Origin of the sequence: Dermabacter sp. p3-SID358, from assembly GCF_025147465.1 — a bacterium.
Taxonomy (GTDB): domain Bacteria; phylum Actinomycetota; class Actinomycetes; order Actinomycetales; family Dermabacteraceae; genus Dermabacter.
Genome location: NZ_JALXOZ010000006.1, coordinates 57,672 through 114,399, shown reverse-complemented (window position 1 = coordinate 114,399; position 56,728 = coordinate 57,672). Strand labels below are relative to the sequence as shown.

Here is a 56,728-nt window from a genome sequence, read left to right as displayed (position 1 = left end):
TTTGCGCAATTTTCGCGGTCACGAACGGGCGCGCTTCGCGCGTGGCGAGGAACCAGCGGCGGTTCAGTTCCGTTGCGCGGGCAGTGAGGTCCCCTCCGACGCTACCCGGCAACGCGTCACTCCACAGACGGGCGTTGATGCCGGCATCGCGAAGAAGAGCACCCCCGTTCGCGGCGATGTCGTGCGGGTCTTGAACGGCGTAGAGCACGCGCGCAACGCCCGCGTCGATGAGAGTGCGCGCGCACGAGGGCGTACGGCCCGCGTGGGCGCACGGTTCAAGAGTCACGATGCAGGTCGCGCCGTGCACATCGAGGCCACGTTCCCGGGCGACCGCGAGGGCATCTGCTTCGGCATGCGGGGTTCGGGCGCCTCGGTGGAAGCCTGTGGCAAGGAGTTCCCCGGAGGGGCTGAGGAGCGCTGCGCCGACGCGCGGATTGGCACCGAGGGGTCCGCGCCGCGCCTGTTCGAGTGCGCGCTCACACGCCTCACGCAGGGCGCTTTCGCGCGCGGCGTCGTGAGGGGGCTGATTCATGCCCATGGTCCTCGCCTCCCGCATCGCTCATCTCGATCGATGGTCCGGGAGAAGGGAAAACTGCGAGAGCACGGCGCGTAAAAGCGGCATGCTTCGCCCGCATGAACCTCCCATCCAGACTGTACTGTCGGCACCGGAATTCCACCGGTCAGGCCCAAGGCTCGCCCCACGGAGTGAAACGCGCCCGGGTTAGCGGGCTTTCACCGCCAGTTCGGAATTGCACCGAGTTCCCGGAACATGCGCCACCAGTTTAGCGCGCATGCGGGCGGGAACGACAAAACCCCGCTCTTTCAAGCGAAGGTTTCCGTGTCGTGCGCCATCAGGGATTCGAACCCCGGACCCACTGATTAAGAGTCCCAAACCAGGCGACCTTATCGAGGTTGATTTCACCGGCGGCAGCGGATGACCGCCTGAGTGACGCTACACCTTTGACGATATATATCTTGGGCAATATGGTGATGGCACGACGTGGACACTGCACTGCAGCATGGAAGTGTCCGAGTGGTACGCAAAACTCAGTCCCACAGACAAAGGGAACTCCTGCACGATTAGGTGACAATGGTGGTGTCAGGCTGCGAGGCTCACGGCCTGGTTCATGATGGTCTCGTATTCGATGGGGGCAGTCGGCCCAGTCGCGTTTGTCGGCGGCGCGGGTGGTACGTTCTCTCGATCCAGGTGCCGATTGCGATGCGGAGTTCTTCGCGGGTCCGCCACCGCTTGCGGTCCGGAACGTTTTTCTGCAGGAGTGCGAAGAAGGAGTCCATCGCTGCGTTGTCGCCGGCCGCACCAACTTTGCCCATCCACCCGATGAGGTGGTGGCGGTTCAGGGCGTGCACGAAGCTTCGCGCTCGGAACTGGAATCCTCGGTCCGCGTGCACGATGCACCCAGCAGCATCGGAACGGCGCGATACCGCGTTGTTCAGGGCGTTCACCGCGAGACGGGCCTTCATCCGGCCGCTGATCGAGTAGCCCACGATCCTCCCGAAGAACTCGTCTTTGATCGCGCACAGGTAGAGCTTGCCCTCGTCGGTCCAGTGCTCGGTGATGTCGGTCAGCCAGAGCTCGTTGACGTCACCTGCGGTGAAGTCCCGCTGGACGAGATCGTCGTGCACGCTCGGGCCTGGGCGTTTCCTGTTCTTACCGCGCTTCTTCCCGAACACGGGCCACCACTGGTTATCTCGGCAGATCCGCCACGCGGTTTTCTCGCACATCACTTCGCCCGCGGCGCGGGCCTCCCCTCCCCTACTAGGAATCTGGATCCGAACTCGGGATCGTCCCGGTGGGCGTCGAACAGAGCGTTTGCCCGGTAGGCCTCGGTCAGCTCGGAGGCGGTGACCTGCCGGTTTCGCCAGCGGTAGTAGGGCTGGCGGGAGAGGTTCAGGACCCGCAAGGACACCGCGACGGGGATCCCGTCAGCGGCGAGCTCGCTCACGAGCGGTTAGAACCATTTCCCGGCAAATTCGTCTGGGACAGGTAGGCGGCCGCTCGACGGAGGACCTCGTTCTCCTGCTCCAGCACCCGGTTGCGGCGACGGAGATCGCGCAGTTCCGTCGAGTCCTCACGGGTCCTCCCGGGGCGGTTGCCGTCATCGATATCGGCCTGGCGGATCCATTTATGGAGCGCCATCTCGTGGATTCCGAAGTCCTTCGCGATCTGCGCGAGCGTGACGCCGTCCTCACGGGACCGGGCCACCCGTACGACGTCATCGCGGAACTCTCGAGGGTAGGGAGCGGGCATAGGGCACATCGTTCCAGGCCGCCCTGCGGGCAAGCCAGATCAGATGTCACCTTTCCGCGCAGCAGTCCCTCCTGATTGCTTTTCAAATCGCGCTTAAACTCCTGCGCCGAGGAAGAGCCTGGTGCATACGTTGTTGGGAGGTGCTCGTGCGTCGGCTACATCTGCCTGTTGATGGGTGCGCTGCCGAATGTGATCGCATCGGCAGCGCACCCGCCGCGGGGGCGTTTTCAGCCGCCCGAGGCCCTAGGAGTCGACCCGGTTGGGCTCTGCCGCAGTGCGCGTGCTGCGGTTCGGTCCGCGTTCTGCCTCTCGTGGCGGCGACGGCTGTGAGTGTGCACTGCGTGCCTTGAACACGAAGCCCCCGGTCGCGACAAGGACTGCGAGTGCCCCAATGCTGGACCAAATAGCATGCGTCTGTTGAGTGAAGGCATCACTTACTGCGATGGAACTCGATACGCCTAAGCATATGCCGAATAGCGCACCGATTAACCGGTCTTTCATCATGGCGGTTCCTATCTCTCGGGCCGTCGTGTTAGGGAAGGCGCATGCACGGAACGCAGACATTGGGGGCGCCAAACTTTGAACAGCATGCTCGCAACGCGGGACCGCATGAAGCGAAGGCGCACGCTAGGCAGAGGGCGATACCGGCGCCGGTGGGAGATGAGGCGCATGGTGCCGCGCATGTAGCGCATCCTGCTGCTCGCTCCAGACACTGCATGACGTTCTTTGACTGGCAGGATCCACTCACCTGATAGTTCGTCTTCGCGCAACCGCCACAAGGATCTTTCTTTGATGCTCTCGCTGTGTGAGCATCGTACGTGGCAGCTAATTGGGCAGCTGGGATTGGCTTTTCCGCGCGACCATTGACACTTGCGGCTGAAAGGGAGAGAGCGTCGTTTTCCTGGTCATACCTATATATTTCGACGCCGACTCCGGTGGAGCCGTCTTCGGCGGTCTCTTTTGTATAAACGAGGAACCGAGAGTCGGGAAGCTGGAGGGCTGCGACGGACCGGTGGGAGCCGTCGCTGAAGCTTGTCCGGGCGAACTCCGATTGCATTGCTTCGGGCGCATCGGGACGCTGCCCGGCCTCGGTGGCCTCCTTACCACGTAATCCCTTCTGAGCGATGGCTGTGCTCCGCGGGAGACTCGTTGCCAGGTCGAGGTCAAGTGCGGCGAGGGCAGCTCTTGTGTTGCTATCTTCCGAAAGCTCTTGCATCAGCTCGTCGATGCTGGGCTGGTCGAGACCACTAGTCTTGGACTTTAGCGGCTTCGGCTCGAGGGCATGCGCCACCCCTGAGCCAACCCGTGTATGGATGGTTGCAATGGTAGCGACGGCCGCGAGCCCGGCTGCGCTTTGAAGCGCGGCGCGCCTACTGAAGAACCGTCGCTCCGCATGAGGAGTAGTAAATGCTAGATGTTCATTATTGCGGTGAACTCCGATAATTCGGGCCAACAGAAGGGACGTAGTCGGGCCAAAGCGGCGGGCCATGAGAGCAACAAGCCGCGGGCCTGAGTATACCTTTGGGGTAGTACGATTGAACGTGATCGCCACGGGGATGTGTGGCGGGTTTGGGCCGAAGTGGTTGATGCGGATCTGTTCGACCTCTGGGTCGGAAAGAGGTCGTGCGAGGAGTTTGCCGTTGGTTTCCTGCTCCAGTGAGTGAGAGATGGCGCTACATTCCCCGCACCCTGAATCAAAGGCGATGTAGGTTTTCGAATAGTCCAGTGAGTCCTGCGTCATTACGGTACTCCTGTGGCTTTTTCGGAAGGCACCGGTTGGTCACCCCTGAGTCAAACTAGCAGCCGACTCTAGTGTGGTCAAGATCTCAAGTGAGCTTCCTCTGAACTCCGGGCCAGTTCTAAGGACCAAGCATGGGGAGTTGGTCAAACGTGTTGCTCTCGGAGATCGGTTTGGATTTCGTGAACAAACGAGGTGTGTAGTCGGGCGGCGATAGCCCTTTGTGGAGGCGCATACCGCCGAGGCTATTTCCCGACTAACCTGGCCGCGATGACGTCGTCCGTGTCGCCCTGAACCGTGAGCACGGCACCCACCTGAAGGACATCGCCGAGGACTTCGGCACCAGCTTCTCCTGCCTGACGAACTGGGTCCGCCAGGCCGAGGCCGAGGCCGGCAACAAGTCCGGCACCACGAAAGCCGAAGCCGAAGAACTCCGCGCCGCATCCCCACGCCCCCAGATGCCCATGAGCACCACTGAAACGTGGCAACCGAGCCACCCGCGACACCACGAGCCCACGCATCCTGCATCAGCACATGGTCAAAACCGTCAGCGTCATCAGCACGCGACAGCTCCGAAAACCGTGTCACCGCCTCAACTCCAGGCCCCACCTGACGAGACCCAACCCCCATCACGTCCTCAACCGCAGCCCGATCAAGATTCGTCGCGACACTCGTAATCACGTAACCGAGAGGGTTATCCATCGCCAGCAACCGCGCCGCGAAAACCCCTAAATCACCGCCACCGCAGCCAGCCACAACCAAGACCGCTTCGCTCACGCAGTCCCCACTGCATTCGAGCGTCGAAGACTTAGCTGAAAGCACTTCACCGATGAGCTCCACGAACTCAGGACCTGCTTCGCCGTGCCAGCCGTCTTCGGCTAGCCCGCCCAAGATTCCCCGAAACCTCGCTTGGTCAGTCATCGCGCTACCGCCTACTGCGCCGAGCCCTCGTCGGACTCACGCGCTTGCTCGGCAGCTTCACCCCATCGGCGAAGCATTTGGCCGCGAACGTTAATATTTTCGTCAGTCGCGGCTCGTAAGGACAATGCGACTTCGTCCCAGGTCGCAGGCCGAACGGAACGCCTTTGGTCCATTGCCCAGTCATAAAGTCCGGGGTAGCCCTTTTGTGTGAGCAGGATGTCTGCAATTCGAGCACTAGTAGTCATAAGGACAGCGGACTACTATTTTTAGTAATCTCGCACCATCTTAAATACAAATTGGTAACGATGCAGTTAGCGCCCACCCTGAGGGTATGTTGACACTGAATCAGGTAGGAATCATAAAGCAAACGGTAGACGAACGAATTTCTGCGGCCACTCGCGCACTGGTAGCACTCCACGGCATGAGGAACGCCGACCTAGCAGATGTGCTTGGCATCGGGCAGAACTCTGTGTTTATGAAGTTGCGCGGCGACTCACCTTGGAAGGCGGCTGAGGTGGCACTGGTGGCGGAATACTTCGGTGTGCCGATCTCTATCATTTTCGATGGGATGGCTGCCGTTAACAATGAAGAAGCCCCCGCTCTTCCGAGCGGGGGCTTCCGTGTCGTGCGCCATCAGGGACTCGAACCCCGGACCCACTGATTAAGAGTCAGTTGCTCTGACCAACTGAGCTAATGGCGCCTAACGAAGAAATACACTACGCCGCTCACTGCCGCCCGCGCCAATCGATCAAGATGTTTTATGCCGAAGCACACATTCAGTGGCGCCGCCTACACTATGGAAGAACGTCATTGCCGGAGCCTAAGGAGTTGAGCGGTGCGGATCGCAGTCACGGGTGCGACAGGCGTCCTCGGGCAAGAAGCTGTCGAGGCACTCGTGGCAGCCGGCCACGAGGTCACGGGCGTGACCCGCCGAGAGCGCGGCATCCCTGTGGTGGAAGGTCGCGGGGCCCATGCCGTCATCGCCGATGTCTTCTCCGCCAATGACCTCGAACGCGCCTTTCGCGGCCACGATGTCGTCATCAATACGCTCGCGAAGATCCCCACGGGCATGGGTGCCCTCCGGCCGTTCGCCTGGCGCGAAGATGACCGCCTGCACCTCGAAGCATCAGCCGCGATCGCAAAGGCGGCAGCACGGGCCGGAGTCAGGAAGCTCATTCAGGAATCCTCGATGTTCATGTACCCCGATAACGGGAACAAGTGGATCAGTGAGGAGCATCCCCTTGCCGTGAAAAACCAGGCATTCAAGCCGCGAGTATGCGAAATGCGCGCTGCCGTCGACTTCGCCGAAAGCGGGCGCAGCGCCGTTGTGCTGCGTCTAGGTCAGCTGTATGGGCGCGACCCCGGCACAACCTACGCCCTTCGCAAGACTCGCGAGGGCGAGGCGGTGCTCCTCGGCAAGCCGAGCGACTACATCACGCTCGTGCACCATATCGACGCGGGACGTGCTTTTCTCGCGGCCCTCGATGCCCGTTCCGGTTTCTACAACGTGGGAGGCGAGCCCATCACACGCGCGAGGTGGGCAAAGGATCTCGGGCGCGAAGCGCGCGCGCAGGGGGACGCAAAATTCTTCCCCGCCGCAACGCAGGCCGTTCTCCCCGCGAAAATGGACGTGCAACGCCGCTCGCTGCGCGTCTCTTCGATCCGATTTATGCGGGAAACCGGATGGCGCCCAACGATCGGGCCGTCGAGCCTCGGCTGGTCGCGCATGTAAAACCTCGCTCCCGCCGACACGTGACATCTGTCAGCTCCTTCTCGTGACAGACCCCGATGGAGGAGTTCTCGAGCCTCGAACAAACTTGAGGCATGAACGACATCGCAGTGGAGCTCACGAAGCTTCGGAAACAGTTTTCCTCAATTGTCGCCGTCAATGACATCGACCTCACAGTCGAGCGCGGCGAGGTTCTCGCTTTTCTCGGACCGAACGGCGCCGGAAAAACGACAACACTCGACATGGTTCTCGGGCTCACAAGGCCTACGTCGGGAAGCATTTCGGTATGCGGAACCACTCCGCGCGAAGCGATCAAAGCAGGAAAAGTCTCGGCGCTTCTCCAAACGGGCGGGCTTCTCGCCGACATTACCGTCGGCGAGACCGTCGATTACATCGCCTCAACCTTCCCAAAGCCGACGATGGGGCGGCGCGCACTCGAGCTCGCTGGCATCGCGGAACTCGCGAGTCGCAAGGTCAAAGCCTGCTCCGGAGGTGAGCAGCAGCGCCTCAAATTTGCCCTCGCACTTTTGCCCGACCCGGAAGTGCTCATTCTCGACGAGCCCACAGCTGGGATGGACGTCTCGGCCCGCCGCACGTTCTGGGATCGCATGCAAGGTGAGGCGAGCTCGGGCCGCACGATTATCTTCGCGACCCACTATCTCGAAGAAGCAGAGCAATTCGCGCGTCGCGTCGTGTTCATTTCGGAGGGCGCAATTGTCGCCGATGGTCCCACGGAGCAGATCCGCGACCTCACCGGCGCAAGGTCGATCCAAGCGAACGTAGAAAACCCAGAGTCGGTCATGGTTTCCCTTCGCGAACGCTTCCCGCACCTGAGCGTCGAGGTCACGGGGGCACACTTGACAACCGTCGCGAGTGAAAGCGACGACGTGGCCCGTTTCCTCCTCTCGCTCGCGGGCGTGAGCAATCTCGAAATTTCACACCCGTCGCTTGAGGACTCGTTTGTTCGCCTCACGAAAGATCGGAAGGACGCCTAATGTTTGCGATCGAACTCAAACGCCTATTCAGGGATCTCGTCACCCTTTTCTACATCGTTGTCTTACCGGTCATCATCTACATTGCCCTCGGCGAGACAAGCAGCTTTGCCGAGGCGAGGATCGGCGATGGTAACGTTGCGATGTCGATCATGGTGGCTATGGCCGCCTACGGTGCCGCGAGTGCAACGGCGGGCATCGCGTCACAAGCCGGCGTCGAAAAGATCCGAGGCTGGGGCCGCCAACTCGGCCTTACACCGCTCAGCGACATGCGCTACATCGCAGTGAAGTCGGCGGTGGGCTCCATCATCGCTGCCCTTCCCATCATCATCATGTTCATCATCGGCGCCTTCACGACAGCCGACGCACCACTCGAAGATTGGATCGTGTCGTTCCTCATCCTGTTCGCGGGATCACTGATGTTCGGCTTTTACGGGCTGATCTTTGCCTTCGCCATGCGTAGTGAAGGCGCAGCGACCGCTTCGACCGGGTTGCTCGTGCTCTTTGGTTTCCTGGGGAATCTCTTCATTCCGCTTAGCGGAACTCTCCTTGAGATCGGGCGCTTCACACCCCTTTATGGCTACGCCATGCTCGCCAAGTATCCCTTCATGCATGGGAAGATGTACTCCATGAATGGAGGTCTCTACACCGATCCTCTGTGGTACGGGCTCGTCAATATGGCTGTGTGGTGCGTGATCTTCACTGCGGCCGCAGTCTTGCTCGCCCGTAAAACTCGCGAAAGGCAGTAATGCTCGAGAATTCTGGAAAGGGAGTCACCGAGAATCGAAGGCGCACGCTTGCCTATGCGATGTCGCTCGTGTGGCTTCTTTTCCTTTCATTTCCACTGCTCACCGCGGTCTACGATGATATTCCGACGGCTTCTCGGATCCTGTCGATCCTCGTGACGGTCGCCTTTGCTGGCCTCTATGCAGGATCGATGATCCGGCATTTTCGTGACCCCGATCGAATTACCGATTCGGTCACGTGGAAGACTGTCGCGTTCATCGCGCTCCTCGTGGCGATGTGCGTCACACAGCTGCTCCTTATTGGCGTCGATGCACTTTCACTCGTCGTGTTCCTCGTCCCCACGATAGTCTTCCTCTTGACGCCACGCTCCGGCTATATCGCCGGAGCGTGCGTCGTGGTCGCGATTTTCGCGGCAAGCCTCCTCACCCGAAACCTCGCAATCCTCTCCTTCGGGATCATCTCTATCGGCGTCTTTTTCGGCTGTGCTTGTTCGGTCTTCTTCACGAAATCAGCAATCGATGATTCCCGCGTCGCGACTCAAGAGGCCGTTCTTGACGAGCGCGAAAGGGTTGCGCGCGACATTCACGACGTTCTCGGGCACACGCTCACGGCGATCGTGCTCAAGTCGGAGCTCGCCGAGCGCCTCGTTGAGAAAGATCCGATCGCTGCTAAGCACGAGATAGCCCTCATTTCACAGCTCTCACGTGAAGGCATCGCCGACGTTCGCGCGACTGTTCTTGGGCTTCGCGTTCGCCAACTGGGCACAGAGCTTGAGCAAGTACGCGAGGTTGCGCACGGTGCGGGGATCGACCTCACCGTGCATGGCGAACCAAACGATGTCGATCCGCGTCACAGGATCCTTTTCGCATGGGCCCTGCGAGAGGCGATGACCAATATCGTGCGCCACGCCAACGCCCAAAATGTCAGCATCACCATGACGTCGCACGGAATCGACATCGTCGACGACGGTGTCGGCTTTTCGGGAACCGTTGGCAATGGGCTCAGAGGCCTTCGCGAGCGCATCGAGTATTCAGGTGGCAAACTCACCCTCCGCGGCGGCAATGACGGAACGAAGGTGCAGGTATCAATGTGATTCGAGTGCTCATTGCCGATGACCAAGCCATGGTGCGCGGTGCCCTTGCTGCTCTCCTTAATCTCGAGGACGATATTGACGTCGTTGCTGAAGCGGCCAACGGTGAGGAGGCCCTCACCGCGGCGGCCTCCACGGCGATCGACGTTGCACTTCTCGACATCGAGATGCCAAAACTCGATGGCATTGAGACGACCGCGGCTCTTCGTGCCCGCCACCCCGACATTCGGTGCCTGATCGTCACGACCTTCGGGCGTCCCGGCTACCTTCGCCGCGCGCTCGATGCCGGCGCACGCGGCTTCGTCGTGAAGGAAACTCCCGCCGAAAAGCTCGCCGAAGCCGTGCGGAAAATCCACGCGGGCCAGCGAGTCGTCGACCCGGCTCTCGCAACGGAATCCCTTTTCGAGGGGGCAAACCCCCTCACCGAGCGCGAACAGGAAATCCTCCGCATTGCTCGCGACGGAGAAAAGATCTCCAACATCGCTAAGAAGGTGCACCTCAGCGAGGGAACAGTGCGCAACTATCTTTCCTCGGCAATACACAAGACAGGCTCCGCAACGAGGGCGGCCGCCGCGAAACGCGCCGAAGAACGCGGCTGGCTCTAGGGCCACACAAGCGTCGGCCCCCGCTTACCCCCGTGATCGCGAGTTAACCTCAAACCGGTCAAGCATCTCTTCGGCCGCCCGAAGTGCATGATGGGAGTACGCACCCACCGAGCGCTCCCCCTCGAGGGCGAGCCTGAGCGCGTCCAGGTACCTCGTGAATAGCGCCCAGTAGATATCGCGCGTATCGCGCTCGAGCCGCAACGCTTCCGTATTCGTGCGGTTGTTGAGCACGGCCATGCGCCTCTCGAGCTTTGTGATGACGTGCGGGGGAACTGGTTCGCCGTCAATCGTCTGCTCGGCGAGGGGGCCGAGTTCGCGGTTGACGGTCTCGAGCATACTTCGCACGAGCATCTTTTCCTCATGTCTGCGCTCATCAACGCCGGGCGCAGCGAGCCCCGTTGATCGAATCACGAACGGCAGTGTTCCGCCGAACAACAAAAGCGAGGTGACCGCGACTAGGAAGGCCACGAGGATCACGGTGCCACGGTGGTCAACGAGCTGACCACCGGCAACATACGGGAGGGTTTGGATCGCGGCGAGAGTGACCACTCCCCTCATACCTGCCCAAGCAAGCACGATCCCTCCCTTCGGGGAGATCTTCTCGGTGAGCGCATAATCAAGATCGGCACGTGTGCGGTTGAGCCATCGGGAACTTTCCGATTCCCAATTTTCGCCGAAGCGTGCGCGGGCCCGTCGCTCCCCTTCTTCGGATAGCCCGTCCTTGAGGTAGCGGCCAAGGGTGCGGGCGCGCGTCTCGCGATGGTTTGACATCCACACCACGACCGCCACCCCAACGGCACGCATAACGATCAGCACGACGAGAACCACGATGGCCATGAGCCACACACGGCCCATACCGCCGCTCGATCGCGCATCACTCACGAGCAGCGTGATTTGCATGCCCATGAGGAGAAAGACCGCGTGTTCAAGCACGTAACTCACCGTGGCCCAGGTCGACTTCACCATCGCCCGCTCCTCGGCGTTGAGCGAACGAGGCGCGAGGTGGGTCATGAGTACCGCGCTCACAACAACAGCGATCACGCCAGAGGCATGCACCTGCTCAGCCGGAATGTACGACGCCCACGGGCTCGCGAGGGTCGCGACGGTGACGAGAATCGGATCATCGAGGCGGCCCCGTGCCCAATTGATGATCCTGCCAACCACGTACCCAATGGCAAGGCCACCCACAACCGCCCAAAGAAAACCGAGGCTGGCCTCGACAAACGAGAAACCGACAGCAAGAGCCGAGACTGCCATGCGCATCGTGACGAGCGCCGCCGCGTCGTTGAAAAGGCTCTCGCCTTCCAGCAGGGTCATGATTCGATCGGGAAGGCCGAGCCTTCGGCCGATACTCGTCGCCGCCACAGCGTCAATCGGAGAGACAGCCGCACCGAGAGCGATCGCAAGCGGAAGCGAAATCTCCTGAAAGAGAGCATGGACAATCACGCCCACGATCACGGCCGGCACGATCACCATGACAATGCTCAGCCACGCAATCGGCTTGAGATTGCGCCGAATTTCGATCACGGGAACATTGCGCCCCGAGGCAAAGAGGATCGGCGGAAGAATACCGAGCAGAACGAGCTCGTTAGAGAGTTCTATGTCGGGAATCCACGGGATGAAGCTTGCGATGATGCCGAGAACGAGCAGCAAAAGCGGTGCGGCGATCCCTGTTCGGCGAGAGAAGATCGCGGAAACCAGCAGAACCGTCAGTCCCACAAGCGCAAGGACGATCAGTTCCACGCTCTGGCCTTCTTTCTCGTGACAATCCTCGTTCTACTTTGCGTCTACTTGCGCAAGGAAATCTTTCGCGCCGCCCACGAGCTCCACGTGCCCCGTGGGGAGATCGGCGAGGGCAAGCTTCGCGATCTCCTCGGCGAACTCGCGCACCGAATAGAGCTTTCCGGCAGCCTCACGGCGGGCCTCGAGCGCGCCCGGCTCCACGCGATTGAGGAGAGTCGCCGTCACGGTGCCCTCGATCATGTCGCCGGACACGACAACGAAGCTCACGCCCTTCTCGCTCATCTCGGGGATGCGCGAGGTGAGCTCATCCTCGCCTGCACGCTTCGACTTCGCGACCGCGTCGTAAGCCTCCATGGTCTCGACCTCATTGATGAAATGCGCCTGATGGCTCGTCACGAAAATGACGCGTCCGCCGGGGGTCATGCGCTTGAGCGCGGCGGTGAGGGCGTTCGTCTGCGCATCGCGGTTGAGGCGAAGCGCATAGTTTTCGCCGAGATCCTTTTCCATGCCACCCGAAGCGTTAAGCACGAGCAGGTCAAGCGAACCGAATTCGTCGATCGCGGTCTGCATGAGGCGCTCGAGATCGTCCTCGTTCGTAAGATCGGCACCCACGGCAACCGCGCGGCCACCCGCCTCCTCAATCTCCTTCACGACCTTGTTGGCACGCGGGGCCTTCTGACGGTAGTTCACGACAACGTTGTAGCCGCCCGCGGCGAGAATCTTGGCGGTATCGGCGCCCACGCCGCGTGATGAACCCGTGATGACAGCGGTCTTGGTGGTGGTCATGAATGATTCCTTCCGTTGGGAGGCGAATGCGGTCAAAGATAGAGGCCAGCGACGTTGCCTTCGTGCGAATCTTCATGCACGGCGTGCACGTCGCGCTCGCGAAGAAGCACATACACTTTCGCGTCAAGTTCGACCTCGGCGCGATCAGCGGGATCGAAGAGCACCCGGTCGCCAACGCGCACCTGGCGCACGTTGCTGCCAGCAGCCACGACGTTCGCCCACGAAAGCCGAGTCGAAACGTTCACGGTCGCTGGAATGAGAATCCCAGACTTACTGCGGCGCTCACCCTCGGGATCGGGCTCCACGAGTAAACGGTCGTGGAGCATCCGCAGGGGAAGCGATGACGAGTCGCTCACTTCTTGCTGTAGTCCCGGTCGTAGTAGATGCCGTCCTTCGGCGTGCGGGTCACGAGCACAATTGCGCCAGCCGTAACCGCGAGGAGGCCGAGAGCGCCACCGACGAGACCCGCGACCGGGACGGGCTTCACGGCGCCGCTATCGGCGACGAAAAAAGACTTCGTGGAATCCTTCGCTTCGTTCTTCCAGCGCTGGAATGCATTGACGGGGTTGACCCGGTCGAGCAGTTCGTCGATGTCAGCGGCGAGATTGTCCTGGCGGCGCAGGGCCTCGTCCTTCATGTCCTCGAGGCTATCCTTCTTCTTTCCCACGAGTTCCTCCCCGGATATGTGGTCGCATGGTCGTACCGCTTGAGTCTACCGGTCGTCGGCTGGACTTTCACCGCGACGATGCGGGCAGGTAAGCTTGACGGGTATGCGCACGTGGCGGAATTGGTAGACGCGCTGGATTTAGGTTCCAGTGCCCTCGGGCGTGGGGGTTCAAGTCCCCCCGTGCGTACTCACTCTCATCTCGACAGCGAACTGAGCGTTGAGGAGGAACCGATGACCCTGATCGGCCTTGTGCGGCACGGCCAAACCGATTGGAATCTGAAAAACATCTTCCAAGGGGCGAGCGATGTGCCCCTCAACGCAACAGGCATCGAACAAGCCCACCACGCTTTGGATTCCACTCCCCCGTTTCCATGGGACTTCGTCATGAGCTCGCCGCTCATCCGTGCACGCCAGACCGCGGAGGTCATCGCAGACGACCACCAGCTTCCGTACCTCGGGGCGCACGAGGGCTTCCGCGAGGTCGATTTCGGGTGGGCCGAGGGCGTTCCAAGCACCGAAGCGTACAAGGCTTACCCGAAGCGCGATTTCCCCGGACGCGAAAGCATTAATGCCGTTCTCGAGCGCGCATGCGCCGCGCTGCGCGAGATTTCGGCACAGCACCCCGATGGGCGAATCCTTGTCGTCGCCCACGGCACGCTCATCCGCTATCTCATGAGTGCCGTCGCCCAGCGAGCCTTCACCTCTTTCCCGAACACCTCACTCAGCCTCCTCGACATCGCCCCAACTCTTTGGCGCGTGCCCATGATCGCCGGGTTCTCGCTGCGCGACCCCTTCGAGTGGCGCCACAACGAGGGCGCGATCCCCACGATCGATCCCACATGGGATGCCCCGCATGGAACCGACCCGGGGTCTCTCCCGCTCGCCGAGTGCCCCGCACTTGAGGCCTACCGACCAAGCACCGCACCACCCCACGATCCCAAGGAGTCACGATGACGCGTACCGCAGTGGGAACCGAATCCAATTGGTTTGACGACGACGAAATCCGCGAGCTGCGCCGCAAACTCCCGATTCTCTACGTCGATATCGTTCCAGTGCGGCTCGACGCCTACGGGGCCATCAGGGAGATCGGCCTGCTTCTTCGGGCCGACGGTTCCGGTCGCATCATCCGTTCCCTCGTGTCGGGCCGCGTCCTCGTGCATGAGAGCTTACGTGAAACGATCATTCGGCACGTCGAAAAGGATCTCGGCGCGGTCGCGCTCCCCAAGGTTCCCACCTCGATGGTGCCGTTCACGGTAGCCGAATATTTCCCCACACCGGGGCAGTCGCCCTTCGTGGACCCGCGCCAGCACGCGGTTTCTCTCGCCTACATCGTTCCCGTCGAAGGTGACTGCGCTCCGCAAGAAGACGCGCTCGACCTCGGGTGGTTCGAGGCCGCAACGGTCCTCGATTCAGCCGTGATGGATGAACTCGAGCAATCCCACGCGATCCTCGTGCGCCGTGCCCTCGCAGCGGGCGGGATTAGCTAGTCGTTCCCGACTCGAGTCGCAGAGAAAATCACATCAGGCCCGCAAGACGCGTCGCGAGTGCGCGAAACGCCTTCCCTCGGTGGCTGATCGCGTTCTTTTCCTCGGGGGATAGTTCTGCCGACGTTTTCTCGTATCCCTCGGGCACAAAAATTGGGTCGTACCCGAAACCGCCTGCACCTCGCGGCTCTTTGAGGAGGGCTCCGCGCATTTCGCCGAGCTCGACAACTTCGCGGGCTGCGCTAGCGTCGGAGTGTGGAATGACGGCGGCGGCCGCGCACATGAACCGTGCTCCGCGGTGTGCGGGCGCGATATCGGCGAGCTGAGCCAAGAGGAGCGCGTTGTTTGCCGCATCATCGCCGTGGCGGCCAGACCAACGCGCACTGAAAATACCGGGGCTTCCGCCGAGAATGTCGACAGCAAGACCCGAGTCATCGGCAATCGCGATGAGACCGCTTACGCTCGCCGCCGCGCGGGCCTTAATCAGAGCGTTCTCCTCGAAGCTCACGCCGTCCTCGACCGGATCGGCGAGGCCAAGGTCCGCGCTTGAAACGACCTGGGAGGGATCGAATCCCTCGATCGCCGCACCGAGCACCTCGCGCAGCTCTTTGAGCTTCTTCTGGTTGTGACTCGCGAGCACAACCTTCGCGCTCGCTTTCACTTGCTCTCCTCAAAGGCTTGAAGCTGCAGTTGGATGAGCTCCTCGCACCCCTTCGAGGCGAGGCCGAGGAGCTGGTTAAGCTCGTCGTAGCTGAACGGCGCTCCCTCGGCGGTGCCCTGGACCTCGACAAATTCACCCGAGCCGGTCATGACAACGTTCATGTCGGTCTCGGCCTTGACGTCTTCGCGATACTCGAGGTCGAGCATCGGTGTGCCGCCAATGATGCCGACGCTCACCGCCGAAACCGAGTCGCGAATGACGTCGGCGAGCACGGGGATCGACGCGTAGCGCTTGCCCCACGCGATCGCGTCCACGAGCGCGACGTAGGCCCCGGTGATCGCGGCAGTTCGCGTGCCACCGTCGGCTTGGAGCACGTCGCAATCGAGCTGGATGGTGTTCTCGCCAAGCGCCTTCATGTCCACGACGCTGCGCAGCGAGCGGCCGATGAGTCGCGAAATTTCGTGAGTGCGTCCGCCGATCTTGCCCTTGACGCTCTCGCGATCCGAGCGAGTTCCGGTCGCGCGCGGGAGCATCGCGTACTCGGCTGTGACCCAGCCTGTCCCGCTGCCTTTTTTCCAGCGGGGGACGCCCTCGGTGAAGCTCGCCGCGCACAGCACGCGCGTGCGGCCAAATTCGATGAGGCAGCTTCCCTCGGCATGGTCGAGCCAGCCGCGAGTGATTGTCACGTCGCGGAGCTGATCAACGGTGCGTCCATCGATTCGGGTGATCTGTTCGGTCATGGCTCTCTCCTCGGTGATCGCTACGTGCGTTCAAAGTGTGTAGGTGTGAAGCGCCTCGGCGAGTTCGAGCGGTCCGTCAAACTCGGCGCGGGCCTCTCCAAGCGGAACTTCGCGGTCGGTCCACGGCGGGATATGAGTAAGGAGGAGCTTTTTTACGCCTGCTTGGCGCGCGAGAATCCCCGCGCGTTTACCGGTGAGGTGGATGCCTGTGAAGTGGTCGTCTCTACCCTCGATGTAGCCGGCTTCGCACAGGAGCAGATCGGCTTCCTCGGCGAGCGCAGCTACCCCTTCGCACGAATCCGTATCACCCGTGTACGCGAGAACGGAGTCTCCTACCTCAATTCGGAAACCGAAGGCGGGCACCGGATGCTTGACGGAGACGGCCGTGATGATCCCTTTTCCAGCTTCGATGCTGTCACCGGCGGACATGGGAATGAACTCGTAGGGCGCGCGGCTTGCCCCCGGCGGGATTGGATCCGGGTTGCCGGTTGCGGCACTCAGGCGATCGTCGAGGCCTTCGGGCGCGAAGACGCGCACGGTCGGGCAGTTCACGAGTGGGTGATAGGCGAGGTAGACCTCGAGCCCCGCGAGATCAAGGAAGTGATCGGCGTGGAGGTGAGAGATGAGGATGATGTCGATGAGCGACGGGTCAATAACCTTGTGAAGATTCGAAAGAGCTCCGCTTCCACAATCCATGAGGATGCGAAATGGCTTCCCGTGCTTGCCCGGGACTGTCACGAGATAGGCCGAGGCTGGCTCGCCCGGTCCCTCGTAGCTCCCGGAGCAACCGACCACGGTCAATTCGATGCTCATGCACCCTCCTCGATGACGGGGATTGACGTCGTGTGGGTAATGGCAGGGCCAAGAAACCTCTGCGAAAGCCGCTCAAAGTTGCTGACGCGACCGACGCGCGGCGCGGTCTCGGCAAAGACGTGGCGCGGCGGTGCTTCGGCGGTACGCATGAGGTCCTTTTCTTGTAGCGTGCGGTACACGTCCATCGCAGTTTCCTCGGAGGAAGACACGAGCGTGACGTCGGGGCCCATGACGTAACTGATCACTCCCGCGAGCAGCGGGTAGTGCGTACAGCCAAGCACGAGCGTGTCGACGCCCGCGGCCTTGAGGGGCGCGAGGTACTCCTCAGCGGCGGCGAGAACTTCGTCGCCCGAGTCGGTTCCGCTCTCGAGGAACTCTACGAAGCGGGGGCACGCGGCCGCTTCGACATGCACATCGACAGCAGCGGAAAACGCGTCCTGGTAGGCACCCGATTTGACGGTCGCCCGCGTGCCGATCACACCGACCCGCTTGTTGTTTGTGACCGAGACAGCGCGGCGAACTGCTGGTTTGATGACCTCGAGGACTGGAACGCTGTAGCGTTCGCGCGCGTCCGCAAGAGCCGCCGCGGTTGCCGTATTACAGGCGATCACAAGCATCTTTACGTCGTGCTCAACGAGTTCGTCCATGACCCCGAGCGCGTATTCGCGCACCTTCGCGAGCGGCTTATCGCCATAGGGCGTGTGGGCCGTGTCGCCGATGTAGAAAAGCTTTTCATTCGGCAACTGATCGATGATCGCGCGCGCGACAGTGAGCCCGCCGATCCCGCTATCAAAAATCCCGATGGGTGAATCGTCCACACCATCAATCTATCGATCTGGGTCTATCTGGAGAGCTGTTCGGCGCACCCGTGCAAGCGATCTCACAAGGGCTACGAGCGTGCGTTCAGGGCCCCGAGAAGTGTCGCCTGGAGCCACGAGGCGAACTCGTAGAGGGTCGCGAGGAACTCCATGCCCGCGACCCCCGGTTCGGCCTCGACTTGCTCGAGGTCGTTCGAACAGAGAAGTTGGAGGGCCTCGAAGTCACCGTCGTTCTCGATGCCCATGCGGTCCGCGAGCACGAGGCGAATGAGATTGAGTGCCTTGAGCCACGCGAGCGCATCGGCGCGTTCGATCACGATTTCGTCGTGGGGGCCCTCGCCGCCAATATCGCCCGCGACCTCGAGACCTGCGCGCAGGGCACTTAAATTCGAGATGTGCGTGTCGGCGAGATTTGCTTGCGCGAGGCGGCGGTACTCCTCCGCCTCCTCGTCGTTTTCGCTTGCGGGAGGGAAGAGCCTCTTCATTGCGCTGTCGCGCGGCTCTCCCCTGAGCGAGCTTGAGGTTTCGGCTTCGAGCCTCGCGAGAGGATCCTCCGACATCGCCCCACGCGCGCCCTGATCGCCTTCGCCGGGATCACCAAACCCGAGGTCGACACGGATCAGGTCGGTGATTTCGCCAGCAACCTGCGCGAGTACCGCTCTCTCTTCCGACTCGAGCCTGCACATGAGGCGACCATCGGCGCGCGCAATGAACGAATGCGCCACTAGGCCTCCTCGAGAATGGCGAGGAGCCCGAACTCGTGCATCGCCCCCACGTGGGACTCCGCTTTTTCGCGCCCGTCGCACGACACGATCGCGCGCCCCTCGGTGTGGACCTGCATCATGAGCGCGTGCGCCTTCGAGCGCGCATATCCAAAGTGAGTGCGGAAAACGTACGTCACGTATGTTTGCTCGTTCACGGCGTCGTTGAGCACCACGGTGTTCCATTTCCGGTCGGTTTCGGTTCCGACGCTTGCCAGGGGTTCACTCTGGCTCTTCTCGCGCACGGTGTCTCCTTCCTCGCCTCGAGCTCGCGTCGCCTCTTACGGATATGAGACTCCAAGACTACCCGGCTTCCTCGTTTAGGCTTACGGCGTGGCGACGACTTCACTGAAAACCGATTTGTACGAGCTCACCATGATTCAGGCCGCGCGCGAGGCTGGCGTTGCGGATCGCCGATGCGTGTTCGAGGTGTTCACGCGTTCGCTTCCTGAGGGGCGGCGCTATGGCGCGTTCGCGGGGGTGGGACGTATTCTCGACTCGCTCGAGGATTTCCGCTTCGATCGCGCGGATATTGAATTCTTACGCTCGGCCGGGCAGTTCACGGAGGACCTGCTCTCCTACCTCGAGGGGTATCGCTTCGAGGGAAACATCGAAGCTTACGCCGAAGGCGAGGTCTTCTTCCCGAGCTCCCCCGTTATGCGTATCGAGGGCACATTTGAGCAGTGCGTGCTTCTCGAGACCATCGTGCTCTCGATCCTCAACCATGATTCGGCAATCGCTTCCGTGGGCTCGCGCATGATCCAGGCAGCCGCCGGCCGGCCGTGCATCGAGATGGGCTCGCGCCGGGTCCACGAAGATGCCGCCGTTGCAGCCTCGCGCGCCGCCGCGATCGTGGGCTTCGCCTCGACATCGAATCTCGAGGCTGGCCGCACCTACGGCATTCCCACTACTGGCACATCCGCGCATGCCTTCACACTCGTATTCGAGAGCGAAGCAGACGCCTTCCGCGCGCAAGTGCACTCACTCGGTGCCGGAACGAGCCTCCTCGTGGACACGTTCGACATTCGCGAGGCTATCGACACCGCGGTCGAGATTGCGGGCCCCGACCTCGGTGCCGTACGTATCGACTCCGGAAATCTTGGCGAGACGGCGCGCGAGGTGCGAGAGCAGCTCGACGCGCTCGGCGCAACGGATACCAAGATCACGGCAACGAGCGATCTCGACGAGGAGCGCGTGTTCGACCTGCGTGACTTCCCCGTTGACGGCTACGGAATCGGCACGCGCCTCGTGACGGGCGGCAACCATCCTGCACAGGGCTTTGTTTTCAAGCTCGTCGAGCGCGAAAACTCTAGGGGCGAGATGGAAGCGGTCGCGAAGAAATCGGCGCAAAAGGCAACGATCGCGGGCAGTAAGCGTGCCTATCGCGTGCGCGATGCCAAAGGCGCGGCGAGTGCCGAACTCGTCCTTGCCGACGACGCGGGCGAGCAGCCGTCGGACTCGCTCAACGCACGCCCTCTACTCACGCGCATCGTGGAGAACGGAAAGGTTCTCAACCCACTCGGCCAGTGGGAGCGGATTGAAATCGCACGTGAAGTGCACTTACGAGCCCTCGAGGAGCTCGCTCTCGCGGATTCTCAGATCCGCACGGGGCAAGACGGCACCGTCGCACTTCCGGTCGTACACTCGCTCGCGGAGCTGGAGAATCTCTCGCACACGCGCATCGACCCCGACTAGCGCGCGAACCCGCGATGCGCGCGCACGACTCCCGTCGAGCCAGGCAACCGTCGGACTACTTCTTCCCCACAAACCAGCCGCGCAGAATGTCAATCCTTTTTTGAATCTGCTCCGCGCTCGCTTGCGGAACGGCCGGACCACCCGAGCGGCGGCGCAACTCGTTGTGCACCTGACCGTGCGGGGTTCCCGTGCGCCGCGCCCACCCCGACACGAGCGAACTGAGTTCCTTGCGCAGCGCGGTGACGTCGCGGTGCGTGGGCGCCGCAGGCGTACTCGAATGTCGCGAGCTGCGCTGCTGCTGATTTTTCTGGCGCTCACGCAAAAGTGAGGTCACTTGCTCAGGCTCCAACAGCCCAGGAATGCCGAGAAACTCCCGCTCTTCCTCGCTGCCTGCCATCGCGAGCGCGCCGTACTCACCACCGTCGAAGAGCACGCGGTCAAAGTGCGCGTCCGATTCGAGAGCTTCATAGCTGCCCTCGAGCTCGCTGCTTGCCCTTTCCTCCCGATTCGCCTCGCGCAGCGCATCCTCATCAAGCCCCGTCTCCGGGTCGAGCTGCTCCTTCTCTCGCATATCGAGCACGTGGTCGCGCTCGGCCTCCATCTCGTTCGCGAGGCCGAGGAGAACGGGAACGGACGGGAGAAAAACGCTCGCGGTCTCACCTCGCGTGCGCGAACGCACGAAACGCCCCACGGCCTGCGCAAAGAACATCGGGGTCGAGGTCGAGGTTGCATATACGCCTACGGAAAGGCGCGGCACGTCGACGCCCTCGGACACCATGCGCACCGCGACCATCCAGCGATCCTTCGAGTCATTGAACTCCTCGATTTTGCGGCCCGCGGTCGAGTCATCGGAAAGCACGAGCGTAGGCTTCTCACCCGTGATCCGCTCGAGAATTTTTGCGTAGGCGCGCGCGTTCGACTGGTCAGTGGCGATCACGAGCCCGCCCGCGTCACTCACTCCGCGCCGAACCTCCGTGAGGCGCTGATCCGCGGCCTGAAGAACCGTAGGGATCCACTCGCCCTTCGGATCGAGGGCCGTGCGCCACGCCTGCTGCATGATGTCTTTCGTCTCGAGGCCGCCGAGCTGCGCCGAGACCTCGTCCCCGCTTTTGGTGCGCCAGTGCATACGCCCCGAGTACGTCATGAAAAGCACAGGGCGCACAACGTGGTCGTGAAGCGCCTCGCGATAGCCGTACGTGTAATCAGCCTTGGAACGGAGGAAGCCCTCGCCGTCCGCTTCGTAGCGCACGAATGGGATGTGCGCATCGTCCGAGCGGAACGGGGTGCCCGTAAGAGCAAGGCGGCGCTTAGCCGGGTCGAAGGCCTCGCGCACACCTTCACCCCACGTCAGGGCATCGCCCGCGTGATGGATCTCGTCAAGAATCACGAGGGTTGGGGCGGCCTCCGTGCGTGCACGGTGCAGCCGCGGGTTCGCTCCCACCTGGGCATACGTGAGGGCCACCCCCTGGTAGTGATCGCCGTGGCGGCCCTGAGCGTTAGAGAAGTTCGGATCGATCTGAATGCCCACGCGCAAAGCGGAATCGGCCCACTGGGTTTTGAGGTGCTCCGTGGGCGCGACCACCGTCACGCGGCGTACGATGCCCTCGCGCAGAAGGCCCGCGGCGACCTGGAGTGCAAACGTCGTTTTACCCGCGCCGGGGGTTGCGACTGTCATAAAGTCGCGCGGCTGCGAATCCTGATATAGCTTGAGCGCTTCTGCCTGCCACGCGCGAAGCTTCGGGGCCGTGCCCCACGCCGCTCGCTCGGGAAACGCTGGCGGCATTTGCTGCGCGGCAAAGGACGAGGGCTTGCGGGGTGTTGCCTGGGTATGAACAGCCGGCGCCTGCTGCTCGCTGGCGCGCGTGGACTCCAGGTAGTTCGAGAACAGGTCGGGCGAAGCGGAAGAATCGTGGGCATTCATAGGCGCCCTCCACGATAGACCCGGGAGCCCTTAGAGCGCTTTAGCGACCCGAACCGAAGAGCCCTCGGAAACCACCAAAACCGCTCTTACCTCGGCCTTTGTCGTCACCCTCGCCCGAGTTGCCTCCGTCACCAATGCCCTCGAAGATCTCCTTGCACTGCGGGCACACGGGGTACTTCTTCGGGTCGCGGCCCGGAACCCAGACCTTGCCGCACAGCGCAATCACGGGCGAATTGTTGAGCGCGGCCTTCGCAATCTTCTCCTTCTGCACGTAATGCGCGAAGCGGTCGTGATCACCGGGATCGGCGTCCTCCGTTTGCTCCTCACGCTCGAGCACCGCGGTCGAACTCGGCGCAGCCCCGGGAGCCGCGGGCGCCTGAGGAGCGCCGTGGTCAGGGGAGTTCGGGTCCGAGATCGAGGCCGTGACGTGAATGCGTGAAATTCTCATGCCACGATCCTAACCACGCGCGCCTGCGACAGCTCGGGCAACGGCCGGAGTGACGCGCTCGTCAAACACGCTTGGCACGATGTGACGCGCCGAGAGCTCATGCTCGCTCACGACAGCGGCGATTGCCTGCGCCGCCGCGAGGAGAGCCTCGTCGGTGACTTCGCGAGCGTGGACATCAATGAGGCCCCGGAATACGCCCGGGAAGGCGAGAACATTGTTGATCTGGTTCGCGAAATCGCTGCGGCCGGTCGCGACGACAGCGGCGTGTTTCCACGCGATGTCCGGGTCAATCTCGGGCACGGGATTCGAAAGAGCAAAGACGACCGCGCGCTCGTTCATACTCTTCAGCATCGCCTCGTCAAGGATATTCGGCGCACTCACGCCGATGAACACATCGGCGCCGTTTACGGCCTCGCGAAGCCCACCTTTGACGCCGCGGGGATTCGTGACGCCCGCGATCCATTCGAGGCGGTCTCCCTCCTCGCGGCCCGCGTTCACGATGCCCTTCGAGTTGGTGACGATCACGTCTCGTGCGCCCGCCGCGAGGAGGAGGCGAAGGATCGCCGTGCCCGCGGCGCCAGCGCCCGACATCGCGATGCGGACATCTGCGATGCTCTTGCCCACCACCGTGAGGGCGTTGGTGAGAGCCGCGAGCACGCACACCGCTGTGCCGTGTTGGTCGTCATGGAAAACGGGGATATCAAGTTCGGCGCGCAAGCGATCCTCGATTTCAAAGCAGCGTGGCGCCGAGATGTCCTCGAGGTTGATGCCCGCGAACGCGGGGGCTATCGCCTTGACGTGAGCGACGATCTCGTCCACGTCGTACGCGTCGAGGCAGATCGGGAAGGCATCCACGCCCGCGAAGCGCGAGAACAGCGCCGCCTTGCCCTCCATAACGGGAAGCGCAGCGATCGGCCCGCGATCCCCAAGTCCCAGGATCGCGGAGCCGTCAGTCACGACCGCGACCGTATTTTTCTTAATCGTGTATTCGCGCGCTTTCTCGGGATGTTCGGCGATCTCTTCCACAACGCGGGCGACACCCGGGGTGTAAACGATCGCGAGGTCATCGGCATTGTCGATAGGAGCGGTGGGCTCGACCGCGAGCTTCCCGCCCTCGTGAGCCTCGAAAATGCGGCGCTCGACGGACTCAGTACCGGTCGCAAGGCGCATTGGTTCGGTGTTCTCGGGTGTGTTCTTGGCCATGCCCATCATCTTTCCACGCACCGGGACCTCTCGTCGGGACTTAGCCGAGATCCGCCACCGCCCGACGCACTCTTTTTTCCGAAACCGTGTACCGCGTTCCGAGCTGCTGCGCGAAGAAAGAGACGCGAAGCTCCTCGAGCATCCACGGTATTTCGCGAGCCTGCTCGCTCTCGAGGGCCTCGGCTGAGAGCTTCTGCTTCGCCTTCTCGAACATGCCCGCGAGATCTTCGAGCTGCCACGCGAGCTGCGCGTCACGAGCCGGGTTGTCCTGCATTTTTTCGATCCTGTGGAGATCGGCCTTGAGGTAGCGGGGAATCTCGGGAACGATGTTCGCCGGCGTGCGCGAAATGAACCGTCCCGAGGTGAGTGCATCGGCGTGTTCGCGAATCTGGGTTAGCTGCTGAAGAACCGCGAGGCTCGACACCTTCGAAACGGCGCGCTGGAGCTTCCCGTGCACGGCGAGAGCGTCGATCGCGGCGAGCACGAGCGTGCGCGAAAGGTCGGCATGCTCCGCGCGAACCACGTCCACGAGTGCATCGAACTCGGGCTTTGTGAAGACGAGGCCGTTGCTTTCGGTGCGCGAGATGAGCTCCGCGGTCGCCGCGAGAGAGGCATCCGCGAGGAGCGACTTCGCGCTCCCGTAGCTCGATTGCGAGATCGCAAGTTTCGTGGGGTTTGGGAGCGAAGAAAGAACCTGCACCGAATCGGAACCGAGCGCCTGCGTCACGAGATGCGTCACGGCGCGCACATGCTCGCGGCGCTGATCGAGCGCTGTGGGCATCGCGGTGAGATCGACACTCACCGCGCCGCCTTCCTCACGCAACTTGAGCGCGGGATAGACGACGACGTTGAGCCCACCCTGCCGGTTGCGCTTCGTGTGCGGAATTTCGAAATCGGGGAAGCCCTCGAGATCGCGGTCCCCGAATGACTCGACCTGGCGCGCTGCGCTGGATTCGACGCGCGCGCGGTGGTGCTTTTTAAGGGCTTCGAGGTCATCGCCCGAGCCGATCTCACGGCCGCGATCGTCGCGAATAGAAAAATGCATGCGCAAGTGCGCGGGGAGCTTCGACGCGTCGAACTCGTCTCCGTAGAGCGGAAGGTCGTCGGGGACACCGGGGAGCGCCACGAGTTCGTCGGCGACGGCCTCAACGAACCTCTCCCCCGCGTTCGGGTCATCCTCGCGCAGGACCTGTGCGACGGCACGGGCCTTATCCGGAGCGGGGATGAGGTGGCGGCGGATCGGCTTCGGGAGCGTGCGAATGAGTTCCACGATCTTTTCCTCGCGCATGCCGGGCACGAGCCAATCGAAACCTGCTGGCGAGAGTCTGCCGAGCACGGCGAGGGGAACAAGCGCCGTGACACCGTCGTTGAACGTCCCCTTCGATGTTTGCCGGGAACCGTCGGACTCCCCTCGAGTCGAAGGCTCAAACGCGTAGCGAAGCGCGAGCGTGATATCTCCCTGCACCCACGTATCGGGGAAGCCTGCGGCCTGCTCCTCGGCGTCGTCCGCGAGCAGGATGTCGCGCGTGAGGTTGAGAAGATCCGGGGTTTCATGGCGCTGCTTCTTCCACCACGAATCGAAGTGCCTGCCGCTCGTGACTTTCTTCGGGATGCGCGCGTCGTAGAACTCGAAGAGCGCGGCGTCACCCGCGATGAGGTCCCTGCGCCTCGCTTTATTCTCGAGTTCCTCGAGTTCCTCGATGAGGCGCACGTTGTCGCGGAAAAAATGGTGGCGCGTATTCCACTGCCCCTCGATGAGTGCGTGCTGGATGAAGATCTCGCGCGAGAGCTCGGGATCGATGCGCCCGTATGGGACGGCGCGGCGCGCGACCACGGGAACGCCGAAGAGGGTCGCTTTTTCGTAGGCCATCGCGCTTGCCTTTTTCGAGCTCCAGTGTGGTTCGGAGTAGGAGCGCCTAAGCACGTGCGCGCCCACGTCTTCGATCCACGCGGGATCAATTTTCGCGGCGGTGCGCGCAAACAGGCGTGAGGTTTCTACGAGTTCGGCGGCCATGACGTAGTCGTGGCGTTTCTTCGCGATCGCGCTCCCCGGCCAGATCACAAAATGGGAGTTGCGCGCACCCTGGTACTCGCGCGTGCGCTCGTCATAGAGCCCCACGTGGCTCAAAAGCCCCGCGAGCAGGCTCTGATGGATCGCCGCATCACCGGCGGGGTTATCCGACGGCCGCAATCCCACGTCGCGGCACATGTCTTTGAGCTGCGCGTGCAAATCCCACCATTCGCGAATGCGCACGTAGTGCAGGTATTCGCTCTTGACCTCGCGCTTGAACGCGGAGTTCGAGAGTTTCTTTTTGCGCTCACTCAGGTGATTCCACAGGTTGAGGTAGGTGAGAAAGTCGCTCGTCTCGTGCGTGAAACGCGCGTGTTGCTGGTCGGCTTGGGCTTTTTTCTCGAGCGGCCTCTCACGCGGGTCCTGGATCGAGAGAGCCGCGACAATCACAAGAACCTCGCGAAGCGCTCCTCTCTCGTGCGCCTCAAGGAGCATGCGCGCCATGCGCGGGTCGAGCGGAAAACGCGAAATCTGTTCGCCAATGCGTGTGAGGGTGCGGCCTCCGGGAGCGTTCTTCTCGGGGCGAATTGCGCCGAGTTCCTCAAGGAGGCGCACGCCGTCGCGCACCGCACGCTTGTCGGGAGCCTCGACGAACTCGAAACTCTCAATATCGCCGAGACCGAGCGCGGTCATTTGCAGCACGACGCTCGCGAGTGCCGTGCGGAGAATCTCGGGCTCGGTGAACTCGGGTCGAGATTCGAAATCCTGCTCGGAATAAAGGCGAATCGCAACGCCGGGGCTCGTGCGTCCCGAGCGCCCCGATCGCTGCTTCGCGCTCGCCTGGCTGATGGGTTCGATAGGCAGGCGCTGTACCTTCGTGCGTTGGGAGTAGCGCGAGATGCGCGCGAGGCCCGAATCGACGACGTATTTAATACCGGGGACCGTGAGCGAGGTTTCCGCGACGTTGGTCGCAAGCACGATTCTGCGGCGGCCGCCCTTCGGGGGGCTGAAGATCTTCTGCTGGTCCTGCTCGGAGAGGCGCCCGAACAGGGGGAGAACGTCGGTGCGGCTCGCGGCTCCCCCGCGTTTGTGGAGGTGCGCTTCGAGCTCCTCCCCCACTTCGCGGATCTCGCGCTCGCCCGGGAGGAACACGAGGATGTCACCCGGACCTTCCGCGATGAGCTCGTCGCACGCGTCGGTGATTGCTTCTGTGAGGTCCCGCTCTTCGCTACGGAGGTCGGCGAGGTCGTCGTCCTCCTCTATCTCGGGCTCAATCACGAGGGGCCGGTAGCGGATCTCCACCGGGTAGGTGCGGCCCGAGACCTCGATGATGGGCGCGGGGTGAAGCTCGCCCGCGCGGTCCTTCTTGCCGAAAAACTCCGCAAAGCGCTCGGGATCGATCGTTGCCGAGGTGATGATGATCTTGAGGTCAGGGCGGCGGCGCGCGATGCGCTTGAGGTAGCCGAGCAGCATGTCGATCGTGAGGCTGCGTTCGTGGGCCTCGTCGATGATGATCGCGTCGTATTTCTTCAACTGGCGATCGCCGTGGATCTCTGAAAGGAGGATGCCGTCGGTCATGACCTTGAGTCGCGTGGATTCCGCGGTGGTCTTCATGAACCGCACTTGGTATCCGACGGTTCCCTCGCCGAGCTTCTCGCCAAGTTCGTGCGCGATGCGGCTCGCGACACTCCGGGCGGCGATCCTTCGGGGTTGGGTGTGCCCGATCATGCGGCCGCGAGCGCCGTATCCGAGTTCGAGCAGCATCTTCGGAAGCTGTGTTGTTTTGCCCGAGCCTGTTTCACCCGCGACGATCACGATCTGGTTGTCGCGGATTGCGCGTTGGATCTCCTCGCGCTGCTGCGAGACGGGCAAATCAGCGGGGTAGGTGATCGCGAGGCGCGACTCTCTGATGTCGGGGCGCGCGCCGGTGTTCTCGTTCCTCAAGGTCATATCCCCTCCATCGTAGTCGCCGCGTGGCGGCCCCCGTCCGTGCGAGTGGACACGAGCAGCCCTCCCATGCCGCCGCCCGCCCCGCATCCGAGTCGCGTTCAGCACCACGCCCCTACGATTGAGTCGCATCCTTACCGAACAGAGAGGTTCCTATGAAAGCCCTTCGCAAGGCTGCCCCGCACAAGGGGCTCGACATCGTTGACATCCCGGAGCCGCAGATCGGTCCGAACGACGTTAAGGTTCGCGTCATGCGCGCGGGCATTTGTGGCACCGACCTCCACATCCTCGAATGGGACGCTTCCGCGCAAGACATGTGCGACAACGTTCCCTTCACTCCCGGTCACGAGTTCTACGGCGAGGTGACCGAGATTGGTGATGACGTCGTTGATGTCAAAGTTGGCGACCGCATCTCAGGCGAAGGTCACGTTGTGTGCGGAATTTGCCGCAATTGCCGCGCGGGCCGACGCCACATGTGCATCCGCACCCGCTCGATCGGTGTGCAGCGCGACGGCGCCTTCGCCGAATACGTCGTCGTTCCTCAGCAGAACGTGTGGGTTCACCACAACGACGGCAACGAAGGGGTCATCACGCCCGAGCTCGGCGCCATTTTCGACCCTCTTGGCAACGCCGTGCACACGACCCTCAAGTTCCCCATCGTTGGCGAGGACGTCCTCATCACGGGCGCCGGCCCGATCGGGCTCATGTGCGCCGCCGTTGCCCGCCACGCGGGTGCCCGCTACATCGCGATCACCGACGTGAAGGATCACCGCCTCGAGATGGCCAAAAAAATGGGCACCGACGCCCAGATCGATGTTTCGCAATCGCGTATTAGAGACACGCAGGCTTCGCTCGGGATGCGCGAGGGCTTCGACGTGGGACTCGAGATCTCGGGCCAGGCGATCGCCCTCCAGGACATGATCGACAACATGAACCACGGCGGCAAGATTTCGATGCTCGGTCTGCCGTCGAAGCAGTTCGAGATCAACTGGACGACCGTCGTGACGCGCATGCTCACCCTTCAGGGCATCTATGGGCGCGAGATGTTCGAGACGTGGAACGCCATGAACGCCATGGTGCGCACGTCGAAGATTCTTCGCGAACGCGTGCTCTCGACCGTGACCGACGTTCTGCCCGCCGAGAAGTGGGCGGACGCCTATGCGCTCGCGCGTTCAGGTGAGGCGGGCAAGATCGTTCTCGACTGGGAAAACATTTAAGGAGTAGCCATGTACACGAGCATGAAAGACGAGCTAGCCGCAGAGCTCAACGCCATCCGTGAAGCCGGGACGTTCAAGAACGAGCGCCCGATTCTCACTCCGCAGTCGAACGAGGTGCAGGCGGCCTCGGCGCGCGGCGAAGTGGGTCGCGAGGTCCTGAACTTCTGCGCGAACAACTACCTCGGCCTCGCCGACCACCCCGATCTCATCGCCGCCGCGAAGCGCGCGCTCGACGAGCGCGGCTTTGGCATGGCAAGCGTGCGCTTCATTTGCGGTACGCAGGACCGCCACCTCGAACTCGAGGAGAAGCTGAGCGAATTCCTCGGCACGGACGACACGATCCTCTTTTCCTCGTGTTTCGACGCGAATGGTGGCGTGTTTGAGTCGCTCTTCACGAAGGACGACGCGATCATTTCCGACGAGCTCAACCACGCGAGCCTCATCGATGGCATCCGCCTCTCGAAGGCCGCGCGCTATCGCTATAAGAACGCCGACATGGACGATCTGCGTGCTCAGCTCGAAACTGCAAAGGGTGCGCGCCGAACGGTCATCGTGACCGACGGCGTGTTCTCGATGGACGGCTATCTCGCTCCCCTCGACAAGATTTGCGATCTTGCGGATGAGTTCGGCGCTCTCGTGCTCGTCGACGATTCTCACGCCGTGGGCTTCATGGGCGAAACCGGCGCGGGCACGCCCGAGCACTTCGGCGTATCGGATCGCGTGGACATTTACACGGGCACGTTCGGCAAGGCTCTTGGCGGCGCGAGCGGCGGCTACGTCGCGGCGCATCAGGAGATCATCGACGTGCTGCGTCAGCGCGCGAGGCCGTACCTCTTTTCAAACTCGCTCGCTCCCGCGATCGTCGAGGCGACCCTCGCCGCGCTCGATCTCGTGAAGAACTCGGGCGAGCTTCGCGCGAAGCTGTTCGAGAACGCCGAGCATTTCCGCAGCGCGATGAGCGAAGCCGGCTTCGAGCTCCTTGACGGCGAGCACGCGATCGTACCGGTCATGTTCGGTGACGCCGCCCTCGCGGGTCGCATTGCCGACCGCATGCTCGAGCACGGTGTGTATGTCACGGCGTTCAGCTACCCGGTTGTGCCGAAGGAGAAGGCGCGCATTCGCGTGCAGCTTTCTGCCGCGCACACGAGCGAGGATATCGACCGCGCTGTCGCCGCGTTCGTGGCCGCGCGTGACGCGGAAACCGCCTAATCCGCCCTGGATTGCATAGGGATTGTGGGGGTTTGCCCCTTATATCTCGAAAGGCCCGGCATCAATGCCGGGCCTTTCTCCTGTCCGTGTCAGCGATTCAAGCATTCGCCTTCCTACGCTGCATACACGTCATGTCAGTGCTCGTCGTAGTGATCGTCGTGCTCAGCGTACAGGTAACTGCCCCGTCACTAGTCCTCGCGGGTCCCGTGTTGATTGCCCCTTCTCAGCCGCATACCCCCGCCCCGATGAGCGCACGCACCCCTACGGCAATTCCCGCCCAGGCGGCAGCCCAGAGCACGGAGACAAAAGTCCCAATAATGAAGAGTTCGCCCACCCGGGCCGCTTCGCGCCCCTCCTTTTCAGCGCGAAGCTCCGGGTAGCGACCAAGCCCCTTGACCGCGAGAACAACCGCGATGCCGGCGGGAAAGCCCGCCACAATCGACACATACACGGCGAGCCTTTCGAGAATGCCGATCCAGCGCCCACCCGGTAGCTCCTTTTGCGCACTTATAAGGGACCCCTGCGCACTTGGTGCCCGCAGTTCGCCTCCTTCAATGCGACGCAAGAGTGCGCGAATGATCCTATTTCCGGCTGCGGCCCCACAAGCACACGCCGTTAGCGCCACCGCGACCCAGATCAACCTCATCACTCCCAAAACACCCCCGATTTAGCTATTTAGTAAATTCTCTACAAATTAAGCTATGGTCTACATATGGCAACAATGAAGACCCACGCTTACGCCGTCGCAGTGATCGGCGACATCGTCGACTCTCGCGTCCACGATCGCACAGCACTCCACCAGGCTCTCAAAACAGCACTCGCCACCCTCAACGGGCACGGACTCGAACCTTTTCACCCTACCGTTGGCGACGAGATCCAGGGCATCTTCGCCACACACGGCGAGGCACTTCGCGCCACCCACGCGCTTCGCCTCCACCTCCGCGAAAGCGGCTACGACATCCGCTTCGGCATTGGCGCAGGAGAAATCCGCATCGTCGATGGCAACACCGGCATCCAAGACGGCCCCGCCTGGTGGACAGCACGCGACGCCCTCAACGAAATCGAGCAGCTCGCCACCACTCCAGGCTGGGCGGGCGTCCGCACGGGGCTCGGCCTTGACACAACCCACAAGGAGGGGTCCGACGCTAGCCAGAAAGCCGTCGGAACCACACCTTCGCACGAATATGACACGCCCCAAATCAGGGCACTCTGCCACCTCATCGACGCCCACATCAGTGCCCTGAACCCAAGCACAAGCGGGACCCTCCGGGGGCTCCTTGAGGGCGAATCGAATGCCGAGACTGCCGAGCGACTCAGCATCTCCCCCAGCGCCAACACGCAGCGAGTCAACCGCCACGCCCTGCGCCCCCTCGCGGAGGCGATGCGGGCCACCTGGTCGTAGAGCTCTCTCCTACAGCACTCGCACCATGATGAGGCAGGGCGACTGCTCACCCCAGAGATCAGTCTCCTCGAGCGGAATGAAATCGAGCGCTTCGTAGAACTTTCTCGTGGCTGCATACCCTTCATCAGGATGCGAAGCACCGAGAGTCTTGACCTGAAGAAGCCTCACGCCACGCTCGCGGCAGTGCTCAGCGACCGCCTCGATAAGCGCCGCACCAATCCCGGACGACCTAAACTCCCGCTCGACCGCGATGAAGAAGAGGTCGGCGGCGCGATCAAAGTGATAGTCCACGAGGGCCACACCCCTCACGACACCGTCTTCGCCGCGAACAGTCCACGTCTCCTTCGTACGCGCAGCTTCGACATATTCGACGTTCGCTTCGGCAATGCCGAACCACTCCGGAAGAGTATCGATGACGCGCGCAACATCGTCAGGAACCTGCGCATCGAGGCGCGCTTCCCACTTTCGGCCCCTCATCTTTCATCTGCCTTTCAGAGAGCGTGCTTTCAAAAAGCACATTACAAGCGATGAGCGCCAACACGACGCTCGCGGGCGACTTCCAACCTTAATCCAGCACGCACAAGGAGTGGTGCCCCAAGAGCACTATGACCGTTCGCCTATGCGATAACGGTGACGTACCCGTGCGCAAATTCGGGGACCCTGAAGGCGTCACCATCTCCGCCTACGCGCGAACGTCATGTACACTCCCGCACCTGCCACGCGATAGGCATCGGCAACAAAAAAGCGCCCGCTTCACGAAGAAGCGGGCGCCACAGTGGTGGAGCCGGCGGGAATCGAACCCGCGTCCGATAGTGCGAAGCCAGGGCTTCTCCGGGCGCAGTCCGCGAAATCGTTTTCTCAGCCCCAGCGCTCACACGGACACGTCGCTGACAGGCTCAGTCACTCTAAAGTGTTCACCCAACCCCGGTGACCAGGGTTGGAAGCAGTGGCCCTCTAGATGATGGACAGGTCAGGTCGAAGGCAACCCCTGACGGTCCAGACTGCTGTCGCTGATCAGGCAGCGAGAGCGAAGTCAGTGCGCTTAGGTTCGGCACTTATTGTTTTCCAGGGAGCGTTATCGAGATAACCCTGGATCCTCGGCCCGCTTCCCCTCGCTGGACAACTACCGTCGAAACCGATCGACCCCGTATCGGGTGGCAACGCCCGTAAGCGGAACGCGCCAGATAATCTGCACCCGCATGCGCGGGTGGGATGCGTGCCTGATTCGCACACCCTATGTGATTATCAAAAATCTACTGCACCTTTCCGGCGCAGCAGTTCAGTATACAGCCTTCAACTCTTCGCGCCAAGGGTTCTATTCCCGGCGGTCAAGCGTCGGACCCCTTTCCCGGCCACCTGACCGGGCGGTTCCGACGCTAGCTAAGCATTTCTCGCCGCCTCATCGCACGCTGAGCCTCGCGAGCATCCTGCTTCTCCCGCAGAGTCTGACGCTTATCCCATTCCTTCTTGCCGCGTGCGAGCGCGATCTCAACCTTGGCGTGCGAGCCGAGGAAGTAGATCGACAGTGGAATGATCGTGTACCCCTTCTCGCGGGTCTTGCTCATGAGCTTGAGGATCTCGCGCTTATGCAACAAAAGTTTGCGCTTGCGGCGCGCGGCGTGGTTCGTCCACGTGCCCCTCACGTATGGGGCGATGTGCACCGCGTCCATCCACACCTCGCCGTTGTCGATATAGCAATACCCATCCACGAGGGAAGCTCCGCGCTCACGCAGGGACTTCACCTCGGTTCCTTGGAGAACAACGCCGGCCTCCCACGTCGCATCGATGTGGTAATCGTGGCGCGCCTTCTTATTCGAGGCGATGAGCTGCTTCTTGCGCTCTGGCGCTACGGGCGCCTTGTTCTTTTCGGCCTTCTTGGCCACGTCAATCCCTCCGGACGTGTCGATACAGCAACCGCTTAGTATCCCACAAACTTCCGGGGGTCGACCGCAGTCCCGTCGAGGTGCGTCTCAAAGTGGAGGTGGCAGCCAGTCGAGGCGCCCGTTGATCCTACGTAGCCAACGGTTTGACCAGCCTCAATGCGCTGGCCGACAGAGACCGCGAAGCCCTGCAAGTGGTGGTACGACGTCGTGAGAATCTGCCCGTTGTGGAGCCCGTGGCTCACGATGACCTTATTTCCTGCCCCGCGGTTATGGGTTGTCGCAAGTACTTTTCCGGAGGTCATTGCGCCCACAGGAGTGCCGCAACTCGCGGCGTAGTCCATGCCGGCATGCAATTTTCGGGTGTGGTACACGGGGTGGAAGCGGTAGCCGAACTTCGAGCTTCGGCGGGCTGAGACGGGCTCACGGAACTTGCCAGACGTTGCCCCAGCAGACGAACCACCCGAGGTTCTCGGAGTCGAGACTTTGCGTGGCTTGCGTCGTTCCTTCTTAGCCCGGCGCTCTTCTGCTTCGCGGGCCTCGCGGGCCTTTCGCTCTTCCTCTCGTTGACGCGCGAGTTCCTCCTGGCGCTCCTTCTCGATGAGCTGCTGAATATCAGCTTCGAGTGCACTCGACTGAGATTCCAGCTCGGATTCACTGGCACGGTACTTCTCTTTGAGCGTCTCAAGGTTCGCTGCCTGAGACTTTTGCGATGCGTAGAGATCGTCGAGATCTTTCTTCGCTCGCTCGGCTTCGGCCTCGGCCTCGCGCCTCTCGGCAACCGCAGCGGCGGACTTCTTCTTGAGGTCGTCGATCTCCGCGCGAATAGCCTCGAGACGATCGGCAGAGTTCACATTTACTGCCTGTTGGCCACGAAGGTCCGTAAGCTTCGCGCCTTGAGCCTGGAGCGTGAGGCGATAGTTCATCGTGCGGTCGACCGCATCCTGCGGATTTTCAGCGTTCAAGAAGATCGACGCCGGATTCGGAGCGGACGAACCCTTGTACGCCTCGATAGAGGCGCGCGAGACGTCTTCGTTCGATTGTGAGATCTTGTGCTCGCCATTCTCGACCGCCTCACGGATTTCTCGCTCTTCGGCCTCCGCTTCCTTCAGGCGTTTCGCCTGCCGAACGTCCTCAGCCTTCGCTGACTCAAGGGCGGAGCGTGCGGCGTCCAGGCGTTGCTGGGCATCGGGGATCCTCGCCTCGGTCTCGGCGAGCGAAAGGTAGGCATCGGCAAGGTCAGAATCGACCTCGTTTAGGTCTTCGCGAAGCGACGCGAGCTTTTCATCAACGCTCTTTTTTTCCTTCTTTTTATCGTCGATTCCATCGGCAAAAACCTGCTCGCTCGAGACCGAGCCAGACGTAGTGAGGCCCAGGACAGCGGCGAACGACGCGGCCTTTACTAGCGTGCGTCGAGAAAGAAAAGACATCTTTCCTTCACTAATCGACATCTCGAGAACCTGCCTACACCTTCAAATAGCGGTTGAGCGAAACAATGGACGAGCCTATGGCGAGAATAGCACCGAGAGCGAGAAGAATCGGCCCTACCCACAGAAGGTCAGGCATCGACATACGGATAAGATCAGCGCCAAGAGCCGGCTCAAGCCACCCCTCAACGAGGTATTTGATCGCGAGCGAAAGTACCCCCGTGGCCAAGGCGCCACCGATGAGGGCCGCAACCGCCCCCTCGAGCAAGAATGGCAGACGAATGAAGAGATTGCTCGCGCCCACGAGGCGCATAATCGCGATCTCACGTTTCCTGTTTGAAACCGACATGCGGATCGTCGTCGCGACAAGGAGCACTGCGGCCACAAGCATCACGACCGCAAGAGAAATCGCAAAAACGGTGGATTGATTCAGGATCGAGATGAATGGCGCGTACACAGCAAGAAGATCCGACACTTCGTCAACGCCGTCACGACCCTGGAAAAAGTCCACGACCGCACTCGAACGCTTGGCATCCACGAGAGTGATGTGGAAACTCACGGGCATGTCCTCGGCCGTAAAGTCCTGAGCAAAACTCTCTCCACCGAACTGAGCGTGATACACCTCGAGAGCTTCCTCCGGAGAACGCTCATCAACGGAGGCGATATAGGGGCCGAGGATATCTCCCTGGAGTGCTTCTCGAACCTCGTCGATTTGCGCTTCTGTCGCGGCTCCCCCGGCGCACGACGTAGACGTGGAATGCGGCGAACACATGTACACGCTAATTTGGGAGTTCTTCACGAGGATGTCTTGAAGAGCAAGAATCTGCTTTTGCATGAGAAGCCCCGCGCCCACAAATGTCAGGGATACCGCGGTCACAATCACCACGGAAATGACCATCGCAATGTTACGGCGAAGCCCCCCGAAACTTTCCTTAATGATGTAGTGCAGTCTCATGCGATCTCGCCTCCCTCACGCTCATCCGCGTCTTCAAAAGCTCGATCGAGGTCCCCCATGCGCTCGCGTCCGCTCGCAGTTTCATCAAATTCTTCGTACGCTACGTCGGAAGCCCGCGCACTTTCGCTCAATGGGGGTTCCGACGGTTGGCTCTCCCCCATCGCCTCGCCATCTGGCACCGCACCAGAAATAACGCTTTCCTCAGATGATCCTCGATAGTGACCGCCGAGCTCATCTCGCACGACGTGCCCTCCCACGAGTTCCACTACACGCTTGTTCAAGCGGTTCACCGCCTTCTCATCATGCGTGGCCATGAGAACAGTTGTGCCGCGTTCGTTAATGTCGGCGAGAAGATCCACGATCCCCTGCGCCGTTTCCGGGTCAAGATTGCCCGTGGGTTCATCCGCAAGAAGAATCGTCGGGCGGTTCACGTAGGCGCGCGCAATCGCGACGCGCTGCTGCTCACCGCCAGAAAGCTCATGAGGAAGGCGCTTACCCTTATCTGCAAGGCCCACCATGTCGAGAATCTCAGGGACGAGTTTCTTCACGACACCTCGCGGGGTCCCAATGACCTGCAGGGCAAACTCGACGTTCTCGAAAGCCGTTTTCGTGGGGAGCAAGCGGAAATCCTGAAAGACCATCCCGATTTCCCGACGAAGGCGCGGAACTTTCCAGCTCGATAGTCGCGAAAGATCCTTTCCAGCGACAAAAATCGACCCAGATGTGGGGTTCGTTTCTTTCAAGATGAGGCGAAGCATCGTCGATTTGCCAGAGCCCGAGGCCCCCACGAGAAAGGCAAACTCTCCACGCTCAAACTCAAGTGACAGATCAGCAAGCGCAGGCGCGCTTTTGCGCTGATACGTCTTCGTCACGTGCTCGAAACGAATCACAGGCTCATCCCATCTGGGCAGGTCGGCAGCTCCCCTCGTAGCGTCCGCGGCCATGACGAGGGTCAGTACGCGACAACACTAACCACGCATCGGACCAATTTTGCGCATTCGGACCGGTCACACGGGTCACGTTTTGCTCAAGAAATCGTCAAGAGCACCGGCGCACCGCGTGCCGAATTGAAGAATGTGACGAGGGTAGGCAAAACGTCGGACACTACCTCAGGACGAACCTGTTTTCTACGAGCTGGCCTAATCCTCCACGCGAGCCTGCTCGACGCGCCAGCGAATTCCTGCCTCGATAAACCCGTCGATATTGCCGTCGAATACCGAGCTCGGGTTGCCCTCGGAGTATTCGGTGCGCAGATCCTTCACCATCTGGTACGGGTTGAGGACGTACGAGCGCATCTGGTCGCCCCAGCTCGCCTTGATGTCACCAGCGAGTTCCTTGCGCTTCGCATCTTCCTCCTGCTTCTTGAGTAGAAGAAGACGCGACTGAAGCACTCGAAGGGCAGCGGCGCGATTTTGGATCTGGGACTTCTCATCCTGCATCGATACGACAATTCCCGTGGGAATGTGGGTCATGCGCACAGCCGAGTCAGTCGTGTTCACGCTCTGACCGCCGGGACCTGATGAACGGAAAACATCAATCTTGAGTTCATTCTCGGGAACCTCAATGCTGTCGGTCGTCTCGATCAGCGGAATGACTTCGACAGCCGCGAACGATGTTTGCCGGCGCCCTTGATTATCAAAGGGCGAAATGCGCACGAGGCGATGCGTGCCGCCCTCAACGCTCAGCGTTCCGTACGCGTAAGGGGCGCTCACCTCGAACGTGACCGATTTGAGGCCAGCCTCTTCCGCGTAGGACGTGTCCATGACTTTGGTGGGGTAACCCTTGTGTTCCGCCCAACGCAGATACATTCGCATAAGCATTTCTGCGAAATCCGCGGCATCAACCCCGCCGGCGCCTGCGCGAATCGTCACGACCGCATTGCGCTGGTCGTACTCGCCGCTCAGCATCGTGCGCACCTCAAGTTCATCGAGCGCTTTACGGATCGAGGCGAGCTCATTTTCGGCATCTTCGGCGAGCTGCGAGTCGCCTTCCTCTTCGCCAAGTTCAACCATGACCTCGAGGTCATCGATACGGCTCGAAAGCTCGCTCACCCGGCGCTTTTCTGCTTGCGCATGCGAAAGGTCGGACGTCACCTTTTGCGCCGCCTCCGGATCATCCCAGAGGTCAGGCGCAGCAGCCTGCTCCTCAAGGTCGGCGATCCGCGCCGTGAGAGCATCGAGATCGGTCACCTTCTCGATCGATTCAAGAGTCGAGCGAAGGACGGGAATTTCGGCAGAAAAATCAGAACTCACAAATGTTCACTCTACGCTACCGGCACCAACCGGGACAGGGACGATACCCGCGGTTAAGCCCCCAATGCGGCAGGCTCCACACACGTGCAGTGATGGACCTCGGCTCAGTGCGCGTGCGCCGTCGAGCGCACATGCACGGTGATCGGGGAATCCAGCGCGCGAGAGATCCAGCTTGCGAGAGGCGGGTGCACTCGTGCCTCGAGAGTCAGGGATATCTCGCCACTGGGGGCGAGGGAAAGCGAGACGATGCTCATCTCACTTACGCGAGGAAACTTCTCGGGATACACCGCGAGGTAGGTTTCAGCGCGTTCACGGGCCTCTGCCAAGGTGGGGACGCGCGGATCGCCAGCACCGTCATAGACCGTGCTCTCGCTCGTTCCCGCCGCGGCATAGAGCGCAGCTCCATCAGCCACAAACTGGAGGCGATTGCGATCGATCTCGACGCCTGTGGTGGCGACCCCCAAAGCGATCACCATGAGCACCACGACACTCACACCGATCGTCAGGACGCTCGCGTTCCCGCGCTCAGCTTTTAGGGGAAGCAAACGACGCTTTCGAGTCACGGGACGCCTCCTTCCGCCATTAACGAGTGGCGCGCTTTGACGCCAACGACGGATGAGTCGATCCCCACTACACCGAGCCCAGGGACTGGCACGGCAAGACTTACCTCCACCGAAACAATTTCCCCTGCCATTGGGCATGACGCGGCTGGGCATGAAACCGCAATGTCTCCTGAGCCGATGTCCACTCCGTAATCGCGCTCCACCTCAGCAATGATCTTTTCGATTCGCTCTTCTCTTCCCTCAGCGAGCTCCTGGACCGAGTACACGCGGGCGATTTGGCGCGCGAGCGTATCGGCTGCAAATGACGCGGACTGCATCGAGGCGCACGTGAGCAGAAGATAGACGAGCGGTATCAAGAGGATCACCGAAAGCCCGGTGAACTCCACGATCGAGTTCCCCGACGAGCTTTTGAGCCGACACGCGATCCTTCTCGCGGCGGCTTTTGCTCTAAAGCGCATCCTCGTTCACCGCGTGCCCCACGACGCGCAGGGCATTGCTCGGACCGAAAAAGCCAACGAGAGGCATATCGGCACGGATCTCAATCTCGATGATGCCGGCATGCTCGCGGGCTTCGACTTGGACCTCACCGAGTTGCTGAAAACGCGCAACGGTAAGCTCCGTTGCCCGCGCTCTTCCATCACCTGCGTCATTTCCGAGCAGCGCGCCGTAGTACGCCGACTGAACCGCGATATCGGTCAGACCATTGCGCACATGGAGGAAGAGAGCGAGCTGGAGAAGGCTCAAACCGAGTGCCACGATGAGCGCTGAAATGAGGGGAAACTCCACGACCGCATTGCCGCGATCCTCGCGTATTCGCGCCCACAGGCGGCGTGCACCTGACCGCACGTTACTTGGTGAATTGGCTCATGGCCTGGTTGAACAGGCCTACGAGCGCGTCCGATGCTACTGCCCAGAGAGCCACGACAATGCCCGCCGTCATGAGCGTGATGAGGACCCATCCTGGGACATCTCCGCGCTCAGACGCGAGGCGATCGCGCAGAGAAAAAAGAACACGTACGCCAGCGCGCGCGGCCCGGTCGCAAAGACCTGTGCGGTTGGTGGCAGTGCCGGCAAGGGTAGAGCGGTGGATGGACATGATTTCTCCTTAGTGGTGGGGGAAATTGGATGAGTGTGAGGCCTTCTTGTTAGAGCCCCACTTGCAGGGCGGCGATACCGGGGAAGACCGCAAAAATAATGACGAGCGGCATGAGGAGGAAGACGACGGGAAGGAGCATGTACACCTCACGCCGCCCCGCGCTCTCCATGAGAGTCCGCTTCGAAAGCTCGCGGGCATCTTGCGCTTGAGCACGCATGACATCGGCGAGCGGGGTGCCTCTTTCGAGGGCAACGGCGATTGTCTCCGCGAACCGCGAAAGAGAATCGAGTGGCGAACGAATCCCTAAGTTCATAAGTGCGTCCTCGAGTGAAGAGCCCGCACGGATTTCAGAAACGGCAATTGCAAGCTCTCGCGAGAGCTCCCCACGCGATGTGCGCGCGACTCGTTCCATTGCCGCTATTGGCCCCTCACCAGCTGAAATAGCGAGGGCGAGGAGGTCGGCGATCGTCGGGAACTCCCGCGCCATCGCTTGCTTGCGCGAAGCAATCGCATTCGTGAGTAGGTAGTCTCGGACAAGAGGGGCCGTCACGCTCGAGATCGCCACAAGCCCAAGAAGAGCGATAAGAGGAGCTCCATCAAGGGCAAAAACCGCCATTCCGAGCGCCGAACTCGCGACGAACGCGACGATCGCCCACGTGAGTTGTTGCACGCGAAACTCGCGATAGCTGGTCTTGCCGCCCGCGAGCGCAAGGCGCTTCTCGATCTCGCGCTGACTGCCAAGAGCTCGAGCTGCGAAGCCCTTCATACGCATGAGAAGCGGGCCAAGGTTGGTGTCGATCACGGGATGCATACGCACCTCGTCGATGAAATCGAACGTGCCATGTGGCTTCCCCTGCTTGACGTATGGGGCGACGCGAGCTTCGACCGAACGGGGACGCGTCCAGGGGTTCGCAAGGATCACGAGTGCGAGGCCGATCCCCAAAAGTGCTCCAAGCGTGCAGCCGAGAATGATGATTGTGAAGGCGTTGTCGCGGATGCTCATTCGCGTAAAACCCTCTCGTCCTGAGGCAGGCGCGCGAGCGCAAGCATGAGTCGATAGGCAAAAAAGGAGACTGCGGCGCCAACAATGATGAGCAAGCCGCCCGCGGCGGTGTCGTACGCCTGGGCGGCCTCGGGTCGAAGAATCATGAGGCCTAAAACAACCCACGGAGCGATGAGCGCGAGCTTAGCTCCGTTGACCGTCCAGCTCTGGCGCGCTTCAAGCTCAGAGCGCACACGCGCATCTTCGCGAAGAAACGACGAAAGCGTGCGTAGAAGCGTGCCGAGATCAGTTCCACCCACGTCGCGCGTGATGCGCAGAGCTTCGATGATGCGGTCAGCGACAGGGTCACTTAGGCGCGCCTTGAGGCGATCTAGGCTGTAAGAGAAATCGCCGGTCGCGTGGTACTCGCGGGCGAATTCGCCGAAGGCGGAGCGCAATTGTTCGGGACCGCGTTCGGCGAGTTGGGCGAGCGATTCGGGAAGTGAGAGGCCTGCTCGAACCGCAGAGCCCACAAGATCGATGACCTCGGGCCATACCTCACGAAGGTTTTCTTGACGTCGCCGTGCGAGTGCTCGAAGAGCCCAAAGCGGTGAAAAAAGGCCGGCGATACCTGCGGCAATACTTGGCACCATGGCGGTACTGACGCCCAAAGTGAGGATAAAAACTACGCTGGCAACCAGCACTGAGGCGATGAGGAGGTGGATCGGCCGGGCGCTCACGAGCCCAATCCGCGCGAAGTCGTCCCGAATCCTCTGCTCAAAGCGGGAGTTTGACCCGAATTTTTCAAGGCTCCCCGCTTCGCGCGGCCAGAAAGACGACCAGATTGTCACGACTCCGAGACCGAAAAGGCCCCCAGCCGCAAAACCGGCGATCACCGTTCCGCCCCGAATAGTTCGGAGAGCGAAAACCCTGCACGTTCAAATCGCTCGGGATGCGGCGGATATGCATCGCCTCTGCAAAGCCGCCCTCGGCGCCACTCAAAAACATGCCCGAGTTCGACAGCGGAATCCTCCACACGCCCGGGAACCGCAACGATCTCCCGCACTCGCCGTGTGCCGTCATGGAGATGGTCGAGGTGAACGACGAGATCGATGGCGTTGGCGACGGTGGGTGTGACGAACGAACTACTCACATTCTCGCCCGCAAGCAACGGGAGGGTACACAGTTTTGCGATCGCGTCGCGAGCTGAGTTCGAGTGAATCGTCGCCATACCCGGAAGACCGCTGTTCAGCGCGATGAGCATGTCGAGTGATTCCGCTTCGCGAACCTCGCCTACGATAATCCGGCTGGGCCTCATGCGCAGCGCCTCCTTGACGAGCCGACGCATCGTAATCTCCCCGACGCCTTCAAGGTTGGGCTGCCGACATTGCATCCCCACGACGTCGCGAGCACGGATATCGAGCTCGAAGACTTCTTCGATCGTGACGATCCGCTCGCGCGGATAAACGGCCGAACCTAGGCAACTCACCATCGTGGTTTTTCCTGCTCCGACGCTCCCGGAAACGATGATGTTGAGCCCGGCCTTCACACTTGCATCGAGGAGATCCGCTGCCTGCTGGGTGAGCGAACCGAGCACAACGAGATCTGCGAGGGAGTGTGCCTTCGAAATGAACTTCCGAATGTTCACCGACCAGTGCGTACGCGTGACGTTGGGGATGACGGCATGCAAACGGGCTCCGCTTGGCAAGAGCGCGTCGACGAAGGGAGTGCTGAGATCGAGACGACGACCCGTTTGCGCGAGCATGCGTTCGACAAGCCCCCGCACTTCTCCGGCCGAGAGCACGAGCGTGGTGAGCTCGCTGACCCCGTGCCTATGGACGAAGATTTCGCTTGGGGAATTGATCCAGATTTCCTCAATCTCTGGGTCGTCGAGGAGGGTTTGGAGGGAACCATAACCACCGATGCGCGTCGCCACTTCCCCCACGGCAGCGTCACGGTCGCGCAAAGGAGGCACTTCCCCTCGCATAGCTTTCGCGTCGTAGTCCGCGACCACATTCGCAATGAGATCGTCGAGCGACGAAGAGGATTCATCGAGCCCTTGCGCCCGAATTGCTTGCCGAGCCTCTGCCTCGATAATCCTGAGTGCATCTTGCACAGGCACTTCCCCCCTTTTTGTAATCGCGTCGCCCCGTGGCGGGCGCCTGCCCCGTTCCTATCCCCCAAGGACCGTCTGCCATCTTTCTACCAGAGTCAGTGAGCGGGCGAAACACTGTTCGTGAAATGTGGATAACTAGCGTTGCGTTGTCCAGAATGCTGGCCCATCTGACCGTGTGGCATCCGTGCAGATCAGCCGTATAGACTCTCGTCGTCCCGCCCCCTGCCCTAGAGGATGACTTCATGGCCACGCGACTTTCCGACCGCGATACCGTGACCGAAGCAAAAATGTCGAAGACCGAGTGGCTGTACGCCGCGAAGCGCACTCTCACTGAGTTCACTCGAGCGGGGGGAACGGACCTCGCCGCGCAGCTCACGTACTTCATCGTGCTCGCCATCGCGCCGACGCTTCTCGCGCTCTTTTCCCTGGCGGCGCTCCTTCTGAGCGGCTTCCAAGACGAGATTGTTGACCTCATTACGGGGGCTGTCGCGAAATCCAATATCGCGAAAGGCTCCGGCGACCTCAGCGGCCCGATTGAATCGACGCTCGAGTCCCTGCTTGGCTCCACCTCCTCGGGAACGATCGCCCTCATCATCGGTGTAATGACGGCCCTGTGGTCCGCCTCGGCGTTCGTGAAGGCGTTCTCTCGCGCCTCGAACAGAATTTACCGCGTCGACGAAACGCGCGGTCCGGTCAAGTTCAACCTCTCGATGCTTGCGGTCACAGCCGCACTCATCGTAGGAATCCTTCTGCTGTTCGTTTCCCTGCTGCTGAGCCAGAGCATGTTGGATTCCTTCTTCGGACCGATCTTTTCAGCTATCGGCATGCCGAATCTCCTTGACTTTCTCAACCACACGTTCATTCCGATCTGGGCGTGGGTGAAGTGGCCGTTTATGCTCGCGCTTCTGTTTGCTGTCGTGTCACTTCTGTATTGGGCAACCCCAAACCTTGAACATAAGTATCGATTCATCTCCCCGGGCGGGGTTTTCGCAATCTTCGGTATCGGACTCGCTCTTCTCGCCCTCAGCGTGTACATGTCGACGGCAGCGAGCTACTCGAGTTACGGCGCCATCGGCGGCGTCATGGCAATCCTGTTCGTCCTGTGGGTCATCAGTATCGTCCTGATCCTGGGCGCGGCTTTTGACGCGGAGGTTCTGCGCGGTCGTCAACTTGCCGCGGGCATGCCGGCAGAAGACGGCTTCGAGCTTCCAAGCCGCGGCGCCGAGCCACCAACGAAGGCTGATCTTAAATACGCAAAGGTTGTTGAAGAGGGGCGCGAAATCCGCGTGGAGAACCTCTACAAAAATCAAGGAAACTACACCGCAACTTTCGCGGGTGAGGACGCGCTGCGCAAGGGTGATGAGGACGTGTTCTCGGTAACCGAAAACGAGAAAAACGAGGGTGAGCTTCCGGCCACGACAGCAAACGATAGAGGCGAGGACCCACAAGACTAGGAGACAGATCAACCGTGTGCGGGCGTTTCGCATTCTTCCAGGAAATCGAGCCTCTACTCGACGACGTCGATGCGCTTGACCTCGCGGACCCTCACCTGCACGCGCGCTACAACATTCCACCTACGGCACCGATCTATGTCGTCACCGAAGGGCTCGAACGAGATTCGGGTGAGCTCACGCGAGCAGTGCGCACGGCTCGATGGGGCCTTCTCCCTCGATTCGCGAAGGACCTCTCGTTTTCGACGAAAACGTTCAACGCTCGTCGCGAGACCCTCGCTGACAAGCCGAGTTTCCGATCCTCGCTCGTGCGTTATCGCGCGCTCGTGCCGATGAACGGCTATTACGAGTGGCAAGCGGGCCCAAACGGCAAGGTTCCCCATTACATCCACGATCAGCATGCACCGCTTCTCTACGCGGCGGGACTCGTGTCATGGTGGAAGGACCCTTCGAATCCGCAGGCAGAATGGCTTCTGAGTGCCACGATCATCACCAAGGAGGCCGAAGGGCACCTCACGCACATCCATTCCCGTATGCCGGTCTTCCTCGATCCGGAGGGGCGAGAAACATGGATCAGCCTGGAATCCTTTTCGTCCGGTGCCGAAGCGCACGCGTGGATCGGTGGCGCGGAGGGGCAGCTGCCGTCGGCGGCGCTCGAAGCTTATCCCGTATCACGCGAAGTGGGCAGCGTTGCGAAGGAGGGCGCCCAGTTATGTGAGCGGCGCGGTCCGACGCTCGCGTAGCCTTGCGTGCAGCTCAGCTCTCGTCATCGAGCAATAGCTCGCGATCGGGTCGATTCTCGGGACGCAGAAGGAGAACAAAGAGAGAGACGGCAAGGAGAAGAGCACCGAAGCCTGCCCAAAGGAGCCCTCCTCGTATGAGACTGCCACCCACGAGGGCTTGGAACAACTGCCATGTCACACCGAAGCTCACGCCATAGCGGCCCCTCTTCATGAGTGAACGCGCGGCAAGAGCAACCAAGAGCGCAAAGACGCCGAAGAACGCTGCAAGCCCAATGGCCACAGTTTTCAGTTCCGCTGCTTGTCCAGGCAAAGTGACAAGCGCATAAAGAGCTGCGGCGATAAGCAGGAGTGCCTCGACCAGGAGGAGCAGAGAGCTCACGCGGCGCAACGTGTGCGCGAGAGGCCGGGGCTCCGCCTCAGAATCGGGGGCGCCGTTGTCGGGAGTCATGCCCCCACCCTAGCGTTCGCTACGCTGCGGGACGCCGTGAGGCAAGATGCAAGAGGTGTGGAAAAGATTACGAGGGATCTTTCTTCAAGATCCTTGTCCGTAAGCCTCGTTGCCAGGAACAATGGGGTACTACATCGCTTCGGTACAAAAATGTTCGACGCGATCTGCATTGTTGTCGAGGCCCTGTGGGCCGCACGCCATCGTGGCCCCACTACGGTCACGATGCACTGGAAAGAGAGAGTGACCCGATGGATTGGCGCCACCGCGCTGCATGCCTCACCGAAGATCCCGAACTTTTCTTCCCCATCGGGAACACGGGACCGGCGATCACCCAGATCCAGGAAGCCAAGGCCGTGTGCCAACGCTGCGAGGTCATGAATATCTGTTTGAAATTCGCGCTCGAATCCGGTCAGGATTCCGGTGTGTGGGGCGGTCTTTCCGAGGATGAACGCCGCTCTCTCAAGCGCCGTACCGCGCGTGCACGCCGCGTTGCCTAGCGGCATCATCACGAGCCCCTAACTCGGCAGATTCGAGTTTATTTTTCCAACGGGCAGCAGCCTTTCCGCTTTCTTAGCGCGAGAGCGGGTCGAGATACACGTCAATCGTGGCGCGTGTGCCGCCGTCGGACTTGTTTTCCCACGTGAGCACACCGCCAAGCTCCCCTTGCGCGAGAGTTTGTGCGATGTTCGTGCCAAGCCCCTCGGGTTTGCTCGGCATTCCCTTGCCGTCGTCGTCGACATAGATCACGAGGTGCGTGCCGCTACGCTCGCTTGTGATAGTGAGATTGCCCCCGGTCTCCGAAAGCCCGTGTTCAACGGCGTTGGTGGCGAGCTCGGTGAGGACGAGCGCGAGCGGAGTAGCCTCCTCGGCACGAACCAGCCCAGCCTTGCCGACCTTGTGCGTCTCGACGGTGACTTGCCCGACGCCAGTTGCGTGGTCCCCGTCGTGCACCGTTGCCGAGGCCGCATCCACCGCGAGACGCAGACAGCGATCGATCACTTCGTCAAGCAGAACAGTCTCTTCGCTCCCCTGCAGGAGCGATTCGTGCACAAGCGCAATCGTCGAAACGCGACGCATTGCCTCGAGTAGTGCGTCCTTCGCCTCTTCGGTTTTCATACGTCTTGATTGGAGTCGCAACAGCGCAGCAACCGTTTGCAAATTGTTCTTGACGCGGTGGTGAACTTCGCGGATCGTCGCGTCCTTGGTCATGAGTTCCTTCTCGCGGCGTCTCACCTCGGTGACATCGCGTACGAGGATGATTGCTTCTGTGCGGCGCCCCCGGCGGGTGATCGGAATTGCGCGGAGGGAAAGAATTCCTCCGCGCGCTTGCATATCCACGCGCCACGCGGCGCGCCCAGTGAGCACAAGCGGGAGTGATTCGTCGACGGGAATACGTGACTGCAAGTCAGCAGTCGCAAGTTCCGCGAGAAGACACCCCACCATGTCACCCTGCATTCCGCAGCGATGGAACGCTGAAAGCGCATTCGGGGACGCGGCTTTCACTATGCCCTCGCTATCGACCGACACCCACCCATCACCTACGCGCGGCGCACCTCGACGCGGCGGGACGGGAGCCCCTTTGATGGGAAATGCCCCCTCTCCCATCATGAGAAGAAGCTCTCGACCAAGTCGATGCTGTTCGACTTCCGCTGCCGCGAGCCTTGCATCCGCTGGTGAGGAAAAAGATTCAATCGACAAAACTGCGAGAACGACACCATTGCGGCGCACAGGAGCAAATCGCACGAACGCGGGGCGCGACTCACGCTCAACAGTGACGAAAGTGTCGATATCGTCGACTCCTGCTTCGGCATTCTCGAAAGCATCGATGAGCTCGGGCCAGTCCTCACGCGTGTACGCGCTCGAGATTGGATCCTCGAAATAAACGGTAGTGCCGTTTGCCGGGCGCGAATGCGCGGTCGCGCTCATCCCCTCTTCACGAGGCACCCACAGCACGAGGTCAGAGCCGAGCAGATCCGAAACGACCTGCCAGTCGCCGAGGAGAAGTTGAAGCCACTCGACCTCTGGTTTCGACGTTTCATCATCGTAGGTGAGGACGTTGTTCACGGTGGGTGCCATGCCTCAAGCCTAATGCTTTGAGGCTAACTGCTCAGCGCCGCGCAGAATCGCCTCACCGTGCGCCGATAGTGTTGCGCACAAAAGACATGAGGAGACGAAAGTGAAAGCACTTCACGAGACCATCGACTACCATGCGAGCGCCCTGGATGTCGCGCGTTTTTATGCGAGCCGCAAGTATGCGCTCGAGCGCGCGACCAAGCTCGGAGTGCGCGATACGAGCGTCGACGTCGAGGGAGATCCCAACGCCGCGTTCACGACAACGATTCGGGCAAATGTGCCGCGCGAGCGAGTCGACCACCATAAGTTCCGTCGTTTTCTCCCCGAGCGGCTACAGGTCATGATCGTCCACAAGTGGGATGCCCCTGATGGGGACTCGCGCACTGGTCGCCTTCACGCGACACTCGCTTCGGTACCTGTTGATCTTTCGGCTAGCTTTACGCTCATGGGCGAGGGCGAACATTCGCGAATGAGTATTGACGCTCAACTCAGCGTGAAGATTCCACTCGTGGGGAGCGCGGTGGAAAAAGCCGCTGCTGAGCGGGCTGGCGATGTCTTCCGCACGGAGGAGTCATTCGCAAACGACATACTTCAGCGCGAGCCCTAACTCTCGAGGAATTCCCTCACGGCGCTAGCTTCGCTCGGGTCAAACCATAGGACGTCAGGCGCATAGGGGTCATCAGCGACCTGCGCAGCTGAATCCTGCGTGACGAGGTAGGCCTTCAGCGGAATTGTGAAAGCCTCGTTTCGAAGCATGTGCGCCCATTCGCCATGCTCGAGCGCGACATCACGTTCAAGAGCCCGATCCGGAAGGTCGAATGCCGCCACAGCGATACGGGCACTGCCACGATTCGCGTGCGCAAACGACAGAATGCATTCGCACATTGCTTCAAACTCGCGCTCTTCGGCATCATCGCCGCTTAGCCCCGCGCTCAACGCGGCAGGCACTCCCCACACGCGTGTGTTCGCGGGAAGGTCGAACGTGGGGCTCTCCATATCGATCACGCTCGTGTCCCCCACAAGGGCATTCACCGGGTAATACACGCGCATGCGCGCCCTCCTTAGACTGCTCACAGCTGATGCTTCAAGCCTAGCGAACGAGGGTCTGGTCGAAATGAGCGGCAAGGCGTGTAAGAGATTGACGAAGCTTTGACTTTGGCGCGGACTCCGAAACCACGACGCCGTCCCATCGCGCGCGAGAAACCGTTGTAGCGTCAAGCGGAAGGGCCAAGCATGCGTCAAAATCGAGGCGGGCTCGGAGAGTCCGTTCAATATTCGCGAGCGTCACGCTTGAGTCGAGTTTGTTCACGACAACGGTGAGGGGGCTTTTCGAGAGTTCCATAATCTGAGGCGCCTCGCGCACGAAGCGTGTCACGCTAATCGGATCTGCGGCCACGACGGCGATGACGTGCGACGCGGTGGCAAGTGCGATACGTGTAGCACCATTGCGCGGCTGGGTACCGTATTCCCCTCCCGCTCCTTCCAGCTCGATGGGCGCCGCGACATCTGTGACGACCACCCTCGCGGCTTCTCTTGCTTTCGCAAAAACGCCCTCGAGGGCATTGTCATACACCTCGATGTAGCGCGAAGGCACGCCGATTCCGCTGAGGAGATGGAGATCGTCGCTGACGAGCGGCGAATGTTGAAGGAGAAGCTGAGGCGTGAGTGTTCCTTTATCGCTCGCACGGCAAGCGGCGACGAGTCCCGGGACTTCGTCAAGAACACCAAACAGCTGCGTTTGACAGGGGCCGTAAGTGTCGGCGTCAATGAGGACGCTCTCGCCTTTGAGAAGCGAAAGTTCGTAGCCGAGGTGCGCGGCAACGAAGGATCGCCCGGGCGCGCCTTCGGGCCCCCAAACGGTGAGCATAGGCGCTTTCGGCTCTCCATCGTGGCTCGGATCTTGCGCCCAGGTCACCTCGTCCGGATCCTGCGTTTCAAGCCCAGCTCGCATCAGGAGCTCATAGAGTGCTTCCGGTTCGGTCTCTCCATGAACTTCGAGGGCAATTCCGAGGGTTGCGGGCTTTGTGCGACTCACCTGAGAGGTGACGGCAACGACACCCGTGCCACCGCGTCTGATTTCGTGGATGACCTCGCGCGAAAGACCCTCCACATCGACGTCAACGAGGAGAACATCTCCGAGTTCGGCACGCGTAGCTGCGAGTAGCTCCGTGAGGTCGACGCAACGTCGAAGCACTCGAGCCTTTGCGGTCAGGCTCTGCGCGATGGTCGAAACGAGTTGGACTTCATCGGAGCCCGAGGCACACACGAGAACGTCGATCATTCGGCATCCTCGAACAAGCCCGGCGCCTCCACAACATAAAGATTTCGTTTCGCACCGAGGGCGTCAAGGACGCTCGCTATGCGCGAGGAGGGCACAAGGACCTCGACGCGAGCTCCCTGGCCGCTAAGCCCACCGCCTTCGTCGACACCGCGCACGACCGCGCTTTCCACGAGAATCGTGGAGCTTGCTCCCTCCTGCCCGCCCGAAGCCCACACATCAACGAGCGCACCTTTGCTCAGCGATGAAGTGACGGGCTGAGCGACCTGGATCGTCACCGGTCGCATTTCAGAATCAACGGCCTGCCCTACCGCGCTGCGAGGCAGAAGTTCACCGCGGGAAATGCTTTCGCGAGCGACCGCTCCTTCGCCGATCGCATCAGTTCCCTGCACATAGCGTTCCAGGCTTTGCCCCATGCGGACTTCAGCAATCGCGAACTGTTCGGGTGTCAGGGCATCGCCCTCGGCAATGTCTGCTGTGGCAACAAGCACGATCTCGCTCGAAGAAAGCATCGTAAAAGCGAAGCCTCCCACGAGTGTGCTGCCGAGCACGAGTGCCGCCCCCGTCAGTAGTCGAGTATCGCGGTACGGATTTTTCCTCATGCGCCGAAAGCGCGCCCTCTCCCCCATTGCCCCCCAATATTCGCGAACGACTCAGTTCACCTTGAGCATAACGATAGTCATGGCAGTTCGCGAGCCGATTACGCAAATGTGGATAATATTCGCACGAGACCGGAGACCATTGTCCACACGGCCCCCTCACCGGCGTTCATTCATGCGAAAATGGAGTGAGCCAAGTTGACTGAGGAGCATCATGCCCATGCACTTCTACACGCTCGACGAGGTATGCGAGATCCTCGCGATCGAGAAGCCGCAAGCCTATTCACTCGTGCGCAGTGGGAGCCTGCGCGCGATAAAACTCGGCGGTCGCGGCCAATGGCGCGTGGAGGAAGCTGAGCTGAGGGCGTTCGTTGATCGCGCCTACGCCGAAACCGAAGCCGAAATCCTGGCTAACAACAGCGCGCGCCCCTCGGAGCGGGCGCGCTAAATTCGTCACACGACCCACATTGCTTCGATCGAGGAGTAAGGCACCGAGATAAGTTCTCGCATAGATTCGCAGACGTCGGCCCCTTTTGCCGCCCTCAACTCAAGGTGATCCGCAAAGACCCGCGTAACCACCCCCGAAATGTCCCCCGCCACCGTCACGATGACTGCTCGGCGCCCAGTTTCAGCAATCGCTTGAACCGCACTGCGCATTGGCAGCCGAGGGCGACTGTCGTCGCCGGGTTTTACTTTGCCAAGCCCCCCACTCAACCAGGCGACCTTCTGAGCATTAACGATGATCCTTCTCGCGGGATGAAGCACGTCAAGTTCGACCCAGTCGCGACCGACCCGACGTGCATGCCCTTCGTACGCCCGACCGGATAGGAGACAGACGGTCAAGGCCGCATCGACCGCACCCGCGATTCGGTCTAGGAGTTCTACTTCCGCGCGTTCCGCGTCGGCAAGTTCGTGGGCGTCCTCACGAATACGCTCGAGGCGTTCGCGTTGGAGCCAGCGATCAAGATCTTCAAGGCGGTCATAGGCGCTCATACCGACAAGCTACCCAAGAATTTTTCTCAGCCTCTTGCGTGCACACAAAAACGCCTATAACATCACCAATGAACATCACAGTTCATCAAACTGCATCAAACGAATTGGAAGTTCCAACAGATGCAGGTTCGCTGGCGCTAGGGCGAGCTGCCCGAGACTTTCTGCAGCTACACCGCGCCAACGATCAAGGGGGAAATATGACGACAACAGCAATCACGCACAGCCACCGTGCAGAAAGACCAGCTCATGACGCCCAATCGGGGCACACGCCTCTAGCGATCAGGAAGTACCGCTCACTCGCGAAGGCTTTCGCGTGGCTCATGGTATGCATCGCCGCTGCGATCGCTCTCTTCTACTCCTTCCAAAGCGCCCATGCGAGTGGAGGGACTCGGAGATTCGCGCTCGCCGTCCTCACCCTCGGTGCGGGCGGCTTTGCCGCACTCACTGCGCACCTCAGCGTGACCTGGATGCTTATCTGGTGCGCCGTTTCCTCACCTCATTGCTCCTCCCGCCGAATTCTTGCGCTCAAAGCGTTGCGCCTCTGGTCACCTCGAGCTGCCCGCTTCGCTGTCGTTGCACTCGGCGTTTCAGTCACAGCGATTTCACTTGGAAATCCTTCTCGCGCCTTTGCCGAAGGCGCCCCGGCACTGGCCGCAGTCACAGAAGTGACGAGCTCATCGGAGGGATCAGATGGGCTCGAAAAAGGCACTGAGTCGGCAGGGGTCGACAAAGGCGTTGCACTTTCGCACGTCACGACTCTCGGGTGGGCGCCCGGGAATGGCGATACAGAAAAGAGCACGATCCCCTCACTTAAGGCCAAGGCTGAGCAAGAGCCTTCGTACACGATCGCATTCTCAGGGGTCTCGGAAGCGCTACCCTCGCTGGAAGGCCCCTCTCATCCCGCTCCCTCTCGACCCCACGCCGAAAAGGCGGCGCCTAAGACGCACAAATCCGCCAGCCTGCACTCGAACGACACCTACACCGTGAAGTCCGGCGACACCCTCTGGTCCATAGCCAAGCGTCACCTCGCCCAGGTCAATGGCGAGCACCCCACGAACGGAGCGATCGTGCGAGAAATCGACAGGATCGCCGCCCTCAACCCCGAGATCGACGACGTCGACCTCATCTTCCCCGGCCAAACCTTTCATCTCTAGATTCCAGCCCCGCCACAAAGAAAGATTTACGTCATGTCCAATAACGCCCATCCCTCACCTGCGCGCCCCTCAACGTTCTTCGATAGCGACGAAAAAGCCCGCAGAATCGTCGAGGCAGTGTCGCGCCAAGCACTCGAAATCCTCAACGGCTTTCGACCGCCCACATCCCTCAGTAAGGTGCTCGTCCCGCAAGAACAAGAAAGCTTTGCGAAGCGCGTTTCATGCGTAAATGCATACAGGCGAAACGCGGGGATCAAAGTTGCTCCACGCGTGAGCGTTGGCGGTGTCCACATTTGCCGGGTCAACGACGAGGTAATCGAGGCAAACTCCGTCGTGCGCGATTCGCTACGCGCCCGCTTCGTGTGCATGCGGTGGGAAAAGAAGCGCTCGGGTTGGAAGATCACAGCTCTCGAACTCGGCTAACCCACCTTTCACAGGAATCGGACGCTCAGTCCTTCTTCGCGCGCTTGCGGTCCTCGCGTTCCTTGCGGCGGCGCTCCGCGCGAGAAAGCGGGCGCTCAGAAGCCGCTTCACCGTCCGAGGAACTATACGAGAGCTCCTCCACCTTGGGTCCATCGCCAAGGCCCTTGGCGGAAATCTCGACGCCCTCGGCCCTCGAATCTTCGCTCGTTGACTCGGTGTCCGCTTCTGTCTTGTTCGACACGCTCTTCGCCTTCGCGGCAGCCTCACGTACGAGTTTCGCCACGCTCTCGGGAGCCTGTCCCTTGCTTGGCGTCTCCTGCACCTTGACCTCGAGGTTGAAAAGGTATCCCACGACGTCTTCCTTGATGCCCGCGACCATGTCGTTGTACATCAGGAAGCCTTCTCGCGCGTATTCCACAACCGGATCGCGCTGCGCCATCGCACGCAAACCGATGCCTTCTTTGAGGTAGTCCATCTCATAGAGGTGCTCACGCCAGCGGCGGTCAATCACCGAAAGGAGAACGCGGCGTTCAAGCTGACGCATGGCTGCCTCGCCAAGCTCATCCTCGCGTTTTTCGTACGCAAGGGCGATATCCGAGCGAATCTCTCGCTCAAGAAGCTTGGGCGTGAGGTTCTCCTTGCCGCCAACTTCCTCGACAACGTCCTCGGCTGTGATTGACGTGGGGTACAGAGCCTTGAGACTGCCCCACAGCTCGTCGAGCTCGAAATCCTCAGCACTCTTGCCAACAGTAGCGTTGCGAACAAGCGCACCCACGACATCGTCGATGTAGCTTGTAATCGACTCTTCGAGATCCTCGCCCTCGAGGATACGATTGCGATCCTCGTAGACGCGGGCGCGCTGTTTGGTAAGCACGTCGTCGTATTTCACCACGTTCTTGCGGATTTCGAAGTTCTGCGCCTCGATGCGTTTTTGGGCTCCCTGGATCGAGCCGGTCACGATGCGTCCGGAAAGCGGGGTGTCTTCGTCCACACCGCCACGTTCAAGGATTTGTTCGGCGCGCCCCTGCGAAAAGCGACGCACGAGGTCATCTTGGAGCGACAGGTAGAACCGGGATTCACCCGGGTCCCCTTGGCGCCCCGAACGGCCGCGAAGCTGGTTATCGATACGTCGCGACTCGTGACGCTCGGTGCCGAGAACGTAAAGGCCGCCGAGCTCGACGACTTCGTCGTGCTCCTTCGAGACCTGCTCACGTGCGGCTTCGAGCGCATCATCCCATGCAGCCTCGTACTCTTCGGGCTGCTCTTCGGCATCGAGCCCGCGTTTTTCAAGCTCTTTGGTCGCCATGAACTCGACGTTGCCGCCGAGCATGATGTCGGTACCGCGGCCGGCCATGTTGGTCGCGACGGTCACGGCCCCCTTGCGGCCAGCCATGGCGACGACGGCAGCTTCGCCCTCGTTGTTCTTGGCGTTGAGGACGTTATGGGGGATCCCTTTTTTCTTGAGGAGCGAGGAGAGGTATTCCGACTTCTCCACGCTCACGGTGCCGACGAGGACAGGCTGGCCCTTCTTGTGACGCTCCTCGATATCAGCAACGACAGCGCGGTACTTGGCCTTCTCAGTGCGGTAAATCTGATCCATCTGATCGACGCGCTGGAGTGGCAAGTTCGTGGGGATAGGCACGACTCCCAGTTTGTAGGTTCCCATGAACTCGGCAGCCTCAGTTTCGGCGGTACCGGTCATACCCGCGAGCTTCTCGTAGAGCTTGAAATAGTTTTGGAGCGTGATCGTCGCGAGCGTCTGGTTTTCGGCCTTGATCGCCACCCCTTCCTTGGCTTCGATCGCCTGGTGCACGCCTTCGTTATAGCGGCGACCCGAAAGGATTCGGCCCGTGTGCTCATCAACGATCATGACCTCGTCGTTCATAACGACGTAGTCCTTGTCGCGCTTGAAGAGTTCCTTCGCCTTGATGGCGTTATTGAGGAAGCCGATGAGAGGGGTGTTGAGCGACTCATAGAGATTGTCGATGCCAAGCTGATCTTCGACGAGCTCGATACCCGGCTCAAGGATGCCGACAGTGCGCTTCTTCTCATCGACTTCGTAGTCCCTGTCGCGCTTGAGCTTCGTTGCAACACGTGCGAACTCGGCGAACCACTTGTTCACGTCTCCCGATGCCGGCCCCGAGATGATGAGCGGCGTGCGGGCCTCATCAATGAGGATCGAGTCGACCTCGTCGACGATCGCGAAGAAGTGACCACGCTGAACCTTGTCGTTCACGGAATGCGCCATGTTGTCGCGCAGGTAATCGAAGCCAAATTCGTTGTTTGTACCGTAGGTGATATCTGCGGCGTACTGCTTGCGGCGTTCCGTGGGATCTTGCCCGGACACGATCACGCCGGTCGTGAGACCGAGCATGCGGAAAACGCGCCCCATGATCTCGCCCTGGTATTTCGCGAGGTAGTCATTGACCGTCACGATGTGCACGCCTTTGCCCGCGAGTGCATTGAGGTAGGCAGGGAGGGTGGCCACGAGTGTTTTGCCTTCGCCGGTTTTCATTTCGGCGATTTCGCCGCGGTGGAGCGCGGCGCCACCCATGAGCTGAACGGGATAGGCGCGCTGACCAAGCGTGCGGCGCGCAGCTTCACGCACCGTAGCGAAAGCTTCGATCTGAATGTCGTCGAGCGTTTCACCGTCGGCGAGACGCTTCTTGAATTTTTCCGTCTCTTCGCGAAGCTCGTCATCGGAGAGCTCGAGGAAGCCGTCCTCAATATCATCAACGCGTTGTGCGATGTCGGCTAGGCGTTTGCGTTCACGGCCCTCACCGGCACGAAGGATGACGTCGAAAAGCTTGGCCACTGGAAAACTCCCTTAGAGGATCTCGTCATGCACGCTCGCGTGCGGAACACTCACAGCGCGGTTTCCTTGCAGATAACAGCGCGAACCGTGCCAGTCTACGTGCCGAAGGGGGTCCGTGCGCTACTTGAGCACCCGGACCCCCTAGAGGAAGTCGTCACACACTGGCAAATCCCCTGGATAGACGGGGATTTAACAGGGGCGAGGATTTATTCCAATTCGATAACCCCGTAGTTCCACCCCTTACGGCGGTAGACCACTTTCGGATTAGAGGTCTCTTCGTCGATGAACAGATAAAAGTCATGTCCCACGAGTTCCATCTGGTAGAGCGCGTCGTCGATACTCATGGGCTTCGCCTTGTGCTTCTTTTCGCGAATCACGATAGGCGAGTCAGGTGCAGCATTGTCGGCTGAGCTTTCGACCTGGTCCGCGCTATCTTCATGCGGCCGCGACTCGGCCTCGGCGAAAAGTTCTTCGATGCGATCGGCGTCGGCTTGCATTTTACGAAGTGTCTCCGGGTCGGCGCCGTGCCCCTTGGAGCGACCACGGTGGCGGTCTTTTCGCCTGTCGGCCAGTCGGCGGAGGCGCTCGAGGAGCTTCGCAAGCGCAAGATCGAGTGCCGAGTAGAGATCTCCGGAGCGAGCCTCGGAGCGAATAACTTGACCATCATCATGGACGGTGAGCTCAACGCGCTCGCTCTCTTCATTACGGCGTGGGTTCTTTTCGGACGAGACTTCAACGTCGATCCGCATGACACCCTGCGCGAGCTGGGAGACCTTTTCAAGCTTGTCCTCGAGGTGGCGCTGGAAACGTTCGGGGACGTCCATCTGGCGGCCAACAACATTGATATCCATGAGAAATCCTCC

Annotated in this window: 57 protein-coding genes, 2 tRNA genes, 1 other RNA gene and 1 pseudogene (1 of these 61 running past the window's edge); 20 read left to right on the top strand and 41 right to left on the bottom strand. The window is 61.1% G+C overall.

What is annotated here, in order from left to right; genetic code table 11:
- The 3 genes and pseudogenes from ribD to M3B90_RS04520 form a co-directional block, all read right to left on the bottom strand.
- On the bottom strand, positions 1-532 hold the start of the coding sequence (gene ribD, locus M3B90_RS04530) for a bifunctional diaminohydroxyphosphoribosylaminopyrimidine deaminase/5-amino-6-(5-phosphoribosylamino)uracil reductase RibD (protein ID WP_070458807.1). Its footprint begins 593 nt before the window's first position; only the first 532 of its 1,125 coding nucleotides appear in the window; its start codon is at positions 530-532; its stop codon lies beyond the left edge, outside the window.
- 567 nt (positions 533-1,099) lie between these two features.
- Positions 1,100-2,269, bottom strand: a pseudogene (locus M3B90_RS04525) (IS3 family transposase).
- A gap of 2,670 nt (positions 2,270-4,939) precedes the next feature.
- On the bottom strand, positions 4,940-5,173 hold the full coding sequence (locus M3B90_RS04520; protein ID WP_259888830.1) for a hypothetical protein: 234 nt from the start codon (positions 5,171-5,173) through the stop codon (positions 4,940-4,942).
- Between the two features lie 176 nt (positions 5,174-5,349).
- Here M3B90_RS04520 and M3B90_RS04515 point away from each other — a divergent pair, with 176 nt between their 5' ends.
- Complete coding sequence (locus M3B90_RS04515) at positions 5,350-5,589, top strand: helix-turn-helix domain-containing protein (protein ID WP_167346644.1); 240 nt, start codon at positions 5,350-5,352, stop codon at positions 5,587-5,589.
- On the opposite strand, the gene M3B90_RS04510 is transcribed toward M3B90_RS04515, so the two are convergent.
- Positions 5,555-5,628 (bottom strand) — tRNA-Lys (locus M3B90_RS04510). The two genes, M3B90_RS04515 and M3B90_RS04510, sit on opposite strands and share 35 nt — an antisense overlap.
- Positions 5,629-5,763: 135 nt before the next feature.
- Here M3B90_RS04510 and M3B90_RS04505 point away from each other — a divergent pair.
- The 5 genes from M3B90_RS04505 (at position 5,764) to M3B90_RS04485 (ending at position 10,091) form a co-directional block, all read left to right on the top strand.
- Positions 5,764-6,660 carry an NAD(P)-dependent oxidoreductase gene (locus tag M3B90_RS04505; RefSeq protein ID WP_070458210.1) on the top strand — a complete coding sequence of 299 codons (897 nt, stop codon included), beginning with the start codon at positions 5,764-5,766 and terminating at the stop codon, positions 6,658-6,660.
- Positions 6,661-6,752: 92 nt separating this feature from the next.
- Positions 6,753-7,652, top strand: a complete 900-nt coding sequence (locus M3B90_RS04500) for an ABC transporter ATP-binding protein (RefSeq protein ID WP_070458208.1) — start codon at positions 6,753-6,755, stop codon at positions 7,650-7,652.
- The gene (locus M3B90_RS04495) at positions 7,652-8,398 is read left to right on the top strand and encodes an ABC transporter permease (RefSeq protein ID WP_070458206.1); all 747 of its coding nucleotides are present in this window, start codon (positions 7,652-7,654) and stop codon (positions 8,396-8,398) included. The genes M3B90_RS04500 and M3B90_RS04495 overlap by 1 nt, the downstream gene beginning before the upstream one ends.
- Positions 8,398-9,489, top strand: coding sequence for a sensor histidine kinase (locus tag M3B90_RS04490; protein WP_259888829.1), 1,092 nt, complete (start codon positions 8,398-8,400; stop codon positions 9,487-9,489). Before M3B90_RS04495 ends, M3B90_RS04490 begins: the two co-directional genes overlap by 1 nt.
- The gene (locus M3B90_RS04485; protein ID WP_259888828.1) at positions 9,486-10,091 is read left to right on the top strand and encodes a response regulator transcription factor; all 606 of its coding nucleotides are present in this window, start codon (positions 9,486-9,488) and stop codon (positions 10,089-10,091) included. The genes M3B90_RS04490 and M3B90_RS04485 overlap by 4 nt, the downstream gene beginning before the upstream one ends.
- Positions 10,092-10,115: 24 nt before the next feature.
- Here M3B90_RS04485 and M3B90_RS04480 read toward each other — a convergent pair whose 3' ends face one another.
- Genes M3B90_RS04480 through M3B90_RS04465 form a run of 4 tightly spaced genes read right to left on the bottom strand, consistent with a single transcriptional unit; the run spans position 10,116 to position 13,287 of the window.
- Positions 10,116-11,834 (bottom strand): sodium:proton antiporter, encoded by a 1,719-nt coding sequence (locus M3B90_RS04480; protein WP_259888827.1) that lies wholly within the window; start codon positions 11,832-11,834, stop codon positions 10,116-10,118.
- 33 nt (positions 11,835-11,867) lie between these two features.
- Positions 11,868-12,620 carry an SDR family oxidoreductase gene (locus M3B90_RS04475; protein WP_259888826.1) on the bottom strand — a complete coding sequence of 251 codons (753 nt, stop codon included), beginning with the start codon at positions 12,618-12,620 and terminating at the stop codon, positions 11,868-11,870.
- A gap of 32 nt (positions 12,621-12,652) precedes the next feature.
- On the bottom strand, positions 12,653-12,946 hold the full coding sequence (locus tag M3B90_RS04470) for a co-chaperone GroES (protein WP_259888841.1): 294 nt from the start codon (positions 12,944-12,946) through the stop codon (positions 12,653-12,655).
- A gap of 26 nt (positions 12,947-12,972) precedes the next feature.
- Complete coding sequence (locus M3B90_RS04465) at positions 12,973-13,287, bottom strand: hypothetical protein (protein ID WP_259888825.1); 315 nt, start codon at positions 13,285-13,287, stop codon at positions 12,973-12,975.
- A gap of 105 nt (positions 13,288-13,392) precedes the next feature.
- Between M3B90_RS04465 and M3B90_RS04460 the strand changes: the two genes are divergently transcribed.
- The 3 genes from M3B90_RS04460 (at position 13,393) to M3B90_RS04450 (ending at position 14,774) form a co-directional block, all read left to right on the top strand.
- Positions 13,393-13,474 (top strand) — tRNA-Leu (locus M3B90_RS04460).
- Complete coding sequence (locus tag M3B90_RS04455) at positions 13,468-14,241, top strand: histidine phosphatase family protein (protein WP_259888824.1); 774 nt, start codon at positions 13,468-13,470, stop codon at positions 14,239-14,241. Before M3B90_RS04460 ends, M3B90_RS04455 begins: the two co-directional genes overlap by 7 nt.
- Positions 14,238-14,774: an NUDIX hydrolase family protein gene (locus tag M3B90_RS04450; RefSeq protein ID WP_259888823.1), complete on the top strand. Its 537-nt coding sequence runs from the start codon at positions 14,238-14,240 to the stop codon at positions 14,772-14,774. Before M3B90_RS04455 ends, M3B90_RS04450 begins: the two co-directional genes overlap by 4 nt.
- Positions 14,775-14,802: 28 nt before the next feature.
- Here M3B90_RS04450 and rdgB read toward each other — a convergent pair whose 3' ends face one another.
- The 6 genes from rdgB to clpS form a co-directional block, all read right to left on the bottom strand.
- On the bottom strand, positions 14,803-15,432 hold the full coding sequence (rdgB, locus tag M3B90_RS04445; RefSeq protein ID WP_259888822.1) for an RdgB/HAM1 family non-canonical purine NTP pyrophosphatase: 630 nt from the start codon (positions 15,430-15,432) through the stop codon (positions 14,803-14,805).
- Positions 15,429-16,172, bottom strand: coding sequence for a ribonuclease PH (gene rph / locus M3B90_RS04440; RefSeq protein WP_259888821.1), 744 nt, complete (start codon positions 16,170-16,172; stop codon positions 15,429-15,431). Before rph ends, rdgB begins: the two co-directional genes overlap by 4 nt.
- Positions 16,173-16,202: 30 nt before the next feature.
- A complete protein-coding gene (locus tag M3B90_RS04435) occupies positions 16,203-16,985 on the bottom strand; it encodes an MBL fold metallo-hydrolase (RefSeq protein ID WP_259888820.1) in 783 nt (260 codons plus the stop codon).
- Positions 16,982-17,803: a glutamate racemase gene (murI, locus tag M3B90_RS04430; RefSeq protein ID WP_259888819.1), complete on the bottom strand. Its 822-nt coding sequence runs from the start codon at positions 17,801-17,803 to the stop codon at positions 16,982-16,984. The genes M3B90_RS04435 and murI overlap by 4 nt, the downstream gene beginning before the upstream one ends.
- Positions 17,804-17,874: 71 nt before the next feature.
- A complete protein-coding gene (locus tag M3B90_RS04425; protein ID WP_259888818.1) occupies positions 17,875-18,528 on the bottom strand; it encodes a DUF2017 domain-containing protein in 654 nt (217 codons plus the stop codon).
- A complete protein-coding gene (gene clpS, locus M3B90_RS04420; protein ID WP_259888817.1) occupies positions 18,528-18,809 on the bottom strand; it encodes an ATP-dependent Clp protease adapter ClpS in 282 nt (93 codons plus the stop codon). The genes M3B90_RS04425 and clpS overlap by 1 nt, the downstream gene beginning before the upstream one ends.
- Positions 18,810-18,897: 88 nt before the next feature.
- Between clpS and M3B90_RS04415 the strand changes: the two genes are divergently transcribed.
- Entirely contained in the window at positions 18,898-20,259 is a 1,362-nt protein-coding gene (locus tag M3B90_RS04415) for a nicotinate phosphoribosyltransferase (RefSeq protein WP_259888816.1), read from the top strand.
- Positions 20,260-20,314: 55 nt separating this feature from the next.
- On the opposite strand, the gene M3B90_RS04410 is transcribed toward M3B90_RS04415, so the two are convergent.
- From M3B90_RS04410 to hrpA, 4 genes are read right to left on the bottom strand one after another with little or no spacing between them, the layout of a single operon-like run.
- Positions 20,315-22,180, bottom strand: coding sequence for a DEAD/DEAH box helicase (locus tag M3B90_RS04410; RefSeq protein WP_396122451.1), 1,866 nt, complete (start codon positions 22,178-22,180; stop codon positions 20,315-20,317).
- Positions 22,181-22,220: 40 nt separating this feature from the next.
- A complete protein-coding gene (locus tag M3B90_RS04405) occupies positions 22,221-22,628 on the bottom strand; it encodes a DUF3039 domain-containing protein (protein ID WP_259888815.1) in 408 nt (135 codons plus the stop codon).
- Between the two features lie 9 nt (positions 22,629-22,637).
- Complete coding sequence (locus tag M3B90_RS04400) at positions 22,638-23,831, bottom strand: NADP-dependent malic enzyme (protein ID WP_259888814.1); 1,194 nt, start codon at positions 23,829-23,831, stop codon at positions 22,638-22,640.
- A 40-nt stretch (positions 23,832-23,871) separates the two neighbouring features.
- Positions 23,872-27,792 (bottom strand): ATP-dependent RNA helicase HrpA, encoded by a 3,921-nt coding sequence (gene hrpA, locus M3B90_RS04395; RefSeq protein WP_259888813.1) that lies wholly within the window; start codon positions 27,790-27,792, stop codon positions 23,872-23,874.
- Positions 27,793-27,944: 152 nt separating this feature from the next.
- On the opposite strand from hrpA, the gene tdh reads away from it, so the two are divergent.
- Positions 27,945-29,006: an L-threonine 3-dehydrogenase gene (gene tdh / locus M3B90_RS04390; RefSeq protein ID WP_259888812.1), complete on the top strand. Its 1,062-nt coding sequence runs from the start codon at positions 27,945-27,947 to the stop codon at positions 29,004-29,006.
- A 9-nt stretch (positions 29,007-29,015) separates the two neighbouring features.
- Positions 29,016-30,215 (top strand): glycine C-acetyltransferase, encoded by a 1,200-nt coding sequence (locus tag M3B90_RS04385; protein WP_259888811.1) that lies wholly within the window; start codon positions 29,016-29,018, stop codon positions 30,213-30,215.
- A gap of 223 nt (positions 30,216-30,438) precedes the next feature.
- Here M3B90_RS04385 and M3B90_RS04380 read toward each other — a convergent pair whose 3' ends face one another.
- Positions 30,439-30,780, bottom strand: a complete 342-nt coding sequence (locus M3B90_RS04380; RefSeq protein ID WP_259888810.1) for a hypothetical protein — start codon at positions 30,778-30,780, stop codon at positions 30,439-30,441.
- A 147-nt stretch (positions 30,781-30,927) separates the two neighbouring features.
- Here M3B90_RS04380 and M3B90_RS04375 point away from each other — a divergent pair, with 147 nt between their 5' ends.
- Positions 30,928-31,617 (top strand): SatD family protein, encoded by a 690-nt coding sequence (locus tag M3B90_RS04375; RefSeq protein ID WP_259888809.1) that lies wholly within the window; start codon positions 30,928-30,930, stop codon positions 31,615-31,617.
- A gap of 9 nt (positions 31,618-31,626) precedes the next feature.
- On the opposite strand, the gene M3B90_RS04370 is transcribed toward M3B90_RS04375, so the two are convergent.
- The 14 genes from M3B90_RS04370 to M3B90_RS04305 all read right to left on the bottom strand — a co-directional run bounded on the left by M3B90_RS04370 (position 31,627) and on the right by M3B90_RS04305 (position 42,888).
- Complete coding sequence (locus M3B90_RS04370; RefSeq protein WP_259888808.1) at positions 31,627-32,094, bottom strand: N-acetyltransferase; 468 nt, start codon at positions 32,092-32,094, stop codon at positions 31,627-31,629.
- A gap of 299 nt (positions 32,095-32,393) precedes the next feature.
- Positions 32,394-32,764, bottom strand: a transfer-messenger RNA (tmRNA) gene (gene ssrA / locus M3B90_RS04365).
- Positions 32,765-32,993: 229 nt separating this feature from the next.
- Complete coding sequence (gene smpB / locus M3B90_RS04360) at positions 32,994-33,500, bottom strand: SsrA-binding protein SmpB (RefSeq protein ID WP_259888807.1); 507 nt, start codon at positions 33,498-33,500, stop codon at positions 32,994-32,996.
- Between the two features lie 35 nt (positions 33,501-33,535).
- Positions 33,536-34,927, bottom strand: a complete 1,392-nt coding sequence (locus M3B90_RS04355; protein WP_259888806.1) for a M23 family metallopeptidase — start codon at positions 34,925-34,927, stop codon at positions 33,536-33,538.
- Between the two features lie 34 nt (positions 34,928-34,961).
- Positions 34,962-35,879, bottom strand: a complete 918-nt coding sequence (gene ftsX / locus M3B90_RS04350) for a permease-like cell division protein FtsX (protein WP_259888805.1) — start codon at positions 35,877-35,879, stop codon at positions 34,962-34,964.
- Positions 35,876-36,769, bottom strand: coding sequence for a cell division ATP-binding protein FtsE (ftsE, locus tag M3B90_RS04345; protein ID WP_259888839.1), 894 nt, complete (start codon positions 36,767-36,769; stop codon positions 35,876-35,878). Before ftsE ends, ftsX begins: the two co-directional genes overlap by 4 nt.
- Positions 36,770-37,018: 249 nt before the next feature.
- Positions 37,019-38,131, bottom strand: coding sequence for a peptide chain release factor 2 (gene prfB / locus M3B90_RS04340; RefSeq protein WP_259888804.1), 1,113 nt, complete (start codon positions 38,129-38,131; stop codon positions 37,019-37,021).
- Between the two features lie 104 nt (positions 38,132-38,235).
- On the bottom strand, positions 38,236-38,694 hold the full coding sequence (locus M3B90_RS04335; protein ID WP_259888803.1) for a pilus assembly protein TadG-related protein: 459 nt from the start codon (positions 38,692-38,694) through the stop codon (positions 38,236-38,238).
- Positions 38,691-39,080 carry a hypothetical protein gene (locus tag M3B90_RS04330; RefSeq protein ID WP_259888802.1) on the bottom strand — a complete coding sequence of 130 codons (390 nt, stop codon included), beginning with the start codon at positions 39,078-39,080 and terminating at the stop codon, positions 38,691-38,693. Before M3B90_RS04330 ends, M3B90_RS04335 begins: the two co-directional genes overlap by 4 nt.
- A 61-nt stretch (positions 39,081-39,141) precedes the next feature.
- On the bottom strand, positions 39,142-39,540 hold the full coding sequence (locus M3B90_RS04325) for a pilus assembly protein (protein ID WP_259888801.1): 399 nt from the start codon (positions 39,538-39,540) through the stop codon (positions 39,142-39,144).
- 1 nt (position 39,541) lies between these two features.
- The gene (locus M3B90_RS04320; RefSeq protein WP_259888844.1) at positions 39,542-39,790 is read right to left on the bottom strand and encodes a hypothetical protein; all 249 of its coding nucleotides are present in this window, start codon (positions 39,788-39,790) and stop codon (positions 39,542-39,544) included.
- Positions 39,791-39,839: 49 nt separating this feature from the next.
- Complete coding sequence (locus M3B90_RS04315; protein ID WP_259888800.1) at positions 39,840-40,793, bottom strand: type II secretion system F family protein; 954 nt, start codon at positions 40,791-40,793, stop codon at positions 39,840-39,842.
- Positions 40,790-41,443: a type II secretion system F family protein gene (locus tag M3B90_RS04310; RefSeq protein WP_311199939.1), complete on the bottom strand. Its 654-nt coding sequence runs from the start codon at positions 41,441-41,443 to the stop codon at positions 40,790-40,792. Before M3B90_RS04310 ends, M3B90_RS04315 begins: the two co-directional genes overlap by 4 nt.
- Before the next feature lie 221 nt (positions 41,444-41,664).
- Complete coding sequence (locus M3B90_RS04305) at positions 41,665-42,888, bottom strand: CpaF family protein (RefSeq protein WP_259888838.1); 1,224 nt, start codon at positions 42,886-42,888, stop codon at positions 41,665-41,667.
- A 242-nt stretch (positions 42,889-43,130) separates the two neighbouring features.
- Between M3B90_RS04305 and M3B90_RS04300 the strand changes: the two genes are divergently transcribed.
- Together M3B90_RS04300 and M3B90_RS04295 are read left to right on the top strand one after the other, a co-directional pair.
- A complete protein-coding gene (locus M3B90_RS04300) occupies positions 43,131-44,342 on the top strand; it encodes a YihY/virulence factor BrkB family protein (RefSeq protein ID WP_259888798.1) in 1,212 nt (403 codons plus the stop codon).
- Between the two features lie 14 nt (positions 44,343-44,356).
- A complete protein-coding gene (locus tag M3B90_RS04295; protein WP_259888797.1) occupies positions 44,357-45,082 on the top strand; it encodes an SOS response-associated peptidase in 726 nt (241 codons plus the stop codon).
- A gap of 13 nt (positions 45,083-45,095) precedes the next feature.
- On the opposite strand, the gene M3B90_RS04290 is transcribed toward M3B90_RS04295, so the two are convergent.
- Positions 45,096-45,530 carry a hypothetical protein gene (locus M3B90_RS04290; RefSeq protein ID WP_259888796.1) on the bottom strand — a complete coding sequence of 145 codons (435 nt, stop codon included), beginning with the start codon at positions 45,528-45,530 and terminating at the stop codon, positions 45,096-45,098.
- Positions 45,531-45,778: 248 nt separating this feature from the next.
- On the opposite strand from M3B90_RS04290, the gene M3B90_RS04285 reads away from it, so the two are divergent.
- Positions 45,779-46,027 (top strand): WhiB family transcriptional regulator, encoded by a 249-nt coding sequence (locus tag M3B90_RS04285; protein WP_016664986.1) that lies wholly within the window; start codon positions 45,779-45,781, stop codon positions 46,025-46,027.
- Positions 46,028-46,100: 73 nt separating this feature from the next.
- Here the strand turns inward: M3B90_RS04285 and M3B90_RS04280 are convergent, their stop codons facing one another.
- Positions 46,101-47,606 carry a sensor histidine kinase gene (locus M3B90_RS04280; RefSeq protein ID WP_259888795.1) on the bottom strand — a complete coding sequence of 502 codons (1,506 nt, stop codon included), beginning with the start codon at positions 47,604-47,606 and terminating at the stop codon, positions 46,101-46,103.
- Positions 47,607-47,706: 100 nt separating this feature from the next.
- Here M3B90_RS04280 and M3B90_RS04275 point away from each other — a divergent pair, with 100 nt between their 5' ends.
- Positions 47,707-48,210, top strand: a complete 504-nt coding sequence (locus tag M3B90_RS04275; protein ID WP_259888794.1) for a DUF2505 domain-containing protein — start codon at positions 47,707-47,709, stop codon at positions 48,208-48,210.
- Here the strand turns inward: M3B90_RS04275 and M3B90_RS04270 are convergent.
- The 3 genes from M3B90_RS04270 to M3B90_RS04260 are packed head-to-tail and all read right to left on the bottom strand — an operon-like array spanning position 48,207 to position 50,483.
- Complete coding sequence (locus M3B90_RS04270) at positions 48,207-48,653, bottom strand: hypothetical protein (protein ID WP_259888793.1); 447 nt, start codon at positions 48,651-48,653, stop codon at positions 48,207-48,209. The genes M3B90_RS04275 and M3B90_RS04270 overlap by 4 nt on opposite strands.
- A 40-nt stretch (positions 48,654-48,693) precedes the next feature.
- Positions 48,694-49,884 (bottom strand): pilus assembly protein CpaE, encoded by a 1,191-nt coding sequence (locus M3B90_RS04265; protein ID WP_259888792.1) that lies wholly within the window; start codon positions 49,882-49,884, stop codon positions 48,694-48,696.
- Entirely contained in the window at positions 49,881-50,483 is a 603-nt protein-coding gene (locus tag M3B90_RS04260; protein ID WP_259888790.1) for an SAF domain-containing protein, read from the bottom strand. The genes M3B90_RS04265 and M3B90_RS04260 overlap by 4 nt, the downstream gene beginning before the upstream one ends.
- A gap of 211 nt (positions 50,484-50,694) precedes the next feature.
- Between M3B90_RS04260 and M3B90_RS04255 the strand changes: the two genes are divergently transcribed.
- Positions 50,695-50,928 carry a helix-turn-helix domain-containing protein gene (locus tag M3B90_RS04255; RefSeq protein ID WP_259888789.1) on the top strand — a complete coding sequence of 78 codons (234 nt, stop codon included), beginning with the start codon at positions 50,695-50,697 and terminating at the stop codon, positions 50,926-50,928.
- Between the two features lie 5 nt (positions 50,929-50,933).
- Here M3B90_RS04255 and M3B90_RS04250 read toward each other — a convergent pair whose 3' ends face one another.
- Positions 50,934-51,473 carry a hypothetical protein gene (locus M3B90_RS04250; protein ID WP_259888788.1) on the bottom strand — a complete coding sequence of 180 codons (540 nt, stop codon included), beginning with the start codon at positions 51,471-51,473 and terminating at the stop codon, positions 50,934-50,936.
- A gap of 197 nt (positions 51,474-51,670) precedes the next feature.
- Between M3B90_RS04250 and M3B90_RS04245 the strand changes: the two genes are divergently transcribed.
- Entirely contained in the window at positions 51,671-52,627 is a 957-nt protein-coding gene (locus tag M3B90_RS04245; RefSeq protein WP_259888787.1) for a LysM peptidoglycan-binding domain-containing protein, read from the top strand.
- Between the two features lie 33 nt (positions 52,628-52,660).
- Positions 52,661-53,050: an Rv3235 family protein gene (locus M3B90_RS04240; protein ID WP_259888786.1), complete on the top strand. Its 390-nt coding sequence runs from the start codon at positions 52,661-52,663 to the stop codon at positions 53,048-53,050.
- Positions 53,051-53,075: 25 nt separating this feature from the next.
- On the opposite strand, the gene secA is transcribed toward M3B90_RS04240, so the two are convergent.
- Positions 53,076-55,865: a preprotein translocase subunit SecA gene (secA, locus tag M3B90_RS04235; protein ID WP_259888785.1), complete on the bottom strand. Its 2,790-nt coding sequence runs from the start codon at positions 55,863-55,865 to the stop codon at positions 53,076-53,078.
- 206 nt (positions 55,866-56,071) lie between these two features.
- On the bottom strand, positions 56,072-56,716 hold the full coding sequence (gene hpf / locus M3B90_RS04230; protein WP_259888784.1) for a ribosome hibernation-promoting factor, HPF/YfiA family: 645 nt from the start codon (positions 56,714-56,716) through the stop codon (positions 56,072-56,074).
- Between the last annotated feature and the right edge of the window lie 12 nt (positions 56,717-56,728).

Excerpts from the sequence above, each read along its gene's own strand:
- M3B90_RS04250 (WP_259888788.1), bottom strand. The coding sequence starts at position 51,473 with ATGAGCGCCTATGACCGCCTTGAAGATCTTGATCGCTGGCTCCAACGC.
- M3B90_RS04435 (WP_259888820.1), bottom strand. The coding sequence starts at position 16,985 with ATGAGCATCGAATTGACCGTGGTCGGTTGCTCCGGGAGCTACGAGGGA.
- M3B90_RS04255 (WP_259888789.1), top strand. The coding sequence starts at position 50,695 with ATGCCCATGCACTTCTACACGCTCGACGAGGTATGCGAGATCCTCGCG.
- M3B90_RS04240 (WP_259888786.1), top strand. The coding sequence starts at position 52,661 with ATGTCCAATAACGCCCATCCCTCACCTGCGCGCCCCTCAACGTTCTTC.
- M3B90_RS04500 (WP_070458208.1), top strand. The coding sequence starts at position 6,753 with ATGAACGACATCGCAGTGGAGCTCACGAAGCTTCGGAAACAGTTTTCC.
- M3B90_RS04280 (WP_259888795.1), bottom strand. The coding sequence starts at position 47,606 with ATGGCACCCACCGTGAACAACGTCCTCACCTACGATGATGAAACGTCG.
- M3B90_RS04245 (WP_259888787.1), top strand. The coding sequence starts at position 51,671 with ATGACGACAACAGCAATCACGCACAGCCACCGTGCAGAAAGACCAGCT.
- M3B90_RS04375 (WP_259888809.1), top strand. The coding sequence starts at position 30,928 with ATGGCAACAATGAAGACCCACGCTTACGCCGTCGCAGTGATCGGCGAC.
- M3B90_RS04300 (WP_259888798.1), top strand. The coding sequence starts at position 43,131 with ATGGCCACGCGACTTTCCGACCGCGATACCGTGACCGAAGCAAAAATG.
- M3B90_RS04450 (WP_259888823.1), top strand. The coding sequence starts at position 14,238 with ATGACGCGTACCGCAGTGGGAACCGAATCCAATTGGTTTGACGACGAC.
- ftsX (WP_259888805.1), bottom strand. The coding sequence starts at position 35,879 with ATGAGACTGCACTACATCATTAAGGAAAGTTTCGGGGGGCTTCGCCGT.
- hpf (WP_259888784.1), bottom strand. The coding sequence starts at position 56,716 with ATGGATATCAATGTTGTTGGCCGCCAGATGGACGTCCCCGAACGTTTC.
- M3B90_RS04470 (WP_259888841.1), bottom strand. The coding sequence starts at position 12,946 with ATGCTCCACGACCGTTTACTCGTGGAGCCCGATCCCGAGGGTGAGCGC.
- hrpA (WP_259888813.1), bottom strand. The coding sequence starts at position 27,792 with ATGACCTTGAGGAACGAGAACACCGGCGCGCGCCCCGACATCAGAGAG.
- M3B90_RS04515 (WP_167346644.1), top strand. The coding sequence starts at position 5,350 with ATGAGGAACGCCGACCTAGCAGATGTGCTTGGCATCGGGCAGAACTCT.
- M3B90_RS04270 (WP_259888793.1), bottom strand. The coding sequence starts at position 48,653 with ATGCGCGTGTATTACCCGGTGAATGCCCTTGTGGGGGACACGAGCGTG.
- M3B90_RS04475 (WP_259888826.1), bottom strand. The coding sequence starts at position 12,620 with ATGACCACCACCAAGACCGCTGTCATCACGGGTTCATCACGCGGCGTG.
- M3B90_RS04290 (WP_259888796.1), bottom strand. The coding sequence starts at position 45,530 with ATGACTCCCGACAACGGCGCCCCCGATTCTGAGGCGGAGCCCCGGCCT.
- M3B90_RS04405 (WP_259888815.1), bottom strand. The coding sequence starts at position 22,628 with ATGAGAATTTCACGCATTCACGTCACGGCCTCGATCTCGGACCCGAAC.
- M3B90_RS04285 (WP_016664986.1), top strand. The coding sequence starts at position 45,779 with ATGGATTGGCGCCACCGCGCTGCATGCCTCACCGAAGATCCCGAACTT.
- M3B90_RS04315 (WP_259888800.1), bottom strand. The coding sequence starts at position 40,793 with ATGAGCATCCGCGACAACGCCTTCACAATCATCATTCTCGGCTGCACG.
- M3B90_RS04400 (WP_259888814.1), bottom strand. The coding sequence starts at position 23,831 with ATGGCCAAGAACACACCCGAGAACACCGAACCAATGCGCCTTGCGACC.
- M3B90_RS04265 (WP_259888792.1), bottom strand. The coding sequence starts at position 49,884 with ATGATCGACGTTCTCGTGTGTGCCTCGGGCTCCGATGAAGTCCAACTC.
- M3B90_RS04410 (WP_396122451.1), bottom strand. The coding sequence starts at position 22,180 with ATGAATGCCCACGATTCTTCCGCTTCGCCCGACCTGTTCTCGAACTAC.
- M3B90_RS04355 (WP_259888806.1), bottom strand. The coding sequence starts at position 34,927 with ATGTCTTTTCTTTCTCGACGCACGCTAGTAAAGGCCGCGTCGTTCGCC.
- M3B90_RS04490 (WP_259888829.1), top strand. The coding sequence starts at position 8,398 with ATGCTCGAGAATTCTGGAAAGGGAGTCACCGAGAATCGAAGGCGCACG.
- rph (WP_259888821.1), bottom strand. The coding sequence starts at position 16,172 with ATGACCGAACAGATCACCCGAATCGATGGACGCACCGTTGATCAGCTC.
- M3B90_RS04385 (WP_259888811.1), top strand. The coding sequence starts at position 29,016 with ATGTACACGAGCATGAAAGACGAGCTAGCCGCAGAGCTCAACGCCATC.
- tdh (WP_259888812.1), top strand. The coding sequence starts at position 27,945 with ATGAAAGCCCTTCGCAAGGCTGCCCCGCACAAGGGGCTCGACATCGTT.
- M3B90_RS04260 (WP_259888790.1), bottom strand. The coding sequence starts at position 50,483 with ATGAGGAAAAATCCGTACCGCGATACTCGACTACTGACGGGGGCGGCA.
- M3B90_RS04520 (WP_259888830.1), bottom strand. The coding sequence starts at position 5,173 with ATGACTACTAGTGCTCGAATTGCAGACATCCTGCTCACACAAAAGGGC.
- M3B90_RS04320 (WP_259888844.1), bottom strand. The coding sequence starts at position 39,790 with ATGTCCATCCACCGCTCTACCCTTGCCGGCACTGCCACCAACCGCACA.
- M3B90_RS04370 (WP_259888808.1), bottom strand. The coding sequence starts at position 32,094 with ATGAGGGGCCGAAAGTGGGAAGCGCGCCTCGATGCGCAGGTTCCTGAC.
- M3B90_RS04495 (WP_070458206.1), top strand. The coding sequence starts at position 7,652 with ATGTTTGCGATCGAACTCAAACGCCTATTCAGGGATCTCGTCACCCTT.